The 56,714-nt window shown below is 63.5% G+C and carries 53 protein-coding genes, 1 pseudogene and 1 riboswitch (1 of these 55 running past the window's edge); of the genes and pseudogenes, 27 read left to right on the top strand and 27 right to left on the bottom strand.

Features of this window, described 5'->3' with window-relative positions; genetic code table 11:
* The 9 genes from OC446_RS00270 to OC446_RS00230 all read left to right on the top strand — a co-directional run.
* Positions 1–1,944: the 3' portion of an AMP-dependent synthetase/ligase gene (locus tag OC446_RS00270; protein WP_262027035.1), read on the top strand. The gene continues 105 nt to the left of window position 1, outside the view; the window shows 1,944 of its 2,049 coding nt (coding positions 106–2,049); the start codon falls outside the window, past its left edge; the stop codon is at positions 1,942–1,944.
* Positions 1,941–2,741 (top strand): ABC transporter ATP-binding protein, encoded by an 801-nt coding sequence (locus OC446_RS00265; protein WP_262027034.1) that lies wholly within the window; start codon positions 1,941–1,943, stop codon positions 2,739–2,741. The genes OC446_RS00270 and OC446_RS00265 overlap by 4 nt, the downstream gene beginning before the upstream one ends.
* Positions 2,742–2,754: 13 nt before the next feature.
* Positions 2,755–3,711, top strand: coding sequence for a branched-chain amino acid ABC transporter permease (locus tag OC446_RS00260; RefSeq protein WP_262027033.1), 957 nt, complete (start codon positions 2,755–2,757; stop codon positions 3,709–3,711).
* 12 nt (positions 3,712–3,723) lie between these two features.
* Entirely contained in the window at positions 3,724–4,809 is a 1,086-nt protein-coding gene (locus OC446_RS00255; protein WP_262027032.1) for a branched-chain amino acid ABC transporter permease, read from the top strand.
* A 76-nt stretch (positions 4,810–4,885) separates the two neighbouring features.
* Positions 4,886–6,208, top strand: coding sequence for an ABC transporter substrate-binding protein (locus OC446_RS00250; RefSeq protein WP_262027031.1), 1,323 nt, complete (start codon positions 4,886–4,888; stop codon positions 6,206–6,208).
* 157 nt (positions 6,209–6,365) lie between these two features.
* Positions 6,366–7,205, top strand: coding sequence for an ABC transporter ATP-binding protein (locus tag OC446_RS00245; protein ID WP_262027030.1), 840 nt, complete (start codon positions 6,366–6,368; stop codon positions 7,203–7,205).
* 20 nt (positions 7,206–7,225) lie between these two features.
* Positions 7,226–8,464: a phenylacetate--CoA ligase family protein gene (locus OC446_RS00240; protein WP_410054981.1), complete on the top strand. Its 1,239-nt coding sequence runs from the start codon at positions 7,226–7,228 to the stop codon at positions 8,462–8,464.
* A gap of 630 nt (positions 8,465–9,094) precedes the next feature.
* Positions 9,095–9,535, top strand: coding sequence for a PRC-barrel domain-containing protein (locus OC446_RS00235; protein WP_262027028.1), 441 nt, complete (start codon positions 9,095–9,097; stop codon positions 9,533–9,535).
* A gap of 17 nt (positions 9,536–9,552) precedes the next feature.
* Positions 9,553–10,371, top strand: a complete 819-nt coding sequence (locus OC446_RS00230; protein ID WP_315986469.1) for a phosphotransferase family protein — start codon at positions 9,553–9,555, stop codon at positions 10,369–10,371.
* An 87-nt stretch (positions 10,372–10,458) separates the two neighbouring features.
* On the opposite strand, the gene OC446_RS00225 is transcribed toward OC446_RS00230, so the two are convergent.
* The 6 genes from OC446_RS00225 to OC446_RS00200 all read right to left on the bottom strand — a co-directional run bounded on the left by OC446_RS00225 (position 10,459) and on the right by OC446_RS00200 (position 17,805).
* Positions 10,459–12,012, bottom strand: coding sequence for an alpha-N-arabinofuranosidase (locus OC446_RS00225; RefSeq protein ID WP_262027026.1), 1,554 nt, complete (start codon positions 12,010–12,012; stop codon positions 10,459–10,461).
* Between the two features lie 65 nt (positions 12,013–12,077).
* The gene (locus tag OC446_RS00220; RefSeq protein WP_262027025.1) at positions 12,078–12,926 is read right to left on the bottom strand and encodes an ABC transporter ATP-binding protein; all 849 of its coding nucleotides are present in this window, start codon (positions 12,924–12,926) and stop codon (positions 12,078–12,080) included.
* A 12-nt stretch (positions 12,927–12,938) separates the two neighbouring features.
* Positions 12,939–14,000 carry an ABC transporter ATP-binding protein gene (locus OC446_RS00215; RefSeq protein WP_262027024.1) on the bottom strand — a complete coding sequence of 354 codons (1,062 nt, stop codon included), beginning with the start codon at positions 13,998–14,000 and terminating at the stop codon, positions 12,939–12,941.
* Positions 13,997–14,866: an ABC transporter permease gene (locus tag OC446_RS00210; RefSeq protein ID WP_262027023.1), complete on the bottom strand. Its 870-nt coding sequence runs from the start codon at positions 14,864–14,866 to the stop codon at positions 13,997–13,999. The genes OC446_RS00215 and OC446_RS00210 overlap by 4 nt, the downstream gene beginning before the upstream one ends.
* A complete protein-coding gene (locus tag OC446_RS00205) occupies positions 14,866–15,870 on the bottom strand; it encodes an ABC transporter permease (RefSeq protein ID WP_262027022.1) in 1,005 nt (334 codons plus the stop codon). Before OC446_RS00205 ends, OC446_RS00210 begins: the two co-directional genes overlap by 1 nt.
* Before the next feature lie 42 nt (positions 15,871–15,912).
* Entirely contained in the window at positions 15,913–17,805 is a 1,893-nt protein-coding gene (locus OC446_RS00200; RefSeq protein WP_262027021.1) for an ABC transporter substrate-binding protein, read from the bottom strand.
* A 160-nt stretch (positions 17,806–17,965) separates the two neighbouring features.
* On the opposite strand from OC446_RS00200, the gene OC446_RS00195 reads away from it, so the two are divergent.
* Positions 17,966–18,922 carry an ArsR/SmtB family transcription factor gene (locus tag OC446_RS00195; protein WP_262027020.1) on the top strand — a complete coding sequence of 319 codons (957 nt, stop codon included), beginning with the start codon at positions 17,966–17,968 and terminating at the stop codon, positions 18,920–18,922.
* A gap of 19 nt (positions 18,923–18,941) precedes the next feature.
* Here the strand turns inward: OC446_RS00195 and OC446_RS00190 are convergent, their stop codons facing one another.
* From OC446_RS00190 to rnk, 9 genes are all read right to left on the bottom strand, one after another.
* Entirely contained in the window at positions 18,942–20,168 is a 1,227-nt protein-coding gene (locus OC446_RS00190) for a DUF1501 domain-containing protein (RefSeq protein ID WP_262027019.1), read from the bottom strand.
* A gap of 22 nt (positions 20,169–20,190) precedes the next feature.
* Complete coding sequence (locus tag OC446_RS00185) at positions 20,191–21,639, bottom strand: DUF1800 family protein (RefSeq protein ID WP_262027018.1); 1,449 nt, start codon at positions 21,637–21,639, stop codon at positions 20,191–20,193.
* 181 nt (positions 21,640–21,820) lie between these two features.
* On the bottom strand, positions 21,821–22,492 hold the full coding sequence (locus OC446_RS00180; protein WP_315986468.1) for a porin family protein: 672 nt from the start codon (positions 22,490–22,492) through the stop codon (positions 21,821–21,823).
* A 438-nt stretch (positions 22,493–22,930) separates the two neighbouring features.
* A complete protein-coding gene (locus OC446_RS00175) occupies positions 22,931–23,380 on the bottom strand; it encodes an RNA polymerase subunit sigma-70 (protein WP_262027016.1) in 450 nt (149 codons plus the stop codon).
* 469 nt (positions 23,381–23,849) lie between these two features.
* Positions 23,850–24,269 (bottom strand): transcription elongation factor, encoded by a 420-nt coding sequence (locus OC446_RS00170; RefSeq protein ID WP_262027015.1) that lies wholly within the window; start codon positions 24,267–24,269, stop codon positions 23,850–23,852.
* A gap of 47 nt (positions 24,270–24,316) precedes the next feature.
* On the bottom strand, positions 24,317–24,781 hold the full coding sequence (locus tag OC446_RS00165) for a RidA family protein (RefSeq protein WP_262027014.1): 465 nt from the start codon (positions 24,779–24,781) through the stop codon (positions 24,317–24,319).
* Positions 24,782–24,893: 112 nt separating this feature from the next.
* Positions 24,894–25,778: a polyamine aminopropyltransferase gene (gene speE / locus OC446_RS00160; protein ID WP_262027013.1), complete on the bottom strand. Its 885-nt coding sequence runs from the start codon at positions 25,776–25,778 to the stop codon at positions 24,894–24,896.
* Entirely contained in the window at positions 25,775–26,293 is a 519-nt protein-coding gene (gene speD, locus OC446_RS00155) for an adenosylmethionine decarboxylase (protein ID WP_262027012.1), read from the bottom strand. The genes speE and speD overlap by 4 nt, the downstream gene beginning before the upstream one ends.
* A gap of 96 nt (positions 26,294–26,389) precedes the next feature.
* Positions 26,390–26,812 carry a nucleoside diphosphate kinase regulator gene (rnk, locus tag OC446_RS00150; RefSeq protein ID WP_262027011.1) on the bottom strand — a complete coding sequence of 141 codons (423 nt, stop codon included), beginning with the start codon at positions 26,810–26,812 and terminating at the stop codon, positions 26,390–26,392.
* 842 nt (positions 26,813–27,654) lie between these two features.
* Here rnk and OC446_RS00145 point away from each other — a divergent pair.
* Positions 27,655–28,044, top strand: a complete 390-nt coding sequence (locus OC446_RS00145; RefSeq protein WP_262027010.1) for a GreA/GreB family elongation factor — start codon at positions 27,655–27,657, stop codon at positions 28,042–28,044.
* A gap of 66 nt (positions 28,045–28,110) precedes the next feature.
* Here OC446_RS00145 and hpf read toward each other — a convergent pair whose 3' ends face one another.
* Both hpf and OC446_RS00135 read right to left on the bottom strand, forming a co-directional pair.
* Positions 28,111–28,434, bottom strand: a complete 324-nt coding sequence (gene hpf / locus OC446_RS00140; RefSeq protein WP_262027009.1) for a ribosome hibernation-promoting factor, HPF/YfiA family — start codon at positions 28,432–28,434, stop codon at positions 28,111–28,113.
* Positions 28,435–28,717: 283 nt separating this feature from the next.
* Positions 28,718–28,906, bottom strand: a complete 189-nt coding sequence (locus OC446_RS00135) for a hypothetical protein (protein WP_262027008.1) — start codon at positions 28,904–28,906, stop codon at positions 28,718–28,720.
* A 578-nt stretch (positions 28,907–29,484) separates the two neighbouring features.
* Here OC446_RS00135 and OC446_RS00130 point away from each other — a divergent pair.
* The 7 genes from OC446_RS00130 (at position 29,485) to OC446_RS00100 (ending at position 37,728) form a co-directional block, all read left to right on the top strand.
* Positions 29,485–29,700, top strand: a complete 216-nt coding sequence (locus OC446_RS00130; protein ID WP_262027007.1) for a helix-turn-helix domain-containing protein — start codon at positions 29,485–29,487, stop codon at positions 29,698–29,700.
* Positions 29,701–30,168: 468 nt separating this feature from the next.
* Positions 30,169–31,068, top strand: coding sequence for a CBS domain-containing protein (locus tag OC446_RS00125; protein ID WP_262027006.1), 900 nt, complete (start codon positions 30,169–30,171; stop codon positions 31,066–31,068).
* 41 nt (positions 31,069–31,109) lie between these two features.
* Positions 31,110–31,301 carry a hypothetical protein gene (locus OC446_RS00120; RefSeq protein WP_262027005.1) on the top strand — a complete coding sequence of 64 codons (192 nt, stop codon included), beginning with the start codon at positions 31,110–31,112 and terminating at the stop codon, positions 31,299–31,301.
* 364 nt (positions 31,302–31,665) lie between these two features.
* Positions 31,666–32,367, top strand: a complete 702-nt coding sequence (locus OC446_RS00115; protein WP_262027004.1) for a L,D-transpeptidase — start codon at positions 31,666–31,668, stop codon at positions 32,365–32,367.
* A gap of 52 nt (positions 32,368–32,419) precedes the next feature.
* Positions 32,420–32,508: riboswitch (glycine riboswitch) on the top strand.
* Between the two features lie 467 nt (positions 32,509–32,975).
* Positions 32,976–35,390, top strand: a complete 2,415-nt coding sequence (locus OC446_RS00110; protein WP_262027003.1) for a penicillin-binding protein 1A — start codon at positions 32,976–32,978, stop codon at positions 35,388–35,390.
* 16 nt (positions 35,391–35,406) lie between these two features.
* Entirely contained in the window at positions 35,407–37,047 is a 1,641-nt protein-coding gene (locus tag OC446_RS00105; protein ID WP_262027002.1) for a peptidoglycan D,D-transpeptidase FtsI family protein, read from the top strand.
* A 36-nt stretch (positions 37,048–37,083) separates the two neighbouring features.
* The gene (locus OC446_RS00100) at positions 37,084–37,728 is read left to right on the top strand and encodes a trimeric intracellular cation channel family protein (protein WP_262027001.1); all 645 of its coding nucleotides are present in this window, start codon (positions 37,084–37,086) and stop codon (positions 37,726–37,728) included.
* 267 nt (positions 37,729–37,995) lie between these two features.
* On the opposite strand, the gene OC446_RS00095 is transcribed toward OC446_RS00100, so the two are convergent.
* The 3 genes from OC446_RS00095 to OC446_RS00085 form a co-directional block, all read right to left on the bottom strand.
* Positions 37,996–38,394, bottom strand: coding sequence for a response regulator (locus OC446_RS00095; protein WP_262027000.1), 399 nt, complete (start codon positions 38,392–38,394; stop codon positions 37,996–37,998).
* Positions 38,375–38,572, bottom strand: a complete 198-nt coding sequence (locus OC446_RS00090) for a hypothetical protein (RefSeq protein ID WP_262026999.1) — start codon at positions 38,570–38,572, stop codon at positions 38,375–38,377. The genes OC446_RS00095 and OC446_RS00090 overlap by 20 nt, the downstream gene beginning before the upstream one ends.
* 595 nt (positions 38,573–39,167) lie before the next feature.
* Positions 39,168–39,923 (bottom strand): pentapeptide repeat-containing protein, encoded by a 756-nt coding sequence (locus OC446_RS00085; protein WP_262026998.1) that lies wholly within the window; start codon positions 39,921–39,923, stop codon positions 39,168–39,170.
* A 211-nt stretch (positions 39,924–40,134) separates the two neighbouring features.
* Between OC446_RS00085 and OC446_RS00080 the strand changes: the two genes are divergently transcribed.
* From OC446_RS00080 to OC446_RS00060, 5 genes are all read left to right on the top strand, one after another.
* On the top strand, positions 40,135–40,362 hold the full coding sequence (locus tag OC446_RS00080; protein ID WP_262026997.1) for a hypothetical protein: 228 nt from the start codon (positions 40,135–40,137) through the stop codon (positions 40,360–40,362).
* Between the two features lie 163 nt (positions 40,363–40,525).
* Positions 40,526–41,188 carry a Crp/Fnr family transcriptional regulator gene (locus tag OC446_RS00075; protein ID WP_262026996.1) on the top strand — a complete coding sequence of 221 codons (663 nt, stop codon included), beginning with the start codon at positions 40,526–40,528 and terminating at the stop codon, positions 41,186–41,188.
* A 147-nt stretch (positions 41,189–41,335) separates the two neighbouring features.
* On the top strand, positions 41,336–42,376 hold the full coding sequence (locus OC446_RS00070) for a Fe(3+) ABC transporter substrate-binding protein (RefSeq protein ID WP_262026995.1): 1,041 nt from the start codon (positions 41,336–41,338) through the stop codon (positions 42,374–42,376).
* An 81-nt stretch (positions 42,377–42,457) separates the two neighbouring features.
* Positions 42,458–44,182, top strand: coding sequence for an ABC transporter permease (locus OC446_RS00065; RefSeq protein WP_262026994.1), 1,725 nt, complete (start codon positions 42,458–42,460; stop codon positions 44,180–44,182).
* 271 nt (positions 44,183–44,453) lie between these two features.
* Complete coding sequence (locus tag OC446_RS00060; RefSeq protein ID WP_262026993.1) at positions 44,454–45,590, top strand: DJ-1/PfpI family protein; 1,137 nt, start codon at positions 44,454–44,456, stop codon at positions 45,588–45,590.
* Between the two features lie 22 nt (positions 45,591–45,612).
* On the opposite strand, the gene OC446_RS00055 is transcribed toward OC446_RS00060, so the two are convergent.
* The 3 genes from OC446_RS00055 to OC446_RS00045 all read right to left on the bottom strand — a co-directional run bounded on the left by OC446_RS00055 (position 45,613) and on the right by OC446_RS00045 (position 47,742).
* Positions 45,613–46,203 (bottom strand): cysteine hydrolase family protein, encoded by a 591-nt coding sequence (locus OC446_RS00055; protein ID WP_262026992.1) that lies wholly within the window; start codon positions 46,201–46,203, stop codon positions 45,613–45,615.
* A gap of 124 nt (positions 46,204–46,327) precedes the next feature.
* On the bottom strand, positions 46,328–47,008 hold the full coding sequence (locus OC446_RS00050; protein ID WP_262026991.1) for a 3-oxoacid CoA-transferase subunit B: 681 nt from the start codon (positions 47,006–47,008) through the stop codon (positions 46,328–46,330).
* Positions 47,008–47,742, bottom strand: a complete 735-nt coding sequence (locus OC446_RS00045; RefSeq protein WP_262026990.1) for a CoA transferase subunit A — start codon at positions 47,740–47,742, stop codon at positions 47,008–47,010. The genes OC446_RS00050 and OC446_RS00045 overlap by 1 nt, the downstream gene beginning before the upstream one ends.
* Before the next feature lie 247 nt (positions 47,743–47,989).
* Here OC446_RS00045 and OC446_RS00040 point away from each other — a divergent pair, with 247 nt between their 5' ends.
* Positions 47,990–49,801 carry an AsmA family protein gene (locus OC446_RS00040; protein ID WP_262026989.1) on the top strand — a complete coding sequence of 604 codons (1,812 nt, stop codon included), beginning with the start codon at positions 47,990–47,992 and terminating at the stop codon, positions 49,799–49,801.
* Here OC446_RS00040 and OC446_RS00035 read toward each other — a convergent pair.
* Genes OC446_RS00035 through OC446_RS00025 form a run of 3 tightly spaced genes read right to left on the bottom strand, consistent with a single transcriptional unit; the run spans position 49,795 to position 52,665 of the window.
* Positions 49,795–50,589 carry an ABC transporter permease gene (locus OC446_RS00035; protein ID WP_262026988.1) on the bottom strand — a complete coding sequence of 265 codons (795 nt, stop codon included), beginning with the start codon at positions 50,587–50,589 and terminating at the stop codon, positions 49,795–49,797. The genes OC446_RS00040 and OC446_RS00035 overlap by 7 nt on opposite strands.
* Complete coding sequence (locus tag OC446_RS00030; protein WP_262026987.1) at positions 50,586–51,491, bottom strand: ABC transporter permease; 906 nt, start codon at positions 51,489–51,491, stop codon at positions 50,586–50,588. The genes OC446_RS00035 and OC446_RS00030 overlap by 4 nt, the downstream gene beginning before the upstream one ends.
* 4 nt (positions 51,492–51,495) lie before the next feature.
* Complete coding sequence (locus OC446_RS00025; RefSeq protein WP_410054980.1) at positions 51,496–52,665, bottom strand: ABC transporter ATP-binding protein; 1,170 nt, start codon at positions 52,663–52,665, stop codon at positions 51,496–51,498.
* Between the two features lie 228 nt (positions 52,666–52,893).
* Here OC446_RS00025 and OC446_RS00020 point away from each other — a divergent pair, with 228 nt between their 5' ends.
* The 3 genes from OC446_RS00020 (at position 52,894) to OC446_RS00010 (ending at position 56,160) form a co-directional block, all read left to right on the top strand.
* Positions 52,894–53,325, top strand: coding sequence for a MarR family winged helix-turn-helix transcriptional regulator (locus tag OC446_RS00020; RefSeq protein WP_262026985.1), 432 nt, complete (start codon positions 52,894–52,896; stop codon positions 53,323–53,325).
* Positions 53,326–53,468: 143 nt separating this feature from the next.
* A complete protein-coding gene (locus OC446_RS00015) occupies positions 53,469–55,037 on the top strand; it encodes an MFS transporter (protein ID WP_262027242.1) in 1,569 nt (522 codons plus the stop codon).
* A 7-nt stretch (positions 55,038–55,044) separates the two neighbouring features.
* Positions 55,045–56,160, top strand: coding sequence for an HlyD family secretion protein (locus tag OC446_RS00010; RefSeq protein WP_262026984.1), 1,116 nt, complete (start codon positions 55,045–55,047; stop codon positions 56,158–56,160).
* Positions 56,161–56,391: 231 nt separating this feature from the next.
* Here the strand turns inward: OC446_RS00010 and OC446_RS00005 are convergent.
* Positions 56,392–56,714, bottom strand: a pseudogene (locus OC446_RS00005) (MFS transporter); the annotation flags it as partial.

Genomic DNA, 56,714 nt, shown 5'->3' with positions numbered 1-56,714 from the left:
AAACTCCTGGCGCGCAATGCACGCGTACGCCCGACGCGAACCGCGTTCCGGCACAAGGATCTCGGCATCTGGCAATCCTGGACCTGGGGCGAGGTGCACGACATCGTCCGCGCCTATGCCTGCGGCTTGCAGGCGCTGGGCCTGAAGCGCGGCGGCAAGATCGCCATCATCGGCTATAACCGCCCCTATCTCTACTGGAGCATCTGCGCCGCCCAATGGCTCGGCGCGATCCCGATCCCGGTCTATGCGGATTCCGTCGCCGAGGAGATGGCCTACGTTTTGGCTCATGCCGAGGTGACCCACGCGGCCGTGCAGGACCAGGAGCAGGTCGACAAGATCCTGTCCGTCTCCGACCAGTTGCCGCAGCTCGAGCACGTCCTCTACGACGAGCCGAAGGGGCTGCGCGACTACGACCACAGCCGGCTTCATTCCATCGCGTCCGTCGTCGAGGAAGGTCGCGCCCGCTTGGCCGACGCGCAGGAAGCCGCCGCCATCGACCAAGTGATGCAGGACGGCAAGGGCGCTGATCTCGCCATCATTCTCTACACCTCCGGCACGACCGGGCGGCCGAAGGGCGTGATGCTCACCTCCGACGCGGTGATCGCCGCCGCGGAAATCGGCTGCGACTTCGACAAGCTCGACGAGACCGACGAGATCATCGCCTACCTGCCCATCGCCTGGGTCGGCGACCACATCTTCTCCTATGCACAAGCGATTCTCTCCGGCCTCTGCGTCAACTGCCCGGAAAGCCCCGAGACCGTGGCGGAAGACCGCCGAGAGATCGGCGCCACCTACGTGTTCGCGCCCCCGCGTGTCTTCGAGAGCATGCTGACGCTGACCATGGTGCGGATCGAGGATGCGGGCGCTCTCAAGCGGCGCATGTTCCACTTCTTCATCCAGCACGCCAACAAGGTGGGCGAGAAGATCCTGAACGGGGAGCCGGGAATCGGCGCCTGGGACCGGCTGCTCTGGCAGGTCGGCAACGTGCTCGTCTATGCGCCGCTGCGCAACCGCTTCGGCATGACCCGAGTGAAGGTCGGCTACACGGCGGGCGAGGCCATCGGACCAGAAATCTTCCGCTTCTACCGCTCCATCGGCGTCAACCTGAAGCAGCTCTACGGGCAGACGGAAGCCTCCGTCTACATCACCATGCAGCCCAACGGCGAGATCCGCGCCGACACGGTAGGCCGCCCTGCCCCGCAGGTGGAGATCCGCATCGCCGACAACGGCGAGGTGCTCTACCGCTCGCCCGGCATCTTCGTGGGCTATTACAAGGACGACGAGAAAACGGCGGAGACCAAGACGCCGGACGGCTTCGTGCATTCGGGCGATGCCGGCTTCTTCGACCAGAACGGCCATCTGAAGATCATCGACCGGGCCAAGGATGTCGGCCGCATGCGCGACGGCGCGCTCTTCCCGCCGAAATACGTCGAGAACAAGCTGAAATTCTACCCGAACATCAAGGAAGCGGTCTGCTTCGGCGATGGGCGCGACTATGTGGCGGCCTTCATCAACATCGATCTCGTGGCGGTGAGCAACTGGGCCGAGCGGAACGGCGTGACCTACGCCTCCTATCAGGAGCTCGCCGGCCATCCGCTGGTCTACGACATGATCGAGAAGCACGTGGACGAGGTGAACCGTTCGCTCGCCTCCGAGCCGCGCATGGGCGGCGCCCAGATCAAGCGCTTCCTGATCCTGCACAAGGAACTCGACGCCGACGACGGCGAACTCACGCGCACGCAGAAGGTCCGCCGCGGCTTCATCGCGGACCGCTACGCCCCGCTCATCGACGCGCTCTACGACGGCTCCCCCGAGGCCGACATCTCGACCGAAGTCACGTTCGAGGACGGCCGCAAGGGCGTGATCTCCGCGCGGGTCAAGATCAGGGACATGAAGGTGTATCCGACAACGGAATCCGGATCGGTGCTGGAGGCGGCGGAATGAGGGCGCCCGATCATCCCGTCATGGGCAAGGGCGACGTGCTGCTCGCCGTCGACAACGTCTCGCTCGGTTTCGGCGGCGTGAAGGCGCTCACGGACGTGTCGTTCGACATCCGCAAGAGCGAGATCCGCGCCATCATCGGGCCCAACGGCGCGGGCAAGACCTCGATGCTCAACTGCATCAACGGCTTCTATTATCCCACGGAAGGCCGCATCACCTTCAAGGGCGTCAAGCGCCCGAAGATGCGCCCCTACGAGGCGGCGCGCGGTGGCATAGCCCGCACGTTCCAGAACGTGGCGCTCTTCAAGAGCATGTCGACCCTCGACAACATCATGGCCGGCCGGTCGATCAAGATGCATTCGAACTTCTTCTGGCAGCTCTTCCGCCACGGCCCGGCCATGAAGGAGGAGGTCGAGCACCGCCGGTTCGTCGAGGAGATCATCGACTTTCTCGAGATCCAGCACATCCGGAAGGTCCCGGTCGGGCGCCTGCCCTACGGTCTTCAGAAGCGGGTCGAACTGGGGCGCGCCCTTGCCATGGAGCCGGAACTGCTCCTCCTCGACGAGCCCATGGCGGGCATGAACCTCGAAGAGAAGGAGGACATGTCGCGCTTCATCCTGGAGGTGAACCAGCAATACGGCACCACCATCGCGCTGATCGAGCACGACATGGGCGTGGTGATGGATCTCTCCGACCGGGTCGTGGTGCTGGAATACGGCCGCAAGATCGCCGACGGCACGCCCTCCGAGGTCAAGAGCGACCAGCGCGTGATCGACGCCTATCTCGGCGTGGCGCATTGAAGGGTTCCTGACGATGGACATGCTCTACAAGGTCTTCATCGAACCCTTCGTTTTCATGGGCGAGGCGCCGGATCTCCTGATCCAGACCCTCTGGGAGGGGCTCGTCTCGGGCGTGCTCTATGCCCTGATCGCGCTCGGCTTCGTGCTCATCTTCAAGGCCTCCGGCGTGTTCAACTTCGCGCAAGGCATCATGGTCGTGTTCGCGGCCCTGATCCTGGTCGGCCTCTATGAGAAGGGCGTTCCGGCGTTCCTGGCGCTCATCCTGGCCGCCCTCGCCATGCTCGTGCTCGCCATGGTGGTCGAGCGCGTGGTGCTGCGCCCGCTCGTCAACCAGCCCGACATCATCCTCTTCATGGCGACCTTCGGGCTCACCTATTTCCTCATCGGCTTCGGCGAGCTCATCTTCGGCGGAAGCCCGAGGGAGATGATCACGGATCAGCTCTTCCTGCCCCAGGGCACGACGGAGGTGGACATGCTGGGAGGCATGGTGCGCTTCCAGCATCTCGACATTGCCGCCGCCCTCATCGCGTCGATCATGATCGGCCTCCTTGCCGTGTTCTTCTCCAAGACTCGCATCGGCCGGGCGCTGCGCGCGGTCGCGGACAGCCACAAGGCGGCGCTCTCCGTGGGCATCTCGCTCAACCAGATCTGGGTCATCGTGTGGTTCGCCGCCGGCATCGTGGCGCTGGTGGCGGGCATCATGTGGGGCGCGCGCTCGGGCGTGTCATTCTCGCTCCAGATCATCGCCCTCAAGGCGCTCCCGGTCCTCATCCTCGGCGGCTTCACGTCGATCCCGGGCGCCATCATCGGCGGGCTCATCGTCGGGGTCGGCGAGAAGCTCGGGGAGTTCTACTGGGGGCCGCTCGTCGGCGGCGGGGTCGAGACCTGGCTCGCCTACGTCATCGCCCTCCTCTTCCTGCTCTACAGGCCGCAGGGTCTGTTCGGCGAAAAGATCATCGAACGGATTTAGGGAGACGCCCGAGTGCTTTACCGCGAGGCTGGACAGTTCAAGACCAATTACGTCGCGGACAGCGCGATCTTCCCCTTGCGGGAAGACCGGATCGGACTGGCGCTCATCATCCTCGCCGCTTATGCGCTGGCCTTCCTCGGCAGCAGCTTCCTGCTCCAGGCGGTGCTGATCCCGTTCCTGGTCTTCTCGCTGGCGGCCATCGGGCTCAACATCCTCACCGGCTATACCGGCCTCCTGTCGCTCGGCACCGGCGCCTTCATGGGCGTGGGCGCCTATGCCTGCTACAAGCTGATGACGGCCTTTCCGGGCGTGAACGTCATCGTCTGGATCTTCGTGTCAGGCTTCTTCTCCGCGGCGGTCGGTGCGCTGTTCGGCTTGCCCTCGCTACGCATCAAGGGTTTCTACTTGGCGGTCGCCACGCTCGCCGCGCAGTTCTTCCTGCAATGGTGCTTCATCCGCATCCCGTGGCTCGTGAACTACAACGTCTCGGGCGCCCTCGACGCGCCCCTGCGCACACTCTTCGGCACGCCGATCATGGGGCCGAACGCCACGCCGCAGACGCGCTATCTCGTGGTGCTCACCATCGTGATCCTGCTCACCTGGCTCGCCTCGAACCTCGTCCATGGCCGCATCGGGCGCATGTGGATCGCGATCCGCGACATGGATCTCGCGGCCGAGCTCATGGGCATCAGGCCGTTGCAGACGAAGCTCCTCGCCTTCGCGGTCTCGTCCTATTACTGCGGCGTCGCCGGCGCTCTGCTCGTCTTCCTCTGGTATGGCGGCGCGGAATACGACGTGTTCAACATCAACCAGTCCTTCTTCATCCTGTTCATGGTGATCATCGGAGGATTGGGCAGCCTCATCGGCTCGTTCTTCGGCGCGGCGCTGATCTTCATCCTGCCCATCGTGCTCGGCATCGTGCTTCCGGCCATGCTGTCGCCCTTCGGCCTCTCGGTCGGCGCCGACGTGATCGAGCACCTGCGCTTCATGATCGTGGGCGCGCTCATCATCTTTTTCCTGATCGTGGAACCGCACGGCCTCGCGCGGCTCTGGCAGATCGGCAAGCAGAAGCTCCTGGTCTGGCCGTTCCCCTACTGACGGCCGGTTTCAAAGGAGACGGACCACGAAACAAGAATTCGGCTTCTCGGCCGATACAATGGGAGGAAACGCAACCATGTCGTTTCGCAAGTTAAGCCTTGGACTCGCCGCCGTGACGATGCTCGCGGGCACGGCCCTGCCCGCCTTCGCGCAGGATTCGATTTACGTCCCGCTCTTCACCTACCGCACCGGCCCCTTCGCGGGCTCCGGCACCTTCATCGCCGACGGCATGCACGATTACCTTGAGATGCTGAACCAGCGCGACGGCGGCATCGGCGGCGTGAAGCTCGTGCTGGAGGAATGCGAGACCGGCTACGACACCAAGAAGGGCGTCGAATGCTACGAGGCCGTGAAGGGCAAGAACCCGGTCGTGGTCAATCCCTGGTCCACCGGCATCACCCTGCCGCTGATCCCCCGCGCCTCCGTCGACAAGATCCCGATCCTTTCCATGGCCTACGGCCTCTCGGCCTCGGCGCGCGGGGACATCTTCCCCTGGGTGTTCAACCCGCCGGCCACCTATTGGGACGGCCTGTCGATGATCATCAAGTATATCGGCCAGAAGGAGGGTGGACTCGAGAAGCTGAAGGGCAAGAAGATCGGCTTCATCCATCTTGACGCCGCCTTCGGCAAGGAGCCGGTCCCGCTGCTCCAGGAACTCGCCAAGGATATCGGCTTCGAGGTGGCTCTCTATCCGGTCGCTGCCCAGGACATGCAGAACCAGTCCTCGCAATGGCTCTCGGCCCGCCGCGACCGGCCCGACTACATGATCATGTGGGGCTGGGGCTCCATGAACGGCGCGGCCGTGAAGGAAGCGGTGCGCTCGGGCTATCCGATGGACAAGTTCTACTCGGTCTGGTGGCCCAGCGAGGATGACGCCCGCTCCGGCGGCGGCGGCGCCAAAGGCTTCAAAATGCTCAACTGGCACGCGGTGGGCACCAACTTCCCGGCCATCCAGGACATTCAGAAGCACGTGGTCGACAAGGGCATGTCCAAGGCCCAGAAGGACAAGGTCGGCGAGCTTCTCTACAACCGCGGCGTCTACAACTCGCTGCTGATCGCGGAAGGCATCGCGCAGGCGCAGAAGATCACCGGCAAGAAGGCCGTGACCGGCGAGGACGTGCGCCGCGGCATGGAGAACATCAAGCTCGATGCCGCCCGCCTGAAGGAGCTTGGCCTCGATGGCTTCACGGAGACGCTCACCTTGAGCTGCGCCGATCATAACGGCCACCGTCCCGCCTTCATGCAGGAATGGGACGGCGCAAAATGGGTGAAGATCTCCGACCCCATTGAGCCGATGACCGACCGGGTGAAGGGCCAGCTCGACGCTGCCGCGAAGGACTATGCCGAAAAGAACGCCGGCTGGCCGAAGCGGACGGAGGCCTGCGACAAGGCGAGTTGAGCCGGCGCTCGCTGACCCTCTCCCGCTGAAGGGGAGAGGGTGGCGAACGGAGTGAGCCGGGAGAGGGGCCGAACGGACAAGGACCGCCCCTCTCCCACCCTGCTTCGCAGGGCACCCTCTGCCGCTTCGGGGAGAGGGAGAAGGGATCGAACCGACCATGAGCAGCGCCATTCAGACGTCCCAGTCGCCGGCCGCCGAAACCGTCCTCACGGTCAACAACATCGAGGTCGTCTACGACCACGTGATCCTCGTGCTCAAGGGCGTTTCCCTCAACGTCCCCAAAGGCGGCATCGTGGCGTTGCTCGGCGCCAACGGCGCGGGCAAGACGACGACGCTCAAGGCCATCTCCAATCTCCTCCATGCCGAACGCGGCGAGGTCACGAAGGGATCGATCGAGTTCAAGGGCGAGCGGGTCGACAAGCTCTCGCCCAACGAGCTGGTGCGGCGCGGCTGCATCCAGGTTCTCGAAGGCCGGCATTGCTTCGGGCACCTGACCATCGAGGAGAACCTGCTCACCGGCGCCTTCACGCGCCGGGACGGCAACGCCGCCATCCGGCGCGACCTGGAGGCGATCTACGAGTATTTTCCGCGCCTGAAGCAAAGGCGATCCTCCATGGCGGGCTATACCTCCGGCGGCGAGCAGCAGATGTGCGCCATCGGCCGGGCGATGATGTCGCGTCCCTCCATGATCCTGCTCGACGAACCTTCCATGGGCCTCGCGCCGCAGATCGTCGAGGAGATCTTCGAGATCGTGCGCAAGCTCAACGCGACGGAGGGCGTGTCCTTCCTGCTCGCCGAGCAGAACACCAACATGGCGCTGAAATACGCCACCTACGGGTACATCCTGGAGACCGGCCGCGTCGTGATGGACGGGCCGGCCCGGATGCTGCGCGAGAACGAGGACGTGAAGGAGTTCTACCTCGGGGTCTCCGAGGGCGACCGCAAATCCTTCCGCGCGGTGAAAAGCTACAAGCGCCGCAAGCGCTGGCTGGCGTGACGGTTCATACAATCGGGAACATGACCTTGTCCGATGCATTCGACACCCTCGAAACCCGTGACCCCACCGAGCGCGAAAAGGCTCTCTTCACAAGGCTGCCGGAGATCCTGAAGCAGGCGGCCCAGGCGCCCGCCTATGCGGAGCGCCTCAAGGGGATCGATATCGACCGCATCACGAGCCGCGATGCGCTCGCCGCCCTGCCGGTGCTGCGCAAATCCGAGCTGCCGAGCCTGCAGAAGACGGCCCTGCCCTTCGGCGGGTTCGTGTCCGGTGCACCGGGCTCGTTCGGGCGCCTCTTCACCTCGCCCGGCCCGATTTTCGAGGCGGAGGCCGATGCGCCCGACCCATGGCGCGCGGCGCGCGGGTTATTCGCGGCCGGGTTCCGGCGCGGCGACGTGGTACTCAACACCTTCAGCTACCACCTGACGCCGGGCGGCTTCATCATGGATTCCGGCGCGCGCGCCCTCGGCTGCGCCGTCATCCCGGCGGGTCCGGGCAACACCGAGCAGCAATTCGAGCTGATAGAGGCCTATCGCCCCGTCGCCTATTGCGGCACGCCGGATTTCCTCAAGATCCTGCTTGATGGCGCTGACTCGTCCGGGCGCGACGTTTCCTCCATCAAGCGCGCGCTCGTCTCCGGCGCTGCTTTTCCGAAGTCTCTGCAGGAAGAATTCTCCGCGCGGGGCATCGAGGCCTATCAGGCCTACGCCACGGCGGATCTCGGCTTCATCGCCTACGAGACCACAGCCAGAGAAGGGCTCGTCGTCAACGAGGACATCATCGTCGAGATCGTACGGCCCGGTACGGGCGATCCGGTGCCCGAGGGCGATGTGGGCGAGATCGTCGTGACGACCCTCGACCCGCATCATCCCTTCATCCGCCTCGCCCTCGGGGACCTGACAGCGGCCTTGAGCGGCCCCAGCCCCTGCGGCAGGACCAATCTGCGCATCAAGGGGTGGATGGGGCGCGCCGACCAGGCGACGAAGGTGAAGGGCATGTTCGTACGGCCGGAGCAAGTGGCGGAGATCGGTCGGCGCCATCCCGAACTCGGCCGCCTTCGCCTCGTCGTCACCCGCGAGGGCGAGACCGACGCCATGACACTGATGGCAGAGACAGGCAGCCCGAGCGATGCACTCGCGGCCACGCTCGGCGCGACGTTGCAGAGCATCCTCAAGCTGAAGGGGGAGATCACCTTCGCAAGCCCCGGAAGCCTTCCAAACGACGGCAAGGTCATCGCGGATGAGCGCAGGCTCGGTTGACCAACGGTCAACCGCAAACCAACCTTGCACGGATGCAGACATTGCCACGCTTGGAACCCTTGAACCCGGGACTCCGGCTCCATAAGCTCAAGCTCGTTAGCGATTCGAACGAGGAAAAGAACGAGGGATTACAAAAAGAAAGAGCACCCGGAGGTGCTCTTAAGGTGTCCGGCCGTAGGGGCAAAAGTGACCGGAGATGTCAATAAACGCCCAAGGTCGGACTTGGTTCCAAAGATTTTTGAAGAATTTTCATGGCCTAGCTCACGCCTCATTGACGTCACGTTTTCCGGGTCTAGGGCTTAGCTTCCCGTGGGGGCAAACACGGGCCGGGGCCGCGACCAATGATCCTTCAACGGACATGGTCGCGGCTACCCCCCTTCAGGGCGTGACACGATCCGCTCGGGCATCTTCGCCAAGACCTTTCAAAAGGCACCCCAGGAGCGGCGTTTCAGGGCCGCGGCGCGTCCGAAGCCATAGGCCGATAACAATCCTGCGAGATGGCCATCCTGATCGGCAGCAGCTCACTATTCACAGACTCCGTCCCAACCGGCCGCAGGAGCGGCTTCCACCGATGCTACGAGTCAGCACGGTGCAAGCCTCACGCCGTTGGCGAATCCCGGTCCGGGGCAGATGCTGACCTCTGACCTGCGCGGCACCACCGTGTACGGGGCAAATGACGAAAAGATCGGCGACATCAACGACGTTCTCATCGACCGCGGTGGCCGCACCGTCGCGGTGATCGTCGGGGTCGGCGGGTTCCTCGGCATCGGACAGAAGGATGTGGCGGTCCCTTACCAAGCCCTTGAGGTCATGGCGGAGAACACGACGGATCGCGCCACCTCCCCGGTTCCCACGACGGCAGGCAACGCCGAGCGCAACATGATCGGCGATCCCGCCGCGACAGGATCTGTCAATACGGCCGGGCCAGGGACCGTCAATCCTTCGCGCATCATCCTGCGACAGATGACGAAGGCCGACCTGGAAAATGCCCCCAACTTCAACCGCACGGGCATAGGGATTGGCTCCGGAACGTCACCCGCCGACGGTACGAACGCGACCGCCAATCAATAAGGCATTCGTGCGGACCAGTGGGCCTCGGGTGCCCTGGTCCGCATGAGGCCTTTGTCGGCGCTCTTTCGAGCGGCCGCCTCGGGCATCCATTCCTTCCTGGCGATCGAGCGAGGCATCGTGCTCGAGGATTCCGGCTCAGACGGCATCGAGTGTCTGTACTGAGCAGCAAAGGCCGCCCACCACCCGTTTCCGGAAACTCGAATGAACACGATCATCCGGAGCGGATGGCTGTGTTGCGCGAGATGGGCCGCCTCACGGCCCTGATCCACACCATCCCGACCCGCGGCTTCGGCCACACCTTCGACTGGTCGAGCAACCAGCTCTCGCGCAAGGAAACCTGGGCCGAGTGCCTCAAACGCGAACTCCACATCGAGCAGCGGCTGGAGGTGCTGGAAACGCATAAGATGCTGTCGCAGCCTCAGCTCAAGTCCCTCCATGCCACGCTCGAGGAGATCGAAAGCGTGGAGGCGGACACGGTCCTCAACCATGGCGATATGCGCCTGAAGAACGTGATGGTGAACGATGCGAGCGAGATCACAGCCGTGATCGATTGGGAGTTCTGCTCCTCCAACGTGGCGCCCTATTGGGATCTGTCCCTGGCGCTGCATGATCTTTCCATCGACGCCAAGCAGGCCTTTCTGGGAGGCTATGGCGTCAGCGAGACGCAGGTGCGCGCCATGGTGCCCATACTCAAGGCCCTCAACGTCATCAACTACGCACCCTTCTTCGAACGGGCGGGGGAGGAAAAGGACGAGCGGCGGCTCGACCAGTACCGGACCCGGTTCAGCGGCGCCCTGGACCTCTACTCGCTCCAGGGCGTGGAGCACCGGACGTGAAAGCCGCATCCTGCCTTCACATCCGGTGCCGGGCATCACCGTTTCGTTTTCACGTGGGGGCCGTTGCGGCAGCCCCCATCGAGGGTCTTACTGCTTCTGGACACCGAGGCGGATGACGTTCCAGGAGGCCGGCGCGAGCTTGGCACGCACCTGCTCTCCCCAGATCTCCACACCCTCCAGAGGCGTGGGCCGGATCGTATCAGGCGCGTCTTTCGTATTCACCGCCATCAGATCGTCGTTGCGCAGCTGGTGCGCCTCCCTGACCACGAGGCCCTCGAAGCCGCGCACGAGCGCTTCCATGGACAGGCTCGCGTCGAGGCTGCGATTGAGCGCGAAGAGCGTGATGCAATCTTCGTCGTGGTTGTGAACCACCGACAGCTTGAGGTAAGGCACTTCGGAGATCGGGAACCGCAGGTCGGACGTGCCGCGCGGATCGTAATAAGTGGTCTCGTAGGTGGGCGAGTTCACCTTCGTCTGCAGCACCGTGCCACGACCGAGCGTGCTCATGTCCTTGAACGGATAAAAGATCGTCTGCCGCCAAGCCGGCCCGCCGGTCTCGGTCATTATGGGCGCGATGGCGTTGACCAGCTGCGCCAGGCAGGCGGACTTCACCCGGTCAGCATGGTTGAGCAGGGAGATGCATGCTCCCCCGAAGGCGAGCGCGTCCTGCATGTTGTAGATCTCTTCGAGGATCTGCGGCGCGACGGGCCAACCGAGCTTCACCCGGCCCTCGTTCTTGCGCCGGGTCCGGTACCAGACGTTCCATTCGTCGAAGCTCAGCATGATCCGCTTGGACGAGCGACGCCGGGCAGCGACCGCGTCCGCGATGGCCACGACCTCTTCGATGAAGCTGTCCATCAGGTCCGGGCTCGCGAGAAAGGCCGGCGTGTCATCGGCATAATTGTTCAGGTAGGTGTGCAGGGAGATGTACTCGACGTGATCGAACGAGTGCTCGAGCACCGTGTCCTCCCAGGTGCCGAAGGTCGGCATGTTGCGCGAGGAGGAGCCGCAGGCCGCGAGTTCAATCGTCGGATCGATCCACTTCATGAGCTTTGCGGCCTCGGAGGCGATCCGCCCGTATTCCCAGGCCGTCTTGGTCTCCATCTGCCAAGGGCCGTCCATCTCGTTGCCCAGGCACCAGAATTTCACGTTGTGCGGCTTCTCCCATCCATGGGCACGGCGCAGGTCCGACAGCTCTGTCCCGCCGGGGAAGTTGCAGTATTCCAGCAGGCGGCGAGCATCGTCGGGGCCGCGGGTGCCGAGATTGACGGCCATCATGGGCTCGACCTCGGCCGCCCGGCACCAATCCATGAACTCGTTGGTGCCGAACGTGTTCGGCTCCGTCGACATCCAGGCGAGATCGAGCCGACGCGGCCGGTTCTCCACGGGACCGACGCCGTCCTCCCAGTTGTATCCGGAGACGAAGTTTCCGCCCGGATAACGAATGATCGTCGGCCCGAGCTCGCGGACGAGTTCGAGCACGTCCTGCCTGAATCCGCGCTCGTCGGCGCTCGGATGCCCCGGCTCGTAAAGGCCGCCGTAGACGCACCGTCCCAGGTGCTCGACGAAGGCCCCGAAGAGACGGGGATCCGTTTCAGCGATGGAGAAATCACGGTCAATGGTGACTTTGGCTTCTTTCATGGGGAGGCTCCGATCAGTGAGGTGCGGTCTCGGGGTGTTCGAACTATCGGCAAGCTGGGAGTGGATCAGGTGGCGGTCGCGGGCATGCCGCCCGTGAAGCTGTCGTCGCGCCAGGCGTCGTCGACCGACAGAACCGCCTGGCGAAGCTTGATGGAGTACGGATGCTGCGGCGCGGCCAGCACCGTCCGGGCGTCGCCGCCCTCGACCACCCTGCCCTTCTGCATGATGATCAGACGGTCGCTGATGTAATAGGCGGTGGCCAAGTCGTGCGTGATGTAGATGATCGAGACGCCGAACTCGTCGCGAAGCTTCTTGAACAGGTTGATCACGGTCATGCGCAGCGATGCGTCGATCATCGAGACCGGCTCGTCGGCGACGATCAGGGATGGATTTGATACGAGCGCACGCGCGATCGCTACGCGCTGGAGCTGCCCGCCCGACATCTCGTGCGGGTAGCGCCCCTGAACTTCCGCGAGCGACAGGCCGACCTTGTGCAGGGACTCGTCCACCCGCTCCGCCGCCGCCGCAGGCGTGCGGCATTCCATGAAACGCTTGGCTGCGCTGAACAGGTAGCGGTCGACACGCTTCAAGGGATTGAACGCATCGAAAGGGTTCTGGAAGATCGCCTGCACATGGCTCATGAACTCCAGCCGGTCGCGACGGCTGCGGATCTCGCGCAGATCCCGCCCCCGGAAGCGGATCTGACCGCCCGTGGGGGTCAGGCTGTTCAGGATCATGCCCGCGAGCGTCGTCTTTCCGCTGCCCGACTCGCCGATGATCGTGAAGACCTCGGGCTTGTCCGCCGCAAGAGAGAAGCTGACGTCGTTCACGGCATGAGTGACCCGCCGCGAGACGAAACCGCCTCTCGTGAAGATCTTGTTGACGTGCTCGACGTCGAGGAGGTTCGGCTTCATGCGCTCGCCTCCCTATGCGACCGGCCGGACCCGGGCGGGGTCGGCTTGAGCGACGTGGCAGGCTGTCCGGTGTCCTGGCAGGAGCTCCACCATGGGCGGAGCCTCGCGGCGGCAGATGTCGATGGCCAGGGGGCAGCGGGGGTGGAACCGGCAGCCCGGCGGAGGATCGGCAAGACTCGGGGGCGAGCCTTCAAGGGCCTTCTTGGGCGCCTCGTCCCCGATGCGCGGCAGGCTGGAGATCAGATGCGCGGTGTAGGGATGGAGCGGCCTCTTGAACACGTCCCTGGTCCTGCCCTCCTCCACCAGCCGGCCGGCATACATGATGCCGAGCCGATCGGTCAGGTTGGCGTGAACCGCCATGTCGTGGGTCACGAACAGGACGGACGATCCGAACTCCTGCTGGATCTCCCGGATCATGGCGAGAACGCCCTTCTGGACGATCACGTCCAGCGCCGTCGTCGGCTCGTCGGCGATGATGAATTCCGGGCTGCAGATGGTCGCGAGGGCAATGGTCACCCTCTGTCGCATGCCGCCGGATAATTCGTGCGGATAGGCCTGAAGAACCGCGGGATCGAGGTGGAGGCGCTTCAGGTGCCCCTCCACGAGGTGGGTGAAGTCGGCGCCTTTGGCAGCTACGTGCGGCAGCGCGAAATCCGCGAAGGCATGCTTGATCCGCCGAACCGGGTTCAGCACGCTCATCGAGCCCTGCATGATATAGGACAGATGGCTCCAGCGGATCGCCGACAATTCCTGCGGCGAAAGCTTGTAGATGTCCCGCTCTCCATCCTTGAAGGAAAAGCGCACCGAGCCTTCGACCACCCGGAGCGGAGGACGGATGGCGCCCGCGATGGTCTTGATGAGGGAGCTCTTGCCGGAACTCGACTCGCCCGCTAGGCCGTAGATCTCGTTGCGGTTGATCTTGAGGCTGACGTCGTCGACCGCCCGCACCTCGCGGTCGATGCCGAACAGCTTCACCTTGTAATAGGCCTTCAGCCGGTCGACCGAGAGCAGCGGAGCCGCCTGGGGAGCCCTCAGTTCCACGGAAGAAGGAATGGAGCGAAGGTCTGCGATCATGCCTGCCCCCCGAGACGGCTGAGGCGGCTGCGCGGATCGATGTATTCGTTCATCGAGATCGCGAGCAGGAACAACCCGATGAACAGCATGATCACCAGCAGGACCGGGAACGTGATCCACCACCAGATGCCCGACACCAGGGCGGTATGCTGGTTGGCCCAGTAGATCATGCCGCCGATGGTGGGCGTGTTGATGTCGGTGAAGCCGAGGACCGACAGCGTGACCTCGATCCCGATCGACCAGTTGATGTTGTTCATGGTCGTCGAGAACACGATCGGCAGCACGAACGGCAGATGCTCCTGAAGGACGATCTTGCCGGTGCTCATGCCGGAGAACACGGCCTGGCGGGTGAATTCACGGGTCCGCAGGCTCATGGCGATGGACCGGATGAGCCGCGCATCGTAGGCCCAGCCCAGCAGCGCCGTGATGACGGCGAGCATCGCCCAGGTCATCTGGTCGCGCATGATGAAGTAGAACAGCACCAGGATGGGAAAGAGGGGGACGACGACGAATGTATCGTTGATCGACATCAGAACCCGATCGACCCAGCCGCCCTTGTAGCCGGAGATCAGCCCGACGAGGAGCGATATGACTCGGCTGAGCGCCGCCACCACGATGCCGAACAGAAGGGTGTTCCGGATCGCGACGGTGAGCTGCCAGAACACATCCTGCCCGCGCGACGTGGTGCCGAGCGGATATTCCCAGGACGGTGGCACATCCGGCGGTACGACGTACACGTCCATTGGTGGATAGGGTGAGAAGAAGGAGCAGGCGGCGACGGCCAGCACGATCAGGACGAGCATCAGGCCGATGGCGAACTCGCCGTTGTATCGAAAGAGGTCACGAAAGATCCTGAACGTGTTCATCAGCGTGCCTCCACGCGCGGGTCGATCAGCGGATAGAGCAGATCGATCAGCAGGACAGTGGCGGAGACGGCCACGATCGATACGGTGGTGATGCCCAGCACCAGGCTGTAATCGCCGGCATGGACCGCGCTGATCAGCAGCGACCCGACGCCTGGATATCCGAAGACCTGCTCGGTGATGATCGCGCCGTTGAAGATGGCGCCCAGCTGCAGGGCAAGGCCGGTGACCTGGGGGCCGAGGGCATTGCGCATCACATAGGAGCGCAGGATCTTGCCGCGTTTGACCCCTGCCAGCTCCGCATAGACCACGTAGTCTTCCGTCACGATGTTGGACACGAGGGCGCGCATCCCCATGAACCACCCACCGATGCCGACCGCCATGAGCGAGAGCACGGGCAGGATCGAGTGGACCACGACGTCGAGGGCAAAGGCGAAGGTGTTAGAACGGTCCGACGCCATCGTGGCGCCGCCGCTGATCGGCAGAATGGGCCAGAGAAAGCCGAAGATGATGAGCAGGACGAAGGCGACGACATAATATGGGATCGGGTGGATTCCCATGCTCAGGACGCCGAATGCCTTTAGGACGCGGCTGTTGCGGTAATAGCCCGCGAGGCCGCCGAGCAGATTGCCGAGAACCCAGGTCAGGAGCGTCGAGACGAGCAGCAATCCGACGGTCCAGGGAAGGGCTCGCAGGATGAGCTGCGAGACCGGTGTTGGAAAGGCCGACAGGGAGGGGCCGAAGTCGCCGACCAGGACCCGCTTCCAGAACGACACGTACTGTTCCCAAGGCGTGCCCTCAAGACCATAGAGCTGGCGCAGCGACTGCCGCATCATCTCGATGGCTTCCGGACTGGTCGCCCCGTAGGTCGTCGCAGCCGAGATCGATTGCTCGACCGGATTGATCGGGGTCATATGCGTCACCAGATAGGTGATATTGATCCCGACGAAGACGACGACCGCGAACTGCACGAGCCGCTTGGACAGATAGGCCAGGTAAGCCTTCATGGACCCCTCCTTGTCTGAGGAAAGTAAGGAGTTGTCTGTGCGCTATGGCTGCTTGGGCTTGAGCTTCACCATCATCGAGCGGGAATTGCCCCAATTCGGCACGGGATTGGCATAGGGGTTCTCCGACGTCGGGTACCCTGTCCAGTAGGTCTCATCCATGGCCGTGAAGACGTTGTAGGCCATCAGCGGGATGATCGGCATCTCGCGAACGATGAGCTTCGCGTAGTCGCGACCGAGTTCGACCGTGCGCTTGTCGTCGAAGGAAATCCGGCGCACCTCCTCGATGATCTTGTCGAGCTCGGGGTTGCTCCAACGCTGCCAGTTGCGCGGCGACTGCGTCTTGCCCGGTGCTGCCACGAACTGCGAATGCCAGCTGTCGAGGAAGAACGACAGGTCGGGATGGCCGCCATAGGTCTCGACGCTCCAGGAAATCAGCGTCTCGAAGTCGCCGGCGATTCGCCGGTCCAGCATCGTGGTGCCCTGAGCCACCTCCGTTTTCGCGTCGATGCCGAACTGGCGCCATTGCTGAACGATCATGGTTCCGGCCCGGGTCAGGATCGGGCGACTATCGCCCTCGACCATGAGCTTGATGGAGAAAGGCTTGCCGTCAGGCGTGTACCAGGCATTGCCGCGTTTGGTGTAACCGGCCTTTTCGAGAAGTTCCGTCGCCGCCTGCGGGTTGGGCTTCCACCAGCCGTATCCGAACGCCTTCCTGATCTCCGCCGGATCCGTCGGGATCTGCTCCTTCATCGTGGGACGCAGCATGTCGGCGATCTGGTTGCCGATGGTTGGATCGTACGGCTTGACCTTGCTCTTGCCGGTGTCGATCTCGTAGGAGGCCAGCCACTCCTGGAGCGGGATGTGGTAATCGTCCGGATGCGTTCCCGTGGGCGGGATCCCGATCGGCGAGAGCGTCGCGGCTCCGCGATAGGATGCCATCGAAACGGCCTTGATGTCGATCAGCAGCGCCAGCGCCCATCGCACGTCGCGATTCTGGAAAGCCGGATTCTGCATGTTGAAGATCACCGACGGCAGGGTCGGATCAGGATGAGCGAACGGGAAGTTCGGAAACCATGTCTTGAGGCTCGGCGACTGCTTGGTCAGGGTGAACATGCCCTCGGGGGCAATATCGTGCACCACGTCCAGGTTGTGGTTGAGCTGCGCGATCACGCGCTTGTCCGGCGGTCCCGGGTCGATATAGGCAGCAAATTTCGGCCCAGGCTCGCCATAGCGCCCGAGCGTGGTGCGCTGCCAGTCGTCACGCTTCTGCCAGATGTACCACTTTCCGTCCGGATCGAAGCTGTGGATCTTGTAGGCGCCGAGTGAAACCGGCGGGTTGAAGTCGAACCGCTGAGGATCCGCCGCTTTCTCGAAGATGTGCTTCGGCATCATCCAGATCGCGTTGAACCGCACCGTGAAGAGCGAGTGGAACCGTGAGTTCGGCTTCTTCAGCTTGAACACGACCGTCCAAGGCTCCGGCGACGACACGCTCTCGACGTTCAGCGCCAGCAGGGCGCTCCAGCGCATGCCCGGATTCTTGATCTGGGTTTCGACCGTATAGACGAGATCGTCGGGCGTGAACTCGACGCCGTCGCTCCAATAGATGCCGGGGCGCAGCTTCACCGTCATCTCGGTGAAGTCCGCATTGTAGATCGGCTTTTCCGCCGCGAGCGAGTTTTCCCAGACGCCGTCGAGCCCACGTTCGGGATCGATGTACCAAAGTGTATCGAGCGCGAGCTGGTGCAGGCCGGTATACTGTCCGCCGGCGTTGATGGTCCAGATGTTGAACCATCCGGGGTTCTTGATCGTGCCCTCCGGGTTTTCGAGAATGATCGTCTCGTTGCGCGGCACACCTGGGACATTGGTTTGAGACATTGCGGTGGTCGCTGCCAGGGCTAAACCGGTGGCAACGGTAAGCAGGCGTAGAAATCGCATTTGGCGCTCCTCCTTGGTTGATTTTTTATCTTTTTTCTTAGTTAGCCCTCAGTTTTCGGGATCGGTCAACAGTAGCATTGATACATATCCAAACTTTTGATACATACAGCCGGAACGCAGTTTGCTGTCCGCCTTCTGCGACTTTCCAGCAGAGCGACCCATGTCGACATTCAAAAGAAAATTCCTGACCCTGGTCGCGGAGGAGAGCTCCGAGACCCTGCGAGGGATCGCCTCACCGGGCCGCATTCGGATCCTCAAGCTCCTGCGGGCGCAGGGACCGCTGAACGTCAACGAGATCAGCGATGCGTTGGATCTGCCTCAATCCACGATCGCGACCCATGTCCAGGTGCTGGAACGTGCCGGGCTCATCGAGACGGAAACCATCAAGGCCTCGAAGGGTCAGCAGAAGGTATGCTCGATCCGTTACGACGAGATCATCATCCGCTTCGACGACGAGGATCCGCTCAAGAGCAAGGACCACATCGAAGTCTCCATGCCGATCGGCCTCTACACGAGTTGCGATGTGAGCGCGCCGTGCGGGCTCTGCTCGACGGAGAGCGTCCTGGGTGTCCTCGATGTGCCCGATCTTTTCCTCGATCCGCATCGCATGAACGCATCCCTGATCTGGTTCAGGCGGGGCTTCGTCGAATACAAGTTTCCCAATAACGGCAAGGTCCTCGGCGCCAAGATCGACAGGCTCGAATTCGTCATGGAGCTGTCGTCCGAGGTTCCGGGCACGAGCCTCGACTGGCCGTCCGAGATCAGTCTCTGGATCAACAACGTGAAGGTGGGAAGCTGGATCTCCCCGAGCGACTTTGGCGACAAGCGCGGTCTTTACACGCCACAATGGTGGAAGCTGGAAGGCTCCCAATACGGCAAGCTCGTGACCTGGCAGATCACCAGAAGCGGAACATCAGTCAACGATGTTCAGATTTCGGACGTGACGCTCGACAAGCTCGAGCTGGACAAGCATCACGGCATCCGCTTGAGAATCGGGATCGACGAGACGGCGCGCCATCCTGGCGGGATCAATATCTTCGGCCGCGGCTTCGGAAACTACGATCAGGATATCGTCATGCGCATCCACTTGAAAGAGCAGCCAGGTGCGAAGGCGTAGGTACACTACGCCTCTTCGTTCAGGCCACGAGACCCTGGATGGGCTTCAGGTCAGGCGTGCCGGGAAACACATCGTCGGCAAGCCGGGCGGCGGTGATTCCGAACAGGTCGGAGAGCACGCCCTTGGCGACGGAACGGATATCGGTCGTCGGGCGAAGATCCCGACGCTCGAAGAGGTTCTCCGGCCTCAGGCCAGGCCAGTCGGCGATGACCCGCCCGCCCTTGACTGCCCCGCCGACGAGGAACGCCACGGTGCCGTTGCCGTGGTCCGTTCCCACCGTGCCGTTGACCCGCGCGGTGCGCCCGAACTCCGTGACCACCATCACGACCGTATCCGCCCATCGATCCTTCAACCCGGCCTCGAGAGCCGCGAAGGCGCCGTCGAGCCCGCCGAGGAGCTGGGCGAGCTGGCCCGTCGCGCCACCTTCGTTGGCATGGGTGTCCCAACCATCGAAGGCGAGCGCCGCGATGCGCGGTCCGTCATCCGCATTCACGAGGCGCGCGGCTCCCTCCGCCACGCGGCGCATAGCGGCGGCTGCGCCGCCTCCGGACTGGCCCGCCATGCCGCCCATACGGCTCGCCAGGTGCTCCGTTTCGAGGCCGCTCCGGAGCTGCGCGCCCAGTTCCGGATCGCGGGCGTCGTAGAGATCGAGAATCCGTTGTGCCAAGTCCTCCTTGGCCTTGGGCAGGATGGCCGGAGCCCAACCGGTCACGGGCGCGCGCCCGCGCACGATCAGAGGTGGCACCGGGCCGATACCCAGCGCCCCGCGCTGCGCGATGCGCTCGCCCGCGGGCAAGGTTAGGAGCAGGCGGTTCATCCAGCCGGTCTCGGTGCGGCCCGGCCCCGGCTGGCCGCTCTCCAGGACGTCCTGCCCGTCGAAATGCGAACGGTCGCGATAGCCAGTGGATGTGGCGTGGACCACGGTTGCCTGCCCGACTTTGTAGAGCCGCAGCAGGTTCGGCATGGCCGGATGCAGCGCGAAGAACCCGTCGAGAGGCAGGGCCGGCGTGCGGCCCTCCGTCGAGAGAGCGATGCTCTCGCGCAGGCCCACATAATCCGGGTCGCCTAAGGGGGCGACGGCGGACAAGCCGTCCATCGCGCCGCGTAGGACGATGCATACGAAGCGCGCGTCCCGTGCACCCGCCGCCGCATAGGCGAATTTCGGCACGAAGCTCCAGGCGAAGAGAGCTCCGGCTGCTCCCAGCAAGGCGCGGCGGCTGACATTGTTCTCGCAAAGATCGGACATGATCGCTCTCCTGCTCCGACGTTCAGCGCCGCTGGAATTCCGGCGCCATCAGCAGAAGCGCGACACCCTGCTGGCGGCTTTCAGCGCGGGCGACGGTCTGGCGCGTTTCCTTCGACGCGTAGTCGCCGAGGCTCGCCTCCAGCAACTCCATGGGATCAAGCCGCCCGGCGCGCTGCGCCAACCGCGCGGAGGCGTAGAAGCGCGTCTTCATGCCCTCGGGCGTGGCCCAATGGGCGGCCGTGTCGGGATAGCCGTTGGGCCCAGGCGGATCCCAGAGCTTATGGCCGAGCGCGTTGAGCGGACTGACCACCACCCACAGGTTCTCCGGGGGCGTGCCGATGAGGCGAAGCGCCCCGAAGACGAATTCCTGTGGGGTGCGGATCTTGCGCGTCTCCGGAGCCCAGGCCTCGGGTGAATCGAGTAGAGCGCGGGAGAGTTCCGCGAGGTCGCCTTCGGTTTCCAGGAACACGTCCCGAAGCCGGGCCACGAGAGTGGGCGGCGGATCGTCGGCCACGAAATGACGCGCCATCTTGTACGCGATGTGTTGCGCAGTCGACGGATGACGTGCGAGGGCGTCGAACACGTCCCTGGTCTGGTCCGGACCGTAATCAGGATAATAGGCGCCGAGCACGCGGTGCTCGCCGGGCTCGTGCAGGCCCACATTAAAGATCGAGGATCCGGGCCGTCCGAGCTTTCCTTCGGGCCCCGCCACTGTCCAGCCGGTGATGACGCGCGCCAGGCTCGTCACGTCGGTCTGGCCGTAGCCGCCGGAGACGCCGAGCGTGTGCAGTTCCAGGATCTCACGGGCGAGGTTCTCGTTCAGCCCCTTGCGCTGTTTCAGGCCGGCATTGGAGTTGGGGCCGATCGACTGGTTGTTGTCGAGATAATAAATCATCGCCGGGTGCGTCTCGGCGGCGAAGAGCATGTCGGCGAAACGCCCGAACACATGGGGCCGGATGGCCTCCCGCTCGAAAGCGCCGGCCGTGGATTGAATCTGGTTGCCCTTGGAGGTGGAGACCGCGAAATGGTTGCTCCAGAACCAGACCATGCGCTCGGCGAAACCGCTCTTCGCCTCCAGTGCCACCTGGGTGCGGGCGAGGACCTCGTCACGATAGGTGTCCTGCGGGATTACATTCCTCGGCGCCTCGGCCTGCGGCAGCGGCTTGGCTGAGGCGTCTGCCTCGTCCATCGCGCGGGCCAGAAGCGCGCCATCCCGACGGTCGTAGGGACTGGTTCGCAAGGATCGCGCCAGTTCCACCCGGCGGTTCTCCTGCTGGAGCGCGGCGAGGATCTCGGGTGTGCTTTGGAGATGGCCCTGCGCGGATCGCCAGCCTTCGATGTCCTGGCTCAGGAAGCCCCTCACGTCGGAGCGGGATTCAGCCAGGTCGTTGCCCCTGGCGCCGAGGCCGAAGCGGGCCAGCGCAAGGGCGATATTAGCGCTGTCCTTCGATGAAGCTTCCGTGGCGATCATGGGCGGCCCGCGATGAAAAGGGATAACCGCGCAGGATTGTCATAGGAAACTTGTCTGAGACGGGGCGAGATCGTGGCGGCTGTCCGTCCTTTTGATGAATGGCGCGTCAGGTCTCCGCGGGCAGGCATGCAAAAAGGCCCGGGAGGATTCCCGGGCCTTTTCGTTTGTCGGATCGACCTGATCAGTACGTGCCGAACTTGAAGTTCAGCTTGGCACGGGCGACGAAGAAGTCCTGATCGTTGTTCGACTGAGGCCAGAAGACATTGACCGGCCCACCGCCAACCGGCGTGAAGGTTCCGATAACGTTGTTGTTATCGTTGCTCTGATCAATGCTGACCCACAGACCTTCGAGGCCCAGGGTGACGGCGCTGTTGCCGCCGAACAGGTTCCAGTTCGTCGGCAGTGCCCACTCGATGCCGCCGCCGACCGCCCAACCGGTGTCGTTGTCCGTGTAGGCAACACCACCGGTGGCGTAGATCAGGACGCGATCGACAGCGAAACCGGCGCGCACGCGGGTCGAACCCCACCAATCCGAAGAGTTCTCGAACCGGCCGGGAACGAAGGTGCCGGCAAAGCCCGGCCCCGGGATGAACACGGCGGTGTTATTGCCGTTGTCGATCCCCTGGATGTCGGTTTCGACACCGATCACAAAGGAGCCGATCTGGTAGTTATAACCGATCTGGCCACCACCGGTGAAGGCGCCATCGTTGTTGTTGTCAAAGATGAGCGTACCCCCGGCGAGGCCGCCCGGAACCCCGGGTCCCCCGAGGATCACAGGATCGTTGTTGCTGTTCCGCCAACCCCAGCCGAGGTTGCCACCGATGTAGAAACCAGTCCAGGTGAAGACCGGCACCGTTGCAATGATCGGAGCCGGGGGCGCAGCGCGGGCCGGCAGGTCGGCAGCAGAGGCAGCGGCTGCAGCAAGCGAAACGCTCGCAACCCCTGCGAGGAGGCTAAGTACGCACTTTCTCATAACCGTAACCCCTTGATGTGGACTCACGGTGAAAACTTACGCTCGTTCCGCTCGGGAATGCTATGGCAAAGGTGCAACACCTACATATTTGAGCAGTATTCAATGGGTGCAAAAGTAGTACTACTTTCGACGAAGAGAATTTTATCCAAAAGTTCAGAAATTCGTCTTGTTAGCAAGGTCTTGAAAGGCGTTTGACTTTATTTTGAAGGCATGTCCTAATGATCGCGTTTTCGGCTTGACAACCGAAGGCGAGGAGATCACTCAACCCTGCCCTTTGGGCGGGGTTTTTTCTGGGCAAGAACGCTGCCGCGAGCCCCCTTACAGATCGCCCAGCAGCAACTGGGCCTGATTGCTCGGCTTAGACTTTGCGCTCTTCTTCTGAGATTGAGGGACGGTCTTCATGACGCGGCGCTCGGATCGCGGCCGGTCATCGGCACCGAGCATCCGCGCCTTAGCCTTGTCCCGGGCGATAGCCTCCGGGGCATTCGGATCATCTTGAATCCATCTTTGTCGCTTTACAACTTCATTGACCCGCCCCTGGTTAACTCCCAGCTGGAAGGCAATCTCCTGCTGAGTCATATCAGTGGTCGAGTGAAGCTCTAGAATCTTGCGCGCCAGCTCTGGCGTCATCTTCTTGCCAGAGATCCGTCGAGCAGGGGCGATTGCCCTCTTCTCCCGGTCTTGCTTACGGAGTCTTTCCAGGATTGCTAAAGCCATATGCATCCCCTGCTCTCGCAAGGCTTCTTCAAACTCTTTGAGCGTAGTCACCAGCAAACTCCTCGAAAGCTAAAACTAACGCACAGGCTCGGTATTGAGATCCCTTGATGATGTAGACTCGCAGGTCATCTCCTGATTTCGCCCTAAGAGCCCTCGCCAAAACTCGTCGAGACAAAGCTTACATCAGATGATTAGGGTCACAGAACCCGCTTTTTCAAGTGCTCACGCTCCAAGATGTAGGTTCTGATCGGGTTGGTTCCAGCAGGGCCCGAGCCGGAGTTCGCCGGCTCTCGGCTGAAGATGCGACTATCATCGCACATGCGCGGAACCGCATTGCGGCCAAGCGGATCTGCCCGGAATAGGCCACTTCCAAGCTGATCGCATCGAAGGCCTGCCTGACCGCGAAAACGGGTGGGTCGCGAGCGATCACAGAAATCTCGTGTAGCTCGTCAGACTGCGTGATCCTGCTCATATGCGGCATCCGCATCAGATCGCGCTTCTTCGCATGCCTCGGATCCCGTTACAGGATTCCAACCGGCACGAAGGCACCGATGATCCTCGGGCCGACAGCTTCGACGTACACGTCAAGCGGTTCGTCCGACCCCATCATCGGCATCCGGTCACCGGCGCGCAGACCGAGCAGGGACAGACCGACCGGCGTGAGAACCGACAGCTCGGCGGGCGGCCACATGCGATCGTCCGGATGGATCAGCATGCGCCTTTCAGGCGGGTCTTCTCCCGCGATGCGGTAGGTCACGAACGTGTCGAGAGTGACCACAAGGTCAGGGATCTGGTCCGGCTCGTATAAGGTGGCGCGTCGCAACTCGTGCAGGAGCTGCGACGCGAGCGGATGAGCCTGCTCGGCGAGTTCCTGAGCTGTCCGCATCAAGCGCCGGTGGTCACGGGGCGTCATCGGAATGGATGACAATCTGCTGGTCATCGGGACCTCGTGTTAAGGAAGCGGGTGACGCGAGGAAAGCGGCAATCCTACGGAAGGGTAGGATCGCCCATGGGGGACAATCGGCTTCCAACCGGGAGGATCGCCGTGGCTGCGATCTCCACGACAGCCGACGGATCGGCCAATCCCGTGACTTCGACGAGCACCATTGCCGGGTAGTGGCGGCCCATGACTTCGCGATAGACCACCCCAAGCTCTCGGGGCAACGCTCGATAGTGGTCAATGTCGAGCACGTACCATGTCATCTGCGCGATGTGCTCGCGCGCTCCGCCCGCTTCGGCGAGGACGGTGCACACGTTCCGCAGCGCCTGGCGCGCCTGGGCTACGAGACCGACTGACATCACCCTGCCCGAAGCGTCGGTGGCGATCTGCCCGCCCACGAACACGAAGGTGCCGGTCCCTGCCATGGCATGCGAGTAGCCGCGCGGGCTCAGCCATTGAGGCGGGTTGATCCCACGCAGTGGGGTGATCAACGAGGGCGGAACGATGGTCATGATGTGCTCCTGTCAGCTCCATGGCTCAGGGACCCGGGAGCGGAGTCGTGATGATGCGTTTGTAACCGAATTGGGTCTCCAGGGCGGCGCCTCATCGGCTGCCGCCCTGGGCTCAGGCTCCTGATTTCAGGACACCTGCGGGCATCGGATCCTCACGCAGCGAAGACGGCTCAAACGAAGGGGCCAATATGAACGCCGCCCGGTGCACCTCGGGCACGTAGTAGCGCGTCCGGCCTTGCAGCGCACCGAAGCGTTCCCGCAGAACCCTACACGGGGGACACAGACCATCGCGGGACCCACCCGCCGCGACGAGCGCGAGCATGCCACCGGCATAGGTCGGAACAGGCGCCAAGTAGGGCCGAACCGCAGAGAAAGAAGCGGCAAGGCGCCCGCATACCATCTCCAAATTCGCAGGCTGGAAGAATGGCGCGCCACTCTGGACCACAATCAACCCGCCGGGACGGAGCCTGCTTCGGCAAGCCCTGTAGAAAGCCGGAGTGAAGAGCGGTTCTCCTGGTCCCATCGGATCCGTCGAGTCGATGATGATAACATCGAACATGCTCTCGGTTTCGGCGATGTAGCGCGTTCCATCCATGACGAGAACGCTTGCACGTGGATCGTCGAAAGCTCGTTCCGAAATCCCGGGAAGGTGACGTCGCGAAAGGTCGATCACCTCGCCGTCGAGCTCAACCAGCGTTGCTCGCTCCACCGGATGCTTCAGCACCTCCCTCAGCGTGCCGCCATCGCCGCCACCGATGATGAGCACCTCCTGCGCGGAACCATGCGCCAGCATTGGCACATGAGCGATCATCTCGTGGTAGATATGGTTGTCGCGCTCCGTCAGCTGAACGATACCATCGAGCACAAGCACCTTGCCAAAGGTCGCGTTCTCGAAGATCAGCACGTCCTGGAACTCGGTACGCCAGTGGTAGATCACGCTTTCCATGGAGAGCATCTGCTTGTGATGCTCATAGAGCTTCTCCTGGAACCAGTTCATAGGATCACTCCCCGCTTGTGCTCGGCGAGTGTGACATGCCCCGGCAGGAACGCGCCTTTCAGAACATCAATGGCTTTGTGCGGCTGGGCGGCACCGCACATGAAGATGTCAACCGCCGCATAGGAAATCTCGGGCCAAGTGTGAATGGAAATGTGGCTCTCGGCGAGGACCGCGACGCCGGAGATGCCGCCGTTCGGGGTGAAGTGGTGAAGATCGATGTTCAGGAGCGTCGCACCGGAGCGGTCTACCGCGTCGCGAAGAGTCTGCTCGACCAAAGGCAGATCGTCCAAATTCGACGCATGCCAGAGGTCGACAATCAGATGCGTTCCTGCGAACAGCATGCCGTCACGCTGGATGAAATGATCAGGGCGGGCATCACTAGCCACCGCAGGAGCTGAGGCTACGATTGCGAGAGGCGCGGTCCCGTCAGCATGACGCGAGCGGCCCTCGAATCCGTGGGCAGGAGGGCGCGGGTCAGGGATGGCGACCACGTTGAGACGGTTAGTTTCGGCCATTCAGTTCTCCGTGGGCAGGGTTTCTGCCGGTTGCAGGGCAAGGACGGCACGCGGCCGGTGACGGCGGCGTGGAAACTCTTTCGTACAGTATGCGTGTTATGCGGGCTGGAGCTCCGTCGGAGCGGATGCGCGCACATGCAGCACAGTCAGCCGCTTCGTCTGTCCGGTGCGCGTGGTCCAATCAATCGACTTGCCGACCGGCAGCCCGATCAGGGCGGTGCCAATAGGCGTGAGCACCGAAATGCACCCCTTTGAAATGTCGGCCTCGTTCGGATAGACGAGGGTGACCGTCTGCACGCGCCCCGTCATATCGTCGCGGTACTCGACCGTGCAGCCCATGCAGACGGTGTCGGCGGGATGGCGACCCGCGCCCAGAACATGTGCGCGGTCGAGTTCGTCGCTGAGTTCGGCCGCGACTGCAGGCATGGTGTGTGCGGCCGCATTGGCGAGAACCGACAGCTTTTCATAATCGCCAGCCTTCAGGGTGATGCGCGGCTTGGCGCCAGAATTCTTCGCCATCTAAGGTCTCCAGTTCTGGTGTGGACGCGAGCGCCCTTCATGCGGTGCTCGGTACGGGGTCATGGTCATGCGGCGACAGGTTGAGCCCCTGCGTTGGCCGCCACTGGGGCGCAGGCCGCACTATCTTTCCGTCCGGTTCCCCTGCTCCATGTGATCGGGTCTGGAGCGCGGGTCGTTCGGGAACGCTGCATGGCAAGATTTCCCTCCCACCGGATGGGAGTGGGAACGGCTGAGGGTTGGAGCGTCAGCGTCACGCGTTCGCGCACGACGGTGTCCGGGCGCGCCAATTCCTTAGGCGAGCCGTGTTCCACAGGTGCCGCAGATCGCCTGCCCTCCGCATGGCGAAGCATGAGTTGAAAGAAACGTTGACGCATACCGCCAAACCGGCTGCGTCGGCAGCCGGCCCCACAAGATGTCCGAAGCTTTGGGAATCCTGCACTGCCCCGAACCCGGGGCGCGTATGCGCGTCGAGTTCGGGGCTACTTGCCCGCGATGAGGTTGCCTGCACGCAGCAGGCCGCGACGGTGATGTGCGAAGCTCAACATGATGCTTCCAAGCTGGTGCACATTGTCCCGTTTGTCAAATCGCTGAAGGACCGTGTGGCGTAATGCCCTGTTCTCGGCTCCTCGTCGGGCTGACGCCATGCATCGCTCGTGAGCACGACATGGGCGGCGACCGCATCCTCCGCCGAGCGGAGACGTTCTGAGACCTCGCGGTCGCGCAGACGTCGCGCAGCGCAGGCCACGCCCCTCAGATGTGTGGAATCGTCTCCATCAGGACTCAGCAGCAGGAATACAAGGTCGGCAGGCACGTCGTCCGCAGCCGGCCTGCGGATCCGCAGAGTGCCGCCGTCAGCAAAGCTCCTGGCGCTGGAACTCGCACTGGCCCGGGTAGTCAGCCCTGCCAGCCTTCCTCCAAACGTGATTTCCATGCACTCCGTCTTCGAATTCCGGGATGGGATCACCGATCAGGTCCGCCGCGGGATGCTGGTTTATCCGGGTGAAGAGGATGATGGCTTGGGACGAATCTCCATTCTGTCCCCATTGGGCGCAGCTCTGATCGGCTTGTCCGAAGGACAATCCTTCCAATGGCGCAGCGCCACAGGACTTCAATGGACACTGCAGGTCATTCGTGTCGTTTGTCAGCCAGAATCTACGAATGTGGGTAATGATTACCGTGAGAGTGAAGCGACAGCACTGTCGCGAGCCGAACTGATGAGGATGACACGTTAGTGGTGTAAGTGGCCGGAGGATCCCTCCGGCCGGGGAAAAAATTTAGCTCAGCACCGAAACCATCCTCTAGCCTCGGCTGGCATCAATCATCCGACGCTTGCGTCGGCGCAACTGCTTGTCGACTTTTCCGAGCGCCTGATCGAAGGCCTGGTGACAATCGCCGGCGGACGCTTCCGCAACAATCATCCTGAGATTGCTGACCTGAATGTTGATGGTGCAGCTGTAGGAGTGACCATCGCGGGTGAACCCGACAGTTCCATGATGCAACTGCCTAAAATAGGTCTTGGCAACGTGCAGAAGTTGGTCCTGGACCTTGTGGGGCAGCGCCTCACCAAGGTTGACGTTGGAGCCGTTGATTTTGATCGGAGCGGATATGGCGTTCTGCGTCATGAATACTTCCTTCATGGGTATACCGGAGGGGACCATCGCGATGAGGCGTGCCTCTCATCACGAGGCATGGGGGCATTCGGAGTGGTGGGTTTGACCGGTTCGTCGTTTCCATAGGAACACCAAGGGCACCGGGCCGCGGCTTTTGGCAGATTGCGCTTGCAGATCCTGCAGACGTCCCGTCGGGCGCGCCTCAGCATCGTCGTTCTCCTTTCGCAGGCCTTGCGCTCGGCAAAGCCGTTGTCATGGTTCGTGCGAGAAAGTGGTCAGGAAGGCAGCAGCCGTGTCACCGGCTCCGTCGTCCAAAGAAAGTTTCGGTTGCGGCGACCCATGCCGTCACGATCAGCGTGATGGATGCGGACAATCCCAAAAGGCTGATCGACGCCGCATAGCCGAAACTTTCGCCGAGCCGCTCCCAGAAAATAAGTTGCGCGAACGTCAGCGCGAAGAAGAGTGCACGGATAGCGATGGACATGACCTCACCACGCGGCGGTCTCGGCGAGACTGCCGCTCATCGCGATTGGGTTGTGAATGCAAAAAGCCCGTACGCCCGGGATCAGTCCACGCAGTGAATGCCTCTGGGACTGTCAAAGGTTGAGTTTTGCCGTGTACCGATTATCCCCGGACTGACAACGTCCGGGGCTCAGGCTCCCGTCTTGAGACGGCCTGCGCGCAATGCGGAATGGGTGCGGTTCGTGGGCATGACGCCACCAATGTCGGTTGCGCCAGGATCATTGTCAAGTTTATCCCATGCGTCATAACACGCGGTTTGACAAAGGCGTCAGGCAGCCTAAGCTTGCTTTGTTATGGTGCCGTTCGTCAGACATCATCGCGGCCTTTGCCGCGCCGGAACCCTGGTCGCAGGACGCTGACCCCGCGTCTGCGTGTGTGCACGCGGACCCGGGGTAAAAAAGCCTACCAAAATCGAGCTAGATTGGGATGCAGGCTCACGCACGGCCCGGCACCGGCGCTCGCGGCGTCATCGCGCTTGCGGAACAGGCCGCCGACGAATGGTTTCGCCGCAGGCCGGATTGTGCACCTCGGCAGGAAACCATGAGCAGAGAATCGAAGAAGAAGTCCTTGAGCTACCGGGTGACGACACCCGAAGAACGGATCCGACGAGAGGTGGAGATCGAGCAGCGATCCGCCCGTATTCTGGCGCTTAAGGCGCAGGGCCTTAACTACGCTACCATCGCAATCCGGCTGGGCCTGAGCGCCAGCACTGTGAGCCGCCTTGCACGGGAGTACGTCCAGTCAGCGCGCAATTAGGTTCAGACCGAGGCCGCGGGTGCCGCATTTGTGAGGAGAACAAGATGTCCAGCTGTGCACGGCACGCCGCGAACCTGCGCAACAAAGCGCCCATCTTACATGGCATCTAAGCTTTGACCCGTGAGATGTTCGAGCGCGCCTGCCGCCCCGACAGGTTCGGAGCCCTCAAGCAGCGGACGAGCGCGCTCATCGTTCCTGACGACTGAGCTTGAATTCGCGGATCTTCCACTTACATCAGGAATGTCATGATTACCCTGCTTCACCTCTCCCATCTCGGCGTGGGGCACCTCCTCCCAGGCTACTAGTCCCGAAGGCTGGCCTCGCCCATCGCGGCGGCCCGCCATTCGGGACCATGACGCATCCTGAATCAGTGTCGGACCTATTGTGCCTCTTCAGGGGCAGCGCGGCATGCGCCCGTCAGGATCGTCTTTGAGCCTTTGGCATGCTGCGCTGCACGGAGGAGAAGTCATGATCACCCGTCGTCACCGCTCGACCGAGCCGCTGTCACCGCACCGACTGCTGTCCCTAGCCCTTGCCCAGTCGCCTACCCCGGACGATGGCGGCCGCATTGCGCTGATGCCGTGGCGCGTGAGGCGGGAAGCCATGGGGCGCCCGACGCCGAGCGTCCCCCGTGACCAAGGCTGCAGGCCGGAATCCGCGCCCGCAGGCGCAGTGCCACCTCCGCTCACGGTCGCGGATGTGATGACGCGCGAAGTCGTCGCCGTCTCAAGCAGCACCCCCGTATGCGAGATTGCGAGCACAATGGTCGGCAAGAGGATCAGTGGCGTACCGGTGGTCAGCGCCGATGGAGGCCTCCTTGGCATCGTCAGTGAGAGTGACCTGATCCGGCGGGCCGAGATCGGAACTCAGCGTCGGCGCTCCTGGTGGCGCAAAGTCCTGGCTGACATCGAGGCTGATGCCACCGACTACGTCCGGGCCCACGGCCGCAAGGCGCAGCACGTCATGACACGACGTGTCGCCACGGCTAAGGAGGACATGACTCTTGCTGACGTTACCGATGTGATGGAGAAGAGGCGACTCAAGAGGCTTCCCGTTGTTCGCGGGAATGTTGTCGTCGGCATTGTCAGCCGAAGCGATCTCGTCAAGGCGTTGGCGCGCAGCCGTGCAAACCTCTTCGCCCACCCTTCCACGGACGACAACATTTTGCGAGACCTGATGGCACGAGTGAAGGGTCTGACGCCTTCACATAGGCTCATCCACGTCTCGGTGCATCGCGGCAATGCGGACATTTCCGGAGTCGTGGACTCGGCCGCCGAGCGCGAGGCGATCCTCGTCGCAGCCGAGAATACCCCGGGGATCCGCTCGATCCAGGATCGCATGATCCTGCGATCCCGCTCAGTTTCCTGAACGGAAAGGAGCGTCCAATGAGTCGCCCTCGTGCAATCCTGATGGCAGCCATCCTGTTCGGCGGCGTGTGTCTGATGCTCGGAGCTCTCGGCATGATGATGTTCGAGTCGGGGAAGGTTCTCTCAATCTACATCATTGCCGTTCTCGGATTCGCCGCATGGCTTTCCTGGGACACGTATGAGAGGAACAGAGCACGGCAAGATGCGCTGATGTCCAAGGGATCAGTGCAATGAGAGCATAGCACCTTGCCCCGTCCTACTTCGCTCCGCAGTGCGGTGGGCACAGAGTTCTCGCCGAGCCTCGCTCCCCTCCCCGATGCAGCGTGTACTGGCTGAAGAACGGACGGCGTTGTGGTCACCGCCCGTACCGTGTGGACTGAGATGTGTTGAACGTCGTTCCCGATGAACCTTGCTACGGCTAGACCTACGCAGCTTCAGGGGCAGAATCGCTCGGGCCTTAGTCGCCATCCGGCGCAGCCCTGGTGCGAGCGAGCAACACACGACCATCATCGCTTCTCCGTTCCCGTCGCGTCACACCTTGGCCATAAAGGTGACGCGAGTGGGGTCCCGGTCCCAACGACCCGAAAGGAGAACAAGATTGTCGCTATCCCTCACCCGTCGAACCCTGCTCGCCGGACTGCCTCTCTCGCTGACGGCCTGCGTTTCGTCCGGCCGCACGGCCCTTACATCGAAGCCCGGCGTCGATCCCGGTGTCGCCGCCATGTACGCCGCACTCTCCGATGAGCCGCATCCGGTACCGGCCGTCGATGTCAGTCGGATTCCTCCGCAATACGTCCGGCAGGTCGTCGCCTTCCGAGGGCCGGAGGAGGCTGGAAGCATTGTCGTCGATCCGTCGCGGCGTTTCCTGTACCTCGTCCAGGAGAACAGGATGGCGCTTCGCTACGGCTGTGGCGTCGGCAAGGCCGGCTTCGACTATCAGGGCAGTGCCGTGGTCGGGCGCAAGGCTGCATGGCCGCGCTGGACGCCCACGCCCAATATGATCAAGCTCGAGCCGGAACGCTACGGTCCTTACGCTGGCGGCGTGGAGGGCGGCCTCGAGAGCCCGCTCGGCGCGCGAGCATTGTATCTGTACCGGGACGGACGTGACACGCTCTACCGTGTCCACGGCACGCATGAGCCCGATACCATCGGTCAATCGGTCTCCAGCGGATGCATCCGCCTGTTCAACCAGGACATCGTCGACCTGCATCGACGGGTGCCCGTAGGCACTCGTGTCACGGTACTGAATGCCGATGCAGAGGACAGGACGTTGCCGTCCGACGGTATCGTCGGAGTCTGATCACTCACGCGTGATCAACACAATTCGGCCACAAACAAAGGCGAACTGACCTTAGCAATGAGCGGGAGAGAGCCAGCACGCTGGCCGCCGAAGGAGCAACTGCCCCGGAAACTCTCAGGCACACAGGACCGCTTCGTTGCCCGACACTCTGAAAAGTGGAGCACTCCGCTCCCGCCCATGGTGAAAGTCGCGGCTGCCTTGTGCCTCCCGACGAAACTCTCAGGCCAATGACAGAGGGGGCTCCTTCCGCAGCATCGCCTGCGGCCCGTGACGGAGCCTGACGAATGCCTTTCCCACGATACCTGCGCACTACAACACATCGCTTCCGCCGCGACGGATGGGCCAGAAGCCACAGCGTGAGGTGCGGCTGCACCTGAGTCGCAGACGCGACCCAGCCGATCCCCTTAGGCCTGTCGTCAATTTCTGCGTGGCCGGGGCCCATGATCTGACACCGGCGCATTCAAAGCTGCCCGAACGATGGCGGCTGTCCCTTGGCACGAGTCATAGCGGGCCGGCATGCGCCAAGGGGATTGCTTCCGCCCTTCACGACCTTTGAGCGAGCACCTTCGCGCCATCGCGGGGGGCTCGCCTGAACCTGGGTGCTTGCGATGCGCTTCGTTCTTCGCTTCTTCGGCTTTGCCACAGCGTTGGCTTCCCTCCTGTTGGTCAGTGGCTTGCTGGTGGCCGGAATGGTGTTCTGCCAGCTCTCCTCTGACCTACCCAACCATGCGGAACTCGCGCGCTACGAGCCCGCGCTAACGACGCGCCTGCATGCCTCCGACGGCCGCATCATCGCCGAATACGCACGTGAGAACCGCCTGTTTCTCCCTTTAGCGGCGATGCCGCAGCGGATCATCGCCGCATTCCTGTCGGCTGAAGACCGGCACTTCTATGAGCACAACGGCATCGATCCCATGGGCATCGGCCGCGCGCTACTCGCGAACCTCGTCAGTGCCGCGGGCCGCCCGCAGGGGGCCTCGACGATCACCCAACAGGTCGCCAAGAACCTCCTGCTGTCACGCGAGCAGACCTACAGCCGTAAGCTCAAAGAGATCCTGCTCGCCTTCCGGATCGAGGAGGCCTTCAGCAAGGACCGCATCCTCGAACTCTATCTCAACGAGATCTATTTCGGCATGGGCCACTACGGCATTGCCGCGGCGGCGCTCGGCTATTTCGACAAGTCCGTGCACGAACTGAGCCTAGCGGAGACGGCTTATCTCGCCGCTCTGCCAAAGGGTCCGAACAATTATCATCCCTTCCGCCAGCCTGAGGCTGCGATGGCCCGCCGCAACTGGGTTTTGGAGCGAATGGCCGCGAACGGCTATGTCGCGCAGGACGAGGTCGCTGTGGCGATGGAGGAAGCGTTGGTTGCCGCTCCGCGCTCGGTGTCCCCCCATGAGACGCAAGCAGGCTACTTTGCCGAGGAGGTCCGGCGCGAACTCGCCAACCGCTACGGCGACGCGACGCTCTATGAAGGTGGTCTATCGGTTCGCACGACGCTTGCCCCGAAGATGCAGGCCGCGGCCCGCAGGAGCCTCGTTGATGGCTTGGTTCGCTTCGACGAGGCCCGTGGCTGGCGCGGAGCCGGGACACGACTCGCTTCTATCGCGGGCGACTGGGGCGCGAGTCTCACCGAACTTCCGGCGCTTGAGGATATCCATCCCTGGCAGCAGGCCGTCGTGCTCGCGGTCGATGGCAAGGAGGCCCGCATTGGCCTGCGCCCCGACAGAGACCTCACCGGTGCCGTCGAAGCCCGCCGGCGCATCGGACGGATCGCGCTCCGAGGCGTCCGCTGGACAGGCAAGGGGCGGGTAAGCGACGTCCTGCGGGTCGGTGACGTCGTGCATGTCGAGCCGATCAAGAAGGCATCTGAGGAGTATCGGTTACGGCAGATCCCTGAGATCTCCGGAGCCTTGGTTGCGCTGGAGCCGGACACCGGACGCATTCGCGCGATGGTCGGAGGCTTCTCGTTCAGCCAGAATGAGTTCAACCGCGTGACCCAGGCGTGGCGTCAGCCCGGCTCCACGTTCAAGGCCATCGTCTACGCGGCCGCACTTGACGCCGGCTACACGCCATCCAGCCTCGTGCTCGATGCGCCCCTGTCCATCGATCAAGGTGCCGGTCAGGCACCATGGTCCCCGAGCAATCACAACGGCCGCTACGACGGCCCGTCCACGCTCCGTTTGGGCCTGGAGCGCTCCAAGAACGTGATGACGGTCAGGCTGGCGCGGGATCTCGGGATGCCGCGCGTCGCGGACTATACCCGCCGTCTCGGCGTCCAGGACGACCTCCCGCCCCTGCTCGCGATGGCTCTCGGGGCAGGCGAGACAACCGTATTGCGGATGACAACTGCCTACGCGATGTTCGTCAACGGCGGACGCTACATTCGGCCAACTTTGATCGAGCACATCCAAAACCGCAACGGGAAGACCATCTTCCGGCATGACCGGCGGGCCTGCTCCGGCTGCTCCGTTTCTTCGTGGCGCAACCACGGCGGTCCAAGGCTTGCCGAAGACACAGAACAGGTGATCGATCCCCTGACCGCCTACCAAGTGACCTCCCTTCTCGAGGGTGTCGTCGAGCGCACGCTCCCGAGGGTATTCTCCGGGTTCAATCGGCCTCTCGCCGGCAAGACCGGGACGACCAATGACGCCAAGGACCTGTGGTTCGTCGGATCGACGCCGGAACTGGCCGTCGGCGTCTTCCTCGGCTACGATCGTCCGCGCTCGCTCGGACGATCCGCATACGGCTCCGGGCACGCCGCACCCATCGCCCGAGCCTTCCTTGAGCAGGCACTCGCGGGCACGCCGCCGACTGCTTTCCGCGTTCCGACCGGGATCAAGCTGATCCCCGTGGATCCTTTCACTGGCGAGCGCAGTGCACCCGGGAGGGGAATTCTGGAAGCGTTCAAGCCCGGCACCGAGCCACCGGTTTCGAAATCGCCTGCCATCGCTGACGAGATGCCAACCGACAGCCCAACCTGGGAGGCTTACGCCCCGCCCCGGCCCACCTACTTCCGCTGAAGTATCGGGTGACGCGATGGCACGGTCTCCGTCCAAACTTGCGGCCGATTGCGCTCCTGGCCGTATCCGGCTGGCGGCCTATGGGTTCGTCGGCCTGTTCGCCGTGATTGCCGTGCGACTGATCACGTTCGGCTTCGACCCGTTCGAGCCACGCGCGGCCACGCAGGACGCGGTCAAGCGAATGCGGCCCGACATCGTCGACCGCAACGGCATCCTGCTCGCCAAGGAGCTGAAAACCTTCTCCGTCTATGCCGAACCGCGGCGGATTATCGACATCGACGAAGCGGTCGAGGGACTGGCCGAGGTATTCGACGACCTCGACCCGCGCGATCTGCGCCGGAAGCTCATGTCGGGGTTGGGCTTCGCCTGGATCAAGCGCTCGGTTCCGCCCTCCGTGGCCGACCGCGTCTGGTCTCTGGGGCTGGCCGGCATTCACCTGCGGCCCGAACCGACGCGCACCTATCCCAATGGGCCGGCGGCGGCGCATGTGCTCGGCGCGGTGGACATCGACAACCGAGGTCTGGCGGGGATCGAGAAATGGATCGATGCCATGATGGGAACTGCCGTGGAGGCATCTGATCAGACGCAGATCGAGGAACCCATTGGCTCGCCGGTCCGGCTGACCATCGATCTTCGGATCCAGCACGTCTATGCCGAACACCTCCGTCGCGCGGTTGACACATACGGGGCCATCGCTGCCGCCGGTCTCGTCCTCGACGTCACCAACGGCGAGGTTCTCGCGCTCGTGTCGCTGCCCGACTTCGATCCGAACGAGCCGGGTCTGGCGCTACAACCGGACCGTATCAACCGGATGCAGGTCGGCCGCTATGAGATGGGTTCAATCTACAAAGCCTTGACGACTGCGCTCGCCTTGGACACCGGTCTGTTCACGTTGCACTCGACCTTCGATGTGAGCCTGCCGCTCACAATCGGCGGTGCCAGCATAGACGACTTCCGCGGCAAAAAGCGGATCCTGACGTTGCCCGAGAGCTTCATTTACTCGTCGAACATCGCCATGGGCCAGATGGGACTGGCTATCGGCGCTCCGAGGGTCCGTTCATTCATGAAAGCGTTAGGACAGTTCGACCGGGTCCGGACGGAGCTTGCGGAGAGCTCCGCGCCTCTCGTGCCTTCGCAATGGAGCGATGTCACGACCGCCACAGTCGCCTTCGGCCACGGTATCGCGGTCACTCCGCTCCAGGGGGCCATGGCGGTGGCTGCACTGGTCAATGGCGGCGACCTGATCACACCGACCTTCCTTGCCGGACGCAGCACCGGCGACCGCCTCCGCGCCGAAGGGGTGATCAAACATGCAACCTCCTCTGCTATCCGCGACCTGATGCGCCTGAACGTCGAGGCGGGCTCGGCCCGCCGGGCCGCGCTCGATCCGATCCGCATCGGCGGCAAGACCGGAACTTCGGAGAAGGTTGTCGGCGGCGTCTACTCCAAGGAGAAGGTGATGACCTTCTTCGTCGGCGTCGCCCCCATCGACGCGCCACGCTACCTGTTCCTGACGATCCTGGACGAACCGCGCGGCCTGCCGGAAACCTTTGGCTTCCGGACCTCTGGATGGAATGCGGTTCCCGTGACACGGCGTGTCATGGGTGAGGCACTGCCCCTGCTCGGCGTCCAGTCCTGGACGGCTTCCACAAATTGATATTGATCTCGTACAGCCATGATGGATTCCTGACCAATGTTCGATACATTTACGGCCCTGCTCGACTGGTTCGGGATCGTCATTTTCGCGACGACCGGGGCGCTGGTCGCCTCGCGCAAGCAGATGGACGTTGTTGGCTTCGTGCTGCTCGGCACGGCGACCGGGATCGGCGGGGGCACGATCCGCGACACGCTCATTGGTGCGCTTCCCGTGTTCTGGGTGCAGGAGCCGGCCTACCTGGTCACCTGTGTACTGGTCTCCTGCGCGGCGTTCTTCCTCGCCCACATTCCGCATTCGCGGCTCAGGCTCCTGCTCTGGTGTGACGCGGTCGGCATGGCCCTGTTCGCGGTAACCGGAGCCGAGAAGGCGCTGCTGGCGGACGCGAGTCCCATCGTGGCGATCGCGATGGGCGTGATCACGGCCACCTTCGGCGGCATCGTCCGGGATGTCCTGGGCGGCGAAAGCCCGGTCATCCTCAGTCGCGAGATCTATGTGTCGGCGGCGCTGGGTGGAGCCGTGATATTCGTCGTCTTGGCGCTGGCCGGGATCGCACGCGAGTACGCGCTCGCTGGAGGCTTCTCGGCAGCGTTCGCGATTCGCGCGGCCGCGCTGCGGTGGGACTGGTCCCTGCCACGCTACCGGCCACGCCCTGGACGCACGCGAGAGGAACTCGATCTTTGACGCGGGGTCGCCAGGAACCCGCCTTGACCCTGCGCGGGTTCGGCCACGTGCAGGGCTGCGCAGCCATTCGCCGGATTGGCAGCAGGTCGGTGGCCAATCCACCAGACCCGCCTAGTGATCTTCCGTGCGATATGAACAATCCCGGTGCCGTTGGAGAGATGGACTTCGTCGGTTTGTTCACCAACTCGCTGGCGGGGTCATCCACGCCAGGGGCTCTTCCTCCACCAGCCCAACCACGGGTGGGTTGGTGGCTCACACCGCACCATCTCAGGTCACCGGCGGCTGCGGATCGTGAATCGCCTTCTCGGCTTGCACGAGCACGTCGAGGCCGCGCCAGGGCTTCGGCATGAAGGTGACGCATTCCGGCAGGTCGTCCGACCGGATGCCTGGATCACCGGAGGTCAGCACGATCCGAATCGTCGGCCAGAGCTTACATGCTGCTCTGGCGAGCTGTGCCCCGTCCATCTCACCCGGCAGGCGGACATCGGCGAACAACATGGCCACCTCACCTCCGCGCTCCTGAAGGAGGTCCAAGGCCGCCTCCGCGCTCTCGACCTCCACCACATCGAGGGGCGTTTCATCCAGAAGAACGGCGGCGAGAGCCCGCAGATCAGGATCATCTTCAACGATCAGCGCCAAGTGCGGATCAGGCTGAAGAGCGTTCATCGCCAGTCTCCCTGATCTCCATCTGCCGAAGAATGGCGACGAGTGGGTCCGGGACTGGCGCATCGAGCACGTCCCTGTAAACCTCGGCGAAGGCGCGTCCGATCAGAAAGGTCGCGACATCCGGATGAAGGTCATTGACATGGGGCAGGCGCACGTCGCCTGAGGCGTCGGGGGACATCGGCACTCTCCTCGGGAACTTGTCCCATCCGCCCGACGCCAGGTTCTGGAGCATTCGGGCGAAGTCACGTGAAAGAGAGGAACCGCCAATCCAGAGATGGGTTTCAGCGTGGCGGTAGAAACCGTCCATCGCGCATGGGAGACCAGGTCCGGGGCTCCTAACCAGAAAGCGATGAGAACTGCGATATGAGTGGCGGCGAGATCGTTCTGGACCAGCCTGTCATAGCAGGTAGCAATTCTATGGAAGTCCTCAAGGCGGCAGATAGCGCACTCAAGTCAATTGCGGCTGCGATAGAGCGTGCGGTCTTAAAGATGAGGGCGCTAGCAGGCAGTCGGCGAGCTGAGCGCCGATGCGCATTGCCGTGCTGGCCAGGGCTCAACTCGACTGCAATCGATGCTCCTGATTGGTGCTAGCGCTAGAAAATCATGATTTTATTCCTTACTCGCTCCCGCAGGGGGCCCTCCTCGAATGCGTTGAGAGCGGTTAAAGCGAGCGTACTCGTTCAAGGAGGCAGGCACTAGAAATGTCCTGGCTCTACGCTCCTCCAGGTTCAATAGCCACGCTGCGGCTTAGCTTCACGGAGAAGGTTGGTGCCTCATTCCTCCTCTTCCTTGCAGGGCCATGTTTTCGGCGCATTGAGGCCGGAGGGAAGCTTCGTCTGCGCCGTGCCGCAGGCGATCTCGATCTGCGCCTGCGTGAGACCTGTGGCTCTGCTCAGATCCGCGCCGCCGATCTGCGTCAGATAGAGGTAGGAGCCCGTAAAATTCACACCCTGCAGGTCCAAGCCATCCAGACGGGACCGCGAGAGGTTCGAATAGCTGAAGTCGACGCCGGCGATCTTCGCGCTCTGGAAGAGCACGCGCGCGAGTTCGGCCTTCGAGATATTAGCGCCCGACAGGTCGGCGCCGCTGAAGTCGGACCGGTTCAGTTCGGACTTGCTGAAATTCGCCCCCGGAGCTTTGACCTGGGCGAAGTTCGAGCGGTTCATGTCGGCGGCACTGAAATCGGCGCCGCTGAGGTTGGCTTGGCCGAAATTGGCCCGCCAGCCCAGTGCCTTGGTGAAGTTCGCCTTGGACAGGTCCGCCCCCTCGAAGCGGGTGCGGCTGACTTCCGTCTCGCTCAGATTGGCCCCGGTCATCTTGGAAGAGGCGAAATCGCTTAGAGTCAGCAGGGAGCGCTGGAAATTGGTGCCCGCCAGGTCTTCGTTGGTGAGCATCAACCGGGCCTTCGAGCACCCGGACCAATCCACCCCCGGCCCCGGACCGTCCTGACACTTGGCCAAGGAGGGCCCGGCACACAGGACGAGGGCGATGGCGGCGCCCACTGCCTTCACGAGGAAGCGATCCTCCATGAAATCCTCTCTCGTTTCTCTTCTGTTACTTAGGCATTGCAGCCTGCCGGAGGAGCCCTTCGTGCGAAACTTTCCTAACCCGATTATTCGGCAGGTGATCGCCTTCATGGCACGGCCGGCAAGGGATTGGCCAGAGACCGAAGATCGCGGCGAGACTCGACATCCCTTACGTATGGTCTAGCTTCTCCAGCAAACCCAGTGGAGTAATGCCATGCGTCACATCGTATCCCTATCCACCCTCCTCCTTGCCGGTATCGCCTTGGGCGGCTGCGTCGCCTCCACGGGTCCCGTTGGTGTCCTGCCGCGCGATCCCGTTCCTCCCCCGCCGTCCGTTTCCGTGAACAGCCCCCGCGCCTCTGCTGCCGCCCCGCGGACCAGTTCGACCACGCAGCGCCGGGGCCTGAGCGTGCCGGGCCAGGCCTCGTCTCCCCGCCCCTGATCCCTCGGGAGAGCGCTGGCCGGATCGTGCCGACCGGTGCTTCCGATGAAGAGCTATACTCTCCTTAAGAGCCTTCGATCCTGCGCCGATCCCGGCTGGCGCCGTTTCCGATCCTGATGGTATATGCCGTTCCGTTGAATCATAAGGCGGGGGATGTGGGGTCATGACTTGGTTCGAGGCGATCGGCTGGTTCGGCGCAGTCCTTGCCGTCACCGGCAGCGCGATGAAGACCATCATTCCGCTGCGCTGCATCGGGATCGGCGCCAATATCTGCTCCCTGATCTTCTCGTCCTTCACCGGGAACTACCCGAGCATCGTCGTCAACCTGATCCTGCTGCCGCTGAACAGTATCCGGCTGTATCAGATGCTGGGCCTGATCAAGCGCGTGAAGCACGCCTCCAAGAGCGACCTGTCCATGGAGTGGCTCAAGCCCTTCATGACCCGCCGCAAAACCACGGCCGGCGAGGTGCTCTTTGCCAAGGGCGACACCGCCAACTGCATGTACTTCACGATCTCCGGGCGCTACCGCCTGAAGGAAATCGGCATCGAGCTTCTTCAGGGGCAGGTTGTCGGCGAAATGGGCTTCATGTCGCCGCGAAACACCCGCTCTCAGACCCTCGAATGCGTGGAGGCGGGCGAGGTGCTCAGCATCTCCTATGACGAGGTGCGCCAGCTCTATTTCCAGAACCCCGAATTCGGCTTCTATTTCCTGCGCCTTGCCAGCGAGCGCCTGTTCTCGAACATGGAGAAGATGGAAGAGGAGATCGCGCGTCTCAGGGCCGAGCTGCCGGATGTCGCGCCGGTTCAGAAAGCTGCGTCAGCTTAGAATTCCTATAAGGAAGCGGCAGTTTAGAATCCTTATAAGTTATTGAAATCACTCGATTTTCAGTTGACCCACCCGCTCTATCATGGTTCTTGCAGCGTCAACACGGCTGGCTGAGCGCCGGCCCTGGCATGGTTGCTGGAGGAATTCATGAAGGTGAAGGTTTCGTTCGCGCGCGGGCTGCTCTTCGGTGCTGCGGCTCTCGGTATGCTGGCAGGATCGAGCCTCTCGGCCTCCGCCGAGGAAGTGCTGAACATCTACACCACCCGCGAGCCCGGCCTCATCAAGCCCGTCCTTGACGAGTTCACCAAGGAGACCGGCATCCGGGTCAACACGATCTTCATCGCCAACGGTCTCGAAGAGCGTATCCGTGCCGAGGGCCAGAATAGCCCCGCCGACCTGATCATCACGGTCGATATCGGCCGTCTCGCGGCCGCGAAGGATTACGGCGTGACGCAGCCGGTGAAGTCCGAGGCGCTCGAGAAGGTCATTCCCGCGGCCTACCGCGATCCGGAGGGCCATTGGTTCGGCATTGCCTTGCGCGGCCGCGTTGTCTACGCCTCCAAGGAGCGCGTGAAGCAGGACAAGATCACCTACGAGGAGCTTGCCGATCCCAAGTGGAAGGGCAAGGTCTGCATCCGCTCGGGCCAGCACCTCTACAACATCAGCCTGATCGCCGCCATGATCGCCCACAAGGGCGAGGCCAAGGCCGAGGAATGGCTCAAGGGTGTGAAGGCGAACCTCGCCAAGAAGCCTTCAGGCGGCGACCGCGAGCAGGCCAAGGACATCCTCGCGGGTGTCTGCGACATCGCCGTCGGCAACACCTATTACGTCTCGCTTATGCTCAACGGCACCGATCCCGAGCAGAAGAAGTGGGGCGAGGCGATCAACGTCATCCTCCCCACCTTCGAGGGCGGCGGCACCCATGTGAACGTCTCGGGTCTGGCTCTGACGAAGAACGCACCTAACAAGGCGAACGCGGTGAAGTTCATGGAATACATGGTCTCCGACGCGTCCCAGCAGATCCATGCCGAAGCCAATTCGGAATACCCGATCAAGTCTGGCATCAAGATCCACCCGACCATCGCGTCCTTCGGCGAGCTCAAGGCCGACAACATTCCGATCGCGGAGATCGCGAAGCTGCGCAAGAAGGCCAGCGAGCTGGTCGACAAGGTCGGCTTCGACCAATAACACCCGGGGCAGCGTGTCCAGCCGCCCTCTTCCGCTCCCAAGAGGCGCTGCCGGTAACGGCGGCGCCATTCCCATTCGACCGTGATCGCAGAAACCCAGACTGCATTCCGATTTTCGTCCCGGCGAAAGGCGAAGCGCCTTCCCTGGTGGCTTTCGGCCGCCGTGGCGGCCATCGCGCTCGTCGTCCTCCTGCCGCTGGCCGCGCTGATCGAGATCGCCGCCGAAGGCGACACGGAGATCTGGCCGCATCTCATCGCGAACGTCCTGCCGGCGAGCACGTTCGACACCCTGGCGCTGCTCGCGGGGATCGGCGTCGTGGCAGGCTCCATGGGCATCACGGCGGCTTGGCTCGTCACGGCGCACCGCTTCCCTGGCCGCAGCATCCTGGTGTGGCTGTTGCCGCTGCCGCTCGCCGTACCGACCTACATCACCGCCTATATCTACGTCGAAGTCTTCGACTCCGCCGGCCTCGTCCAGATGGTCCTTCGCGGCCTCATGGGCTGGAAGTCGCGCGGCGATTACTGGTTTCCTGAAATCCGGTCGCTGCCCGGCTGTATCCTGGTGATGTCCGCGGTGCTCTATCCCTACATCTACATCGCGGCGCGGGCGATGTTTCTAACGCAGAGCGCCAGCATGCTGGAAGTGGCGCGCACCCTCGGGGCCAGCCGCATCAAGCTCTTCCGCATCATCGCCCTGCCCCTTGCCCGCCCAGCCCTCGCGGTAGGCGTCTCCCTCGCTCTCCTCGAGGCGCTGAACGACATCGGCGCAAGCGAATATCTCGGTGTGCGCACGCTCACCGTCTCGGTCTACAACACCTGGCTTAACCGCGGCAGCCTGCCAGGCGCGGCGCAGATCGCCTGCGTGATGCTGGCCTTCGTGATCGGCCTGATCCTGATCGAACGCTACGGCCGCCGCGACCGCCGCTACGCCGCCTCGCCCAAGCGCCATCGCACCGTGCATCCCGTTCCGCTTTTCGGCATCCGAGGCTGGATCGCGACGTTGCTCTGCGCCGTTCCGGTCCTCCTGGGCTTCATCATTCCGACGACCTTTCTGCTGCGCGAAACCCTGCGCGGCAGCCTCTTCGATCAGTTCGACGCGGAATTCCTCGCCCACTTCATGACCACCATCGGTCTCTCGGTCGTGGCGACCTCAACAGTGCTGGTCCTCGCCGTAGTGCTCGTCTCGGCCGCACGCCTGTCCAAGAATTCCCTGACCAAAGGCTCGCTGTTCATCGCGGGCCTGGGATACGCCCTGCCCGGCACGGTCCTGGCGCTCGGCCTGATGACGCCCCTCGTCGGGATCGACAACCTGATCGGCACCGTCTGGCGTAGCCTCACCGGGGAGCGCATCGGCCTCCTCCTCATGGGCGCAGCCGGAGGCATCGTGATCGCCTATGTGATCCGGTTCCTGTCCATCGCAACCGGGTCGCTCTCAGCCGGTCTGGACCGGGTGTCCCCGAGCCTTGAGGACGCAGCGCGGACATTGGGCGCCTCGCGGCGGGAAATGGTCTGGGCGATCCAGATCCCGCTCATGCGCCCGGCCCTGGCGAGCGCCGCCCTGCTGATCTTCGTCGATTGCATCAAGGAACTGCCGGCAACCCTGCTGCTTCGCCCCCTCAATACGGAAACGCTTTCGACGCTCGTCTACACCTATGCCTCGCGCGGCCGCTTCGAGGATGGGTCCCTGGCGGCTCTCGTCATCGTCCTCGTCGGCCTCCTCCCGGTCATTCAGCTGGTGCGCAGTGCCGAAGCGCGGCCGCGCGTGGCCGAGAGCGCCGGCAGTTTCGAATCGGGTTCGCCCGCGTGAGGCGGGCGCTGGGCTGAGCCCTCAGGATAGGCTGAGAGCTCGATGAGCATGTCTCTAAGGAGCTATCGCCTTTCGATAAGGTGGACCGCGTCGGGGACGCGACATAGGATGCCGTGCGGCAGACCAGAGCATTGGATCCGAACGTCGACTTGCACCTTCGGAATCCTATCCGATGCCCCGGTCCCTGTCGAGCGCATCGTCAGGCGCGGATCCGGAGGGCCGCGTGGGAGCCCGGGAGGGCCTCACGATGCGTCCATCGGAGTACGCGTACATGAGGAAGCGGCTATTCTGGAGGAGCAGTTTGGGCGTCGTCGCGCTTCTCGCAACGATCGGCGCGACTTGGATCCTCACCCTGCCTCCTGCGCCGAATGTCGGCGCCGCGGTGCCGATCGCGAAGGAAGAGGCCGACGCCATGCTGGCCGCCCTGAAGCCGCCGAAGCGCCGGCGCCCGCTCGTCGCGATCCTGGGTCTGAACGACGCCACCGAGACCACCGACTACCTCATGCCCTATGGGATCCTCAGACGCGCAGACGTGGCCGACGTTGTGGCGCTGGCGACGGAGCCCGGACCGGTGACGCTCTACCCTGCCTTCAAGGTCGTGCCGGATATGACGGTGGCGGATTTCGAGGCCCGGCACCCGGACGGCGCCGATTACGTCATCGTTCCCGCCATGAGCCGCGACGATGACCCGGCCGTCCTGCAATGGCTCAGGAAACAAGCCGACAGAGGGGCTATCATCCTCGGCATCTGCGCTGGAGCGAAGATCGTGGGCGAAGCCGGTCTGCTCGACGGTAAGAAGGCCACGACGCATTGGTACTATCGCGACGAACTGAGCAAAAGGCATCCTGCCATCCGCTATGTCGCGGACCGACGGATGGTCGTCGACCAGGGCGTCGCGACGACGACCGGGATCACCGCCTCCATGCCCATGGCGCTCACTCTGATTGAGGCCATCGCGGGCCGGGGCAAGTCCGAGGCGGTCGCCCGCGATCTTGGCCTCCCTGGCTGGGATGCGAGCCACCGGAGCGACGCTTTCTCGTTCTCGCAACCCTTCGTCCTGACGATCATCGGCAATACTCTGGGTTTCTGGAAACGCGAGGAGCTCGGCATCGACCTGCGCTCTGGCGCCGACGAGGTGTCGCTGGCTCTCGTGGCGGATGCCTGGTCGAGGACCTTCCGGTCACGCGCCGTGACCTTCGCCCGTACGGAAGCCCCGCTCGAGACCCGCAGCCGCATCCGCATCATTCCCGACAAGGTGGCCACGAGCTGGTCAGCGGAACATCTCCTGCCGGCTGTCGGAATCCAGCGGCCTGCCCATGCCTTGGATCAGGCGCTCCAGGGGATCGCCGCCCGCTACGGAAATCCGACGGCCGATCTCGTCGCCATGCAACTCGAATACAGGCGATGAGTTGCCCGTTCCGGATCGCCGGTCACAGCGGCCACTGATCGAGCACGATCTCGCTGCTGACCGTCTCGACCTGATAGCTGAATCGTTGCGTGTAGAGCGTCAGCAGTGAATCGTGTCCCTCGTCCGACGAACTGCACACGCCATCGGTGACGATCACGACCCGCAGCCCCAGATCGACCGCGCCGAGTACGGTGGCGAGAACACACATGTCGGTTTCGGAGCCCGTGATCAGCAGGGTATCGATGCCGCGCTCGCTCACGAGATCGCGCAGCTTGTGCCCGGCGAAAGCGGAATAGACCGGCTTGTCGAGGACGACGGCAGGCGGTGAGAGCCGTTGCAGCGACGGCATCAGATCCAGCATTCGTGGATCGAGATGTTCGCGGGTGACCTCGCGCCATCGCTCGTAATACCCGCGCCAAGTCCCGGGCATGTCCTCGGGCCGGTACGGAGGAATGAAGCGGGTGAACACCGTCCGATCCGGAGCCTGCTCGGCGATCCGTGTCACCGTCGGCAGGACACGCTCCATCCACGGGGTCGGCCAGGGACCGTCCGATGAGAAGAGGCGCTGCATGTCGATGCACAGGTGGAGCGTAGAGGGTCCGAGGGGCGTCATATCCATAGCGTGCAAGAGGACGTTGCCGGGCCAACGGGCCCGCATCCGCCCGGGTTCCCTCGAGAACGCAAACGGGCCCCGGGGATGCCCGGGGCCCGCATGAAAGGTTCGTCGAACGCGACGATCAGGCGGCGTTGGACTGCTTGCCGTTCAGGTCGACCTTGAACTCGGCCTGGGTCTTGGCTTTGATCTCATCCACGGTCACGCCATCGGCGAGCTCGATCAGGGTCATGCCGGTGCCGCCCTTCTTGTCGATGGAGAAGACGCCGAGATCGGTGATCACCAGATCGACCACGCCGGTTCCGGTCAGCGGCAGGTTGCACGCCGTCAGAAGCTTCGGATCCTCCGAACCGTCCTTGGCCTTCGCCACGTGCTCCATGACCACGACGACGCGCTTGACGCCCGCCACCAAGTCCATGGCGCCGCCCATGCCCTTCACCATCTTGCCCGGGATCATCCAGTTGGCGAGATCGCCGTTCTCGGCCACCTGCATGGCGCCCAGGATCGACAGGTCGATATGGCCTCCGCGGATCATGCCGAAAGAATCAGCCGACGAGAAATAGCTCGTCGTCGGCAACTCGGTGATCGTCTGCTTGCCGGCATTGATGAGATCCGCGTCTTCCTCGCCCTCGAAGGGGAACGGGCCCATGCCGAGCATGCCGTTCTCCGACTGGAGCTGCACGCGCATGCCCTTGGGGATGAAGTTGGACACCAGCGTGGGAATGCCGATGCCGAGGTTCACGTAAAAGCCGTCGCGCAGCTCCTTGGCCGCGCGGGCGGCCATCTGTTCACGGGTCCAGGCCATCAGACTTCCTCCCCTGCTCCGGCCGGCGCGACTTCGGCGCGCTTGCGGGTCGTGCGTTGCTCGATGTGTTTGACCGGGTTCGGCACGTGCACCATGCGCTTCACGAAGATGCCCGGGGTGTGGATGCAATCCGGATCGATCTCGCCGGCCGGCACCAGATGCTCGACCTCGGCGATGGTCAGGCGCGAGGCGGTGGCCATCATCGGATTGAAGTTACGCGCGGTCTTCCGATAGACGAGATTGCCTTCCGTGTCGCCCCTGTAGGCATGCACGATGGAGATGTCGGCGAACAGCCCCGTCTCCATGACGTATTTCTCGCCGTTGAACTCGCGCACCTCCTTGCCCTCGGCGATGAGGGTGCCCACGCCGGTCTTGGTGTAGAAGGCCGGGATGCCCGCGCCGCCGGCGCGGATGCGCTCGGCCAAAGTGCCCTGCGGATTGAATTCCAGCTCCAGCTCGCCGGAGAGGAATTGCTGGGCGAAGAGCTTGTTCTCACCCACGTAAGAAGAGATCATCTTGCGGATCTGGCGGGTCTCCAGCAGGCGGCCCAGCCCAATGCCGTCCACGCCCGCATTGTTGGAGATGAAGGTCAGGTCCTTCGCCCCCGAATCACGGATCGCCTCGATCAGCGTCTCCGGAATGCCGCACAGGCCGAAGCCGCCGGCCATGATGGTCATACCATCCTTGACCGCCCCGGCGAGCGCTGCCCGCGCATCGCTGTATACCTTATCCATCAAAACCTCTCCCCATGGGCATGCTCATGCTCGTTAGAAGCGTCCGAAAAATAAACCTCGGGAGCGGCTCGCGACGTATTTGCCGCAGGCCGCCCGCCTACGAATGGCGGCACCCTGCAACTTGGCCTCAATTTAGACAATCCCTTCCTATGGATATATAGAAACGATTCAAGACTTCGGCCTTGCCTGAGGACATCTCCTCATGCTCGCTTGCTAGGCCGGGTTCAAGGTTTACAACGCATATTCCATGTCCCGCCGCATAGTCCTGCTCATTGCGCTGATTTCGCTCGCCGTTCTCGGAACGGCCGCCTCTCCGTGGACCCTGCCCGGCGGCGGCCTGTCCGCGGAGCTGACCCAGCACGTGAGGGAGAAATACGGGCTCGACCTGACGGTCAGGGGCCGCAGCACCTTCGCCGTCCTTCCCATCCCTCGGGTCAAGTTCGAGGATGTGACGCTGCACTTCCCCGATCAGGCTCTCAAGGCTGAAGGCGGAACCCTGCGGGGAGAGCTGCGCATCCTGCCCCTCCTCCTCGGCCGGATCGAGCTCTCGGATTTCGACTTGAGCGAAAGCCGCATTACGGCGTCGCTCCAAGCCCTGCAATCGGTGAAATGGGCGGAGGTCCTCAAGGACCGGACAAACGAGACCTATGCCCGGCGCCTGATCGTGAACAAATCCACCCTGCGCTGGAGCGACCTGAAGGAAGCCAATCTCGACCAGCTGAACCTCGTCATCCGCTGGGCCGATGCTGCCGAGCCCATGACCCTATCCGGATCCGCCCTCTGGAGGGACGAGGTGGTCGCTCTCGAGCAAGCCTCGGTCTCCCCCGACCTTCTGGTGTTGGACCGGATCAGCCCGTTCTCGCTCGCCCTGTCGACACATTCCGCCCGGTTCACGGCCGCAGGCGAAGCCCAGCTTGGCCTATCGCCTCGGATCACGGGGGAAAGCACCCTCAAGGCCAAGTCCGTGCGCGACTTCACCCGCTGGAGCGGGGTGGAGCTGCCCTTCGGGCCGCTGCTGCGCGCCGTCTCCGTCGCGGGCGAATTCTCGATGGACCGCCGCCGCCTGTCCTGGCCGGCCGTCTCAGTGACCCTGGGGGAGGACAAGCTGGAGGGGACTTTGGGCGTGCGCTTCGACACGGAGCGCCCCGTGATCACCGGCACGCTCGCGGCTGATACGCTCAACCTGTCGGACCTCTTTGCCCCCTTCTCCCAGGCCCGGACCTCTTCCGGCGCCTGGAGCGAGGAGACCATCGACCTCACGCGGACCACCGGCACCGATCTCGACCTGCGCATATCGGCCGCGAGTGCCAATTTGGGACGCCTCAGCCTCGACGACATGGCCGCCAGCGTCCTCGTGCAGTCCGGACGGATCGAGGCCTCGATCGGCAGGGCAGGATTCCAGGACGGCAGCCTGAAGGGACGCCTGTCGCTGGTGAAGCAGGACGGCCAGGTCGAGCTGAAGAGCCAGGGAACCTTCGCCGGGGTGAAGATCGCCCCCTTCCTGGCCGCCATGGGAGAGCCGCGCTGGATCACCGGCCTGGCATCCGGGCAGTTCGGCTTCGAGGGAACGGGCCGGAACCCCGCGGACGTGATCCGGGAGGCCCAGGGTCGCTCCTCCATCGAGATCGTCGACGGAGAGATCGTCGGGATCGCTCTCGACGACGCCTTGCGCCGGGTGGACAAGCGTCCGCTTCTCGCGTCCCTGAACTGGAAAGGCGGCCGGACCCCCTTCGACAAGGCGCAGGCGCAGGTCGTCATCAAGGATGGGGTCGGCGAGATCGCGGAAGCCAACCTGAAGGGACCCACCGTACAGGCTGCTCTTCAAGGACAGGTGCTTCTGGTGGACCGCACAGTCAGCATGACGGCGAACGTTTCGCCCGCGGGCGCACCTTCGGGCCAATCGCCTTCTCTCGTGTTCAATGTGGTAGGCGACTGGGACAACGTGGTCGTGTCCCCGCAGGTCCGCTCCCTGATCGAACGCTCGGGCGCAGCCAAGCCCCTCTTCCCCTCGGACCGCGTCCCCGCCAACGAACAGCGTCCCCAGGCCATCGCTCAGTGAGCTTTGCGCAAAACCGAGCGCTTGCTGAGCAGGGTCGCGGAGATCACGCCGAGGGTCACGATGCCGATGAGGATCGTGGAGGCGGCGTTCACCTCCGGTGAGAGCCCAAGTCGGACCTGGCTGTAGATCTTGATCGGCAGGGTCGTGGCGCCGGGCCCGGCGTTGAAGCTCGCGATCACCAGGTCGTCCATGGACAGGGTAAAGGCGAGCAGAAAGCCCGCCACGATGGACGGGGCGATGAGCGGCAGGGTCACGGAGAAGAAAGTGCGCAGAGGCGGCGCGCCGAGATCCATGGCCGCCTCTTCGAGCGAGCGGTCGAAGGTCATGAGGCGCGACTGCACCACCACCGTGACGAAGCACATGGTGAGCGTGGTATGTGCGAGCGTGATGGTCCAGAACCCGCGGTCCAGGTCGATCGCAACGAAGAACAGCAGCAGCGACAGGCCGGTGATGACCTCCGGCATGACCATCGGAGCATAGACCATGCCGGTGAAGAGCGTCCGGCCGGGAAAGCGCCCGTAGCGGGTCAGCGCGAGCGCCGCAAGGGTCCCGAGCACCGTCGCCAGCGTCGCCGAGAGGAGCGCGATCCGCAGGGTGACCCAGGCCGCCTCCATGAGGGCCTGGTTGCGGAAGAGCGCGCCGTACCATTGGGTCGAGAAGCCGCCCCACACGGTCACGAGGCGCGACGCGTTGAAGGAATAGATCACTAGGAGCAGGATCGGCAGATACAGGAAGGCGAAGCCGATCACCAGCGAGGTGACGTTGAAGAGACTCAGGCGCCGGTTCATGGCCTTGCCTCCAGGCGCCGGGCCTCGACATCGCGGTAGATCACGATGGGCACCACGAGGATGATGAGAAGCAGGATCGCCACCGCCGAAGCCAGCGGCCAATCGCGGTTGGAGAAGAACTCGCTCCAGAGCTGCCGGCCAATCATCAGGGTCTCAGATCCGCCGAGGAGGTCGGGAATGACGAACTCGCCCACTGCCGGGATGAAGCATAGGAGCGAACCCGCTATGATGCCCGGCATGGCGAGCGGCACGGTGATGGTCCAGAATGACCGCCAGGGCGGGGAGCCGAGATCGAGCGCCGCCTCGAGCAGCGTGTCGTCCATCTTCTCCAGAGTCGCGTAGAGCGGCAGCACCATGAAGGGCAGATAGGCATAGACGATGCCGATAAAGACCGCCGTTTCCGTGTTGAGGATGTCGAGCGGCTCGCTGATCAGCCCGAGCCCCGTGAGCGCCTGGGTGAGCAGCCCTTCAGGCTTGAGGATCGCCACCCAGGCATAGATGCGGATAAGGAAGCTCGTCCAGAACGGCAGGATGACGAGCGCCACCAGCAGCGAACGGTAGCGTTCGGGCGCACGGGCCATGCCGTAGGCGATGGGAAAGCCGACGAGCAGGAGAAGTGCCGTCGAGATCGCCGCGATGCGCACAGACGAGAGCGTCGCGCGGAAATAGAGGTCGTCCTGCGTCAGGAGCTCGAAATTCTCCAGATCGAGTCCGCTGAAGAAGCCGGCGATGTCGCTCCAGTCGAAAACCGGCTTGTAGGGCGGCTGGGCCACGGCCGGATCCGACAGGCTGATCTTGAGGACGATCAGGAATGGCACGAGGAAGAACACGCCGAGCCAGAGATAGGGTACGGCCGGCACGAGACCGGCTGCCAGGCGTCGTGCGAAGGGGCGCTCCGTCATGGCTCTATTCCGCCAGGATTACGGCCGCATCCGGCGCGAAGGTGACATAGACCTGTTCGTCCCAGTCGATGGGGTTCTCGACGAAGCGGGAGGCGTTGGCGCGGGTGACGCGCAGGATCTCGCCGGTGGCGAGCTTGACGCGATAGACCGTCCAGTCGCCGAGATAGCCGATGTCCCACACCTCCCCGGTGAGGACATTGAGCGCTCCGGTACGCGGCGGATCGCGCTGGATCACCATCTTCTCCGGGCGCACGGCAATCGCCACCGCCTGGCCGGAATGCAGAACCTCGTCCGGATCGTCGATGGTGAGCGGCGCCTGGGCGTAGCCGGTCTGCACGCGCCAGAGACCGTTCTCCTGCCCTTGCACATGGCCTTCCAGGATGTTCACGTCGCCCACGAATTCCGCGATGAAGCGGGTCTTGGGCTGCTCGTAGATCTCTCCCGGCGTCGCCACCTGGACGATCCGGCCGTGATCCATCACGGCGATCCGGTCGGCCATGGTCATGGCCTCTTCCTGGTCGTGCGTCACCACCACGAAGGTCATGCCGAGCTCGTGCTGGATGTCCATCAGCTCGAACTGGGTTTCCTCGCGCAGCTTCTTGTCGAGGGCCCCGAGGGGTTCGTCGAGAAGCAGCACCTTGGGCTTCTTTGCAAGCGCGCGGGCCAGCGCCACGCGCTGACGCTGGCCGCCGGAGAGCTGGCTCGGATAGCGCCGGGCGAGCTTCTCGAGCTGCACGAGACGCAGCATCTCCCCCACCCGCTCGGCGATCTGGTCCTTCGGCATGCCGTCCTGCTTCAGGCCGAAGGCGATGTTCTTCTCCACGCTCATGTGGGGGAAAAGCGCACAGGACTGGAACATCATGTTCACGGGCCGGCGATAGGGCGGCACCCCGGCGAGGCTCTGATCGCCCAGGGTGATCGTGCCCTCGCTCGGCGTCTCGAAGCCAGCGAGCATCCGCATGAGGGTCGTCTTGCCGCAGCCGGACGGGCCGAGCAGGCAGAAGAACTCGCCTTCGAAGATGTTTAGGGAGAGATGATCCACCGCCACCGCGTCTCCGAACCGCTTCGTGACGTTATCGAAGCGGATGAGCGGCTTGGCATCGGGATTGGACCAGGGCGCAAAGGCGCGGCGTACGGCGCCCACGGAGGTGGATTGGCGAGACGGAGGAGGCAAGATGGTGCGACTTCGACCTTGAACGAGAAATTGAGCGGGCAAGCTATGATGTTCGCCCCGCAAGAACAACAGTTTAAACGGCATCGTTCACCGGAACGAGGACCGCATTTTCCGCAACCCTGCTCTGCTGGATCCGACCGGCCCCGCATCTTGCACCGAACCGGCGAAAGGAGTAGCAAGCCCTCGTATTATTAGTACCCTAATAATACGCCCACTAGGTCCAAACTCATGACTCCTGCAAAGGCCGCATTTTCCGAGGAACTCTGGAAGATCAGCCGGAAGATGCGCACTCTGTTCGATGCCCGCGTCCGGGCTCAGGGGCTCACCCTGCCGCGCGCCCGCGCGCTGATCCTTCTCGGCAAGAAAGAGGGCATGACCCAAACCGAGCTCGCGTACGCGCTGGAGATCGAGGGGCCGACCCTGGTCCCGCTTCTCGACAGCCTGGAAAAGCAGAGTTTGATCGAGCGTCGGCCGGTCGACGGCGACCGACGGGCCAAGCAGATCGCCCTGACCGCAACGGGACAGGAGCAGGCAGCCCATATGGATCTGCTTGTGAAGGAATTCCGCAGCGACGTTCTCAAGGACATCGACGAGGACGATCTCAGGGTCGCCATTCGCGTCTGCGAGGCCATGGGCCGGAACATCGAAGCCTCAAGCTGATTGACGTTCCTTCCATGACCGCAGAATCTCACACCCGCTCGTCCGAGAACGAGCGTTCCCATGCCACCGGCTCCGAGGTCGAGACCCCTTCCGAGCCGCCGGTGCAGCAGGCGCCGCCCGCCCCTCCGGCGGCGCCTGCCCCTATGCCCTGGTCCCGGGCGGTCCTTTACATGCTGGCCTCCCTCCTCCTGTCCCTCACGCAGGGACTGGGGATGAACCTCGCCACCGCGAACCTGCCCCAGCTTCAGGGGCCGCTCGGCGCCACCACCAATGAAGTGACCTGGCTGATCGCCGCCTATATGGCGCCGAATGTCAGCCTATCGTTGATCCTGGTGAAGGTCAGGGCGCAGTACGGCCTTCGCAACTTCGCGGAGCTGAGCATTCTCCTCTTCGTCCTTGTGATGCTGCTGCACATCTTCGTGCGGGACCTGCAATCGGCCCTCATCGTGCGCTTCTTCAGCGGCATCGCGGCCTCGCCCATCTCGACGCTGGCCTTCCTCTACATGCTGGAGCCGCTTCCGCCGGCCAAGAAGCTGAGTGTCGGCCAGCCCCTCGTCCTCACGAACATCGCCATCGGCGCCCCCCTGGCCCGCCTGATCTCGCCCGACCTTCTCATGCTGGGCGATTGGCACGGCCTGTACCTCTTCGAAATCGCGCTCGCCATGATGGCCTTCGCGGCCGTTTATCTTCTGCCCCTCACGCCGCCGCCACGGGCCAAGGTCATCCACTGGCTCGACGTGGTCAGCTATCTCTTCATCGCAATCGGGTTCGGACTGATCGCCATGGTATTCGCCCTGGGGCGGGCCTATTGGTGGTTCGAGGCGCCGTGGCTCGGAGTCATGCTCGCGATCGGCCTCGCCTCGCTCACCTGCACGGTCGTGATTGAGCTCAACCGGGAAAACCCGTTTCTCGACATCCGCTGGCTCACCAGCAAGGAGATCCTTCATCTCGCCGGCACGCTCCTGATCTTCCGTCTCCTCATGTCGGAGCAGACCGCCGGAGCCTTCGCGTTCTTCCAGGCCTTGGGCCTGCAGAACGACCAGATGACGACCCTGTCCTTGGTGGTCATCGGAGCCTCCGTCGCCGGAGGCCTGTCCTACATCATCTTCGTCAAGCCCGGACGGGAGAACGCCGCCCAGATGGTTGCTCTCGGGCTGCTCATGGTCGGCGCCTTCATGGACAGCAGCGCGACGAACCTCACCAGGCCCGAGCAGATGTACGTGAGCCAAGCCTTGATCGCGGCAGCCGGTGTTCTGTTCCTGCCCCCCGCCATGGCGACCGGTTTGGCCCTGGCCCTGAAGCGGGGGCCGACCTTCATCCTGAACTTCATCGTCGTCTTCCTGACGACGCAGAGCCTCGGCGGCGTGATCGGCTCGGCTCTCGTCGGCACCTTCATCACCTGGCGGACACGCTTTCATCTCCAGGACATGGTCGATCACCTCGCTTCGACCGACCCGCTCGTCACGCAGCGCCTTGCGCAGCTCGCGGGGGCCTACGGCCGTGTCCTCACGGACCGGTCCCTGCTCAAGGCGGAAGGCGTCGCTCTGCTCGGCCAGCAGGTCACCCGCGAAGCCACCGTGCTCGCCTACAACGACGCCTTCCTGGCCATCGCCCTCCTCGCCGCTGTCGCCCTCGCGGCGATGATCCTGCATCTCGCGCTCCGTGCGATCCGCAAAACCATTTCACCTGAACCGCAACCGGCTGTCAGTTAACACTCTCATGAGCAAGCTCCTCCGTCTCACGACCACTATCCTCGCTGCGGTCATCGGCATCGCCGGTGCAGCCCTCGTGCTCTACGCATGGCGGCTTCCGCCCTTCACCAGCACGGTCGAGACCACCGACAATGCCTATGTGCGCGGTCAGATCACGATCATCGCGCCCCAGCTCGCGGGCTACGTCGCCGAGGTGGCCGTTCAGGACTTTCAGCGTGTGAAGGTCGGGCAACTGCTGGTGAAGATCGACGACCGCATCTTTGCCCAGAAGCTCGAGCAGGCGAAGGCAACCCTGGCGAGCCAGCAGGCGGCCTTGACCAATTCCGAGCAGAAGGAGCGGTCGGACCGCGCGCGAATCGAATCGAGCCAAGCGCAGGTCGACAGCGCCAAGGCCGTATTGAGCGCTGCGGACGCGAGCTGGAACCGGATTGCTCCGCTTCTGGAACGCGGCGTCGCGACGCAAAGCCAGGCCGATCAGGCCCGCGCCGCCCTCGACCAGGCGACCGCCTCCCTCCACCAGGCGGAAGCTGCTCTCACCGTCTCCCGCCAGGACCTCGCCTCCACGCTCATCAACCGCCAGTCTCTCCAGGCGGCGGTGCAGGGTGCCGAGGCGGCCGTGCGGCTCGCCGAGATCGATCTGCAGAACACCCGGATCGTCGCGCCCGAGGAAGGACAGCTCGGCGAAGTTGGCGCCCGGCTCGGTCAATACGTGGCAGCCGGCACGCAGTTGCTCACCATCGTCCCGGAGCGGATCTGGGTCATCGCCAATTTCAAGGAAACCCAGCTGCCGGGCATGAGGGTCGGCCAGCCCGTCACCTTCACGGTCGATGCGCTCGAACACGCCGCGCTTCAGGGGCGCATCGAGCGTTTCTCGCCGGCCGCGGGTTCCGAGTTCAGCGTGATCAGGACCGACAACGCCACCGGCAACTTCACCAAGGTGGCGCAGCGGGTCCCGGTCCGCATCGCCATCGCGCCAGGGCAGGCGCTGGCGGAACGCCTGTCGCCCGGCATGTCAGTGGTGGTGAGCGTGGACACGGCGGCCCGCCCTGCGGATGTCCCGGCCACGGGAACAGGCGCACAGCCTCAGGGCCCGAATGTGACGTCGGAGGCGGATCGGCGGTAGGGCCGGCAGCGGAAGTTCGAGGGGAACGGAAATCAAACGCGAGACGTAAGGTGATTTCCGTTCCCCTCTACTGAGCATCCTCTGGGGAATGGCACCCGCACTGTCATGGCGGGCCTTGTGCCGGCCACCCCGATTGGAAAGGCTCGGTGTTTCAAGCCATCGAGATCGCCGGCACGAGGCCGGTGATGACATACGGTGATGACGTCGAACGCTCATCCGAGTGCCGCCGCCTCAATGCCCTCCCCCGCCGCCGGCTGGAGCGGCGCGTGGCTTCTTGATGAACGGCAGGGCGCAGATCAGGCCCAGGAACAGCACTGTCAGGAGCAGGAAGACATCTGCGAAGGACATCACCAGCGCTTCGCGCCGGACCATGTTCGACATGGTCTTGATGGCGGCCGCATTCGCATCCGTGCCGAGTCCCTGGAACCGCATGGTCAGGGCGTTGAGGGTTTCCAGGGCCCTCGAACTGTCCCAGGAGACGTTCTCGCGCAGGCGCTGGAGATGCAGGTCGAGGCGGTTGTTCAACAGGGGGTTGATCACCGCGAGGCCAACGG

The organism is Microvirga sp. Mcv34 (genome assembly GCF_024519725.1).
In the GTDB taxonomy this organism is placed as follows: Bacteria; Pseudomonadota; Alphaproteobacteria; order Rhizobiales; family Beijerinckiaceae; genus Microvirga.
Note: the sequence above shows the minus strand (reverse complement) of the source record. Positions and strands in the feature narration are given on the sequence as shown.

Excerpts from the sequence above, each read along its gene's own strand:
- OC446_RS00265 (WP_262027034.1), top strand. The coding sequence starts at position 1,941 with ATGAGGGCGCCCGATCATCCCGTCATGGGCAAGGGCGACGTGCTGCTC.
- OC446_RS00045 (WP_262026990.1), bottom strand. The coding sequence starts at position 47,742 with ATGGATAAGGTATACAGCGATGCGCGGGCAGCGCTCGCCGGGGCGGTC.
- OC446_RS00085 (WP_262026998.1), bottom strand. The coding sequence starts at position 39,923 with ATGGAGGATCGCTTCCTCGTGAAGGCAGTGGGCGCCGCCATCGCCCTC.
- OC446_RS00015 (WP_262027242.1), top strand. The coding sequence starts at position 53,469 with ATGCCCTGGTCCCGGGCGGTCCTTTACATGCTGGCCTCCCTCCTCCTG.
- OC446_RS00220 (WP_262027025.1), bottom strand. The coding sequence starts at position 12,926 with ATGAAGCCGAACCTCCTCGACGTCGAGCACGTCAACAAGATCTTCACG.
- OC446_RS00070 (WP_262026995.1), top strand. The coding sequence starts at position 41,336 with ATGAAGGTGAAGGTTTCGTTCGCGCGCGGGCTGCTCTTCGGTGCTGCG.
- OC446_RS00020 (WP_262026985.1), top strand. The coding sequence starts at position 52,894 with ATGACTCCTGCAAAGGCCGCATTTTCCGAGGAACTCTGGAAGATCAGC.
- OC446_RS00095 (WP_262027000.1), bottom strand. The coding sequence starts at position 38,394 with ATGAACGCTCTTCAGCCTGATCCGCACTTGGCGCTGATCGTTGAAGAT.
- OC446_RS00100 (WP_262027001.1), top strand. The coding sequence starts at position 37,084 with ATGTTCGATACATTTACGGCCCTGCTCGACTGGTTCGGGATCGTCATT.
- OC446_RS00125 (WP_262027006.1), top strand. The coding sequence starts at position 30,169 with ATGATCACCCGTCGTCACCGCTCGACCGAGCCGCTGTCACCGCACCGA.
- OC446_RS00210 (WP_262027023.1), bottom strand. The coding sequence starts at position 14,866 with ATGAACACGTTCAGGATCTTTCGTGACCTCTTTCGATACAACGGCGAG.
- OC446_RS00120 (WP_262027005.1), top strand. The coding sequence starts at position 31,110 with ATGGCAGCCATCCTGTTCGGCGGCGTGTGTCTGATGCTCGGAGCTCTC.
- OC446_RS00010 (WP_262026984.1), top strand. The coding sequence starts at position 55,045 with ATGAGCAAGCTCCTCCGTCTCACGACCACTATCCTCGCTGCGGTCATC.
- OC446_RS00090 (WP_262026999.1), bottom strand. The coding sequence starts at position 38,572 with ATGTCCCCCGACGCCTCAGGCGACGTGCGCCTGCCCCATGTCAATGAC.
- OC446_RS00205 (WP_262027022.1), bottom strand. The coding sequence starts at position 15,870 with ATGAAGGCTTACCTGGCCTATCTGTCCAAGCGGCTCGTGCAGTTCGCG.
- rnk (WP_262027011.1), bottom strand. The coding sequence starts at position 26,812 with ATGGCGAAGAATTCTGGCGCCAAGCCGCGCATCACCCTGAAGGCTGGC.
- OC446_RS00040 (WP_262026989.1), top strand. The coding sequence starts at position 47,990 with ATGTCCCGCCGCATAGTCCTGCTCATTGCGCTGATTTCGCTCGCCGTT.
- OC446_RS00190 (WP_262027019.1), bottom strand. The coding sequence starts at position 20,168 with ATGTCCGATCTTTGCGAGAACAATGTCAGCCGCCGCGCCTTGCTGGGA.
- OC446_RS00185 (WP_262027018.1), bottom strand. The coding sequence starts at position 21,639 with ATGATCGCCACGGAAGCTTCATCGAAGGACAGCGCTAATATCGCCCTT.
- OC446_RS00225 (WP_262027026.1), bottom strand. The coding sequence starts at position 12,012 with ATGAAAGAAGCCAAAGTCACCATTGACCGTGATTTCTCCATCGCTGAA.
- speE (WP_262027013.1), bottom strand. The coding sequence starts at position 25,778 with ATGAACTGGTTCCAGGAGAAGCTCTATGAGCATCACAAGCAGATGCTC.
- OC446_RS00105 (WP_262027002.1), top strand. The coding sequence starts at position 35,407 with ATGGCACGGTCTCCGTCCAAACTTGCGGCCGATTGCGCTCCTGGCCGT.
- OC446_RS00165 (WP_262027014.1), bottom strand. The coding sequence starts at position 24,781 with ATGACCATCGTTCCGCCCTCGTTGATCACCCCACTGCGTGGGATCAAC.
- OC446_RS00110 (WP_262027003.1), top strand. The coding sequence starts at position 32,976 with ATGCGCTTCGTTCTTCGCTTCTTCGGCTTTGCCACAGCGTTGGCTTCC.
- OC446_RS00080 (WP_262026997.1), top strand. The coding sequence starts at position 40,135 with ATGCGTCACATCGTATCCCTATCCACCCTCCTCCTTGCCGGTATCGCC.
- OC446_RS00250 (WP_262027031.1), top strand. The coding sequence starts at position 4,886 with ATGTCGTTTCGCAAGTTAAGCCTTGGACTCGCCGCCGTGACGATGCTC.
- OC446_RS00035 (WP_262026988.1), bottom strand. The coding sequence starts at position 50,589 with ATGAACCGGCGCCTGAGTCTCTTCAACGTCACCTCGCTGGTGATCGGC.
- OC446_RS00135 (WP_262027008.1), bottom strand. The coding sequence starts at position 28,906 with ATGTCCATCGCTATCCGTGCACTCTTCTTCGCGCTGACGTTCGCGCAA.
- OC446_RS00130 (WP_262027007.1), top strand. The coding sequence starts at position 29,485 with ATGAGCAGAGAATCGAAGAAGAAGTCCTTGAGCTACCGGGTGACGACA.
- OC446_RS00030 (WP_262026987.1), bottom strand. The coding sequence starts at position 51,491 with ATGACGGAGCGCCCCTTCGCACGACGCCTGGCAGCCGGTCTCGTGCCG.
- speD (WP_262027012.1), bottom strand. The coding sequence starts at position 26,293 with ATGGCCGAAACTAACCGTCTCAACGTGGTCGCCATCCCTGACCCGCGC.
- OC446_RS00195 (WP_262027020.1), top strand. The coding sequence starts at position 17,966 with ATGTCGACATTCAAAAGAAAATTCCTGACCCTGGTCGCGGAGGAGAGC.
- OC446_RS00050 (WP_262026991.1), bottom strand. The coding sequence starts at position 47,008 with ATGGCCTGGACCCGTGAACAGATGGCCGCCCGCGCGGCCAAGGAGCTG.
- OC446_RS00245 (WP_262027030.1), top strand. The coding sequence starts at position 6,366 with ATGAGCAGCGCCATTCAGACGTCCCAGTCGCCGGCCGCCGAAACCGTC.
- OC446_RS00215 (WP_262027024.1), bottom strand. The coding sequence starts at position 14,000 with ATGATCGCAGACCTTCGCTCCATTCCTTCTTCCGTGGAACTGAGGGCT.
- OC446_RS00060 (WP_262026993.1), top strand. The coding sequence starts at position 44,454 with ATGAGGAAGCGGCTATTCTGGAGGAGCAGTTTGGGCGTCGTCGCGCTT.
- OC446_RS00075 (WP_262026996.1), top strand. The coding sequence starts at position 40,526 with ATGACTTGGTTCGAGGCGATCGGCTGGTTCGGCGCAGTCCTTGCCGTC.
- OC446_RS00200 (WP_262027021.1), bottom strand. The coding sequence starts at position 17,805 with ATGCGATTTCTACGCCTGCTTACCGTTGCCACCGGTTTAGCCCTGGCA.
- hpf (WP_262027009.1), bottom strand. The coding sequence starts at position 28,434 with ATGACGCAGAACGCCATATCCGCTCCGATCAAAATCAACGGCTCCAAC.
- OC446_RS00055 (WP_262026992.1), bottom strand. The coding sequence starts at position 46,203 with ATGACGCCCCTCGGACCCTCTACGCTCCACCTGTGCATCGACATGCAG.
- OC446_RS00170 (WP_262027015.1), bottom strand. The coding sequence starts at position 24,269 with ATGACCAGCAGATTGTCATCCATTCCGATGACGCCCCGTGACCACCGG.
- OC446_RS00240 (WP_410054981.1), top strand. The coding sequence starts at position 7,226 with ATGACCTTGTCCGATGCATTCGACACCCTCGAAACCCGTGACCCCACC.
- OC446_RS00235 (WP_262027028.1), top strand. The coding sequence starts at position 9,095 with ATGCTGACCTCTGACCTGCGCGGCACCACCGTGTACGGGGCAAATGAC.
- OC446_RS00260 (WP_262027033.1), top strand. The coding sequence starts at position 2,755 with ATGGACATGCTCTACAAGGTCTTCATCGAACCCTTCGTTTTCATGGGC.